Source organism: Acinetobacter terrae (genome assembly GCF_002135195.1).
GTDB classification, from domain to species: domain Bacteria; phylum Pseudomonadota; class Gammaproteobacteria; order Pseudomonadales; family Moraxellaceae; genus Acinetobacter; species Acinetobacter terrae.
The window spans coordinates 400,691-458,361 of the sequence record NZ_NEGF01000001.1; the positions used below are offsets into that span (position 1 = coordinate 400,691).

60 protein-coding genes and 1 pseudogene (2 of these 61 running past the window's edge) are annotated in these 57,671 nt (G+C 40.1%); 19 read left to right on the forward strand and 42 right to left on the reverse strand.

The genetic code is table 11. The annotated features are described in order from the left end of the window. From tadA to B9T23_RS02155, 22 genes are all read right to left on the reverse strand, one after another. Positions 1-64, reverse strand: partial view of a tRNA adenosine(34) deaminase TadA gene (gene tadA, locus B9T23_RS02050; RefSeq protein ID WP_086192779.1) — the 5' portion only. It extends 476 nt beyond the left edge of the window; 64 of the gene's 540 nt are visible here — the first part of the coding sequence; the start codon lies at positions 62-64; its stop codon lies off the left edge, out of view. A gap of 2 nt (positions 65-66) precedes the next feature. Continuing rightward, positions 67-1,191 (reverse strand): enoyl-CoA hydratase/isomerase family protein, encoded by a 1,125-nt coding sequence (locus tag B9T23_RS02055; protein WP_086192780.1) that lies wholly within the window; start codon positions 1,189-1,191, stop codon positions 67-69. After that, positions 1,188-1,901 (reverse strand): uracil-DNA glycosylase, encoded by a 714-nt coding sequence (ung, locus tag B9T23_RS02060; RefSeq protein ID WP_086192781.1) that lies wholly within the window; start codon positions 1,899-1,901, stop codon positions 1,188-1,190. The genes B9T23_RS02055 and ung overlap by 4 nt, the downstream gene beginning before the upstream one ends. A gap of 49 nt (positions 1,902-1,950) precedes the next feature. Continuing rightward, a complete protein-coding gene (locus B9T23_RS02065; RefSeq protein ID WP_086192782.1) occupies positions 1,951-2,547 on the reverse strand; it encodes a 6-pyruvoyl trahydropterin synthase family protein in 597 nt (198 codons plus the stop codon). A gap of 158 nt (positions 2,548-2,705) precedes the next feature. Continuing rightward, positions 2,706-3,653, reverse strand: a complete 948-nt coding sequence (gspK, locus tag B9T23_RS02070) for a type II secretion system minor pseudopilin GspK (protein ID WP_086192783.1) — start codon at positions 3,651-3,653, stop codon at positions 2,706-2,708. Between the two features lie 21 nt (positions 3,654-3,674). Further along, complete coding sequence (gene gspJ / locus B9T23_RS02075) at positions 3,675-4,364, reverse strand: type II secretion system minor pseudopilin GspJ (protein ID WP_086192784.1); 690 nt, start codon at positions 4,362-4,364, stop codon at positions 3,675-3,677. Then, positions 4,364-4,771 (reverse strand): type II secretion system minor pseudopilin GspI, encoded by a 408-nt coding sequence (gene gspI / locus B9T23_RS02080; RefSeq protein ID WP_086192785.1) that lies wholly within the window; start codon positions 4,769-4,771, stop codon positions 4,364-4,366. Before gspI ends, gspJ begins: the two co-directional genes overlap by 1 nt. Next, positions 4,761-5,321 carry a type II secretion system protein gene (locus B9T23_RS02085; protein ID WP_086192786.1) on the reverse strand — a complete coding sequence of 187 codons (561 nt, stop codon included), beginning with the start codon at positions 5,319-5,321 and terminating at the stop codon, positions 4,761-4,763. The genes gspI and B9T23_RS02085 overlap by 11 nt, the downstream gene beginning before the upstream one ends. 9 nt (positions 5,322-5,330) lie before the next feature. Beyond that, entirely contained in the window at positions 5,331-5,945 is a 615-nt protein-coding gene (locus B9T23_RS02090) for a TetR/AcrR family transcriptional regulator (RefSeq protein WP_086192787.1), read from the reverse strand. A 45-nt stretch (positions 5,946-5,990) separates the two neighbouring features. After that, the gene (locus B9T23_RS02095; protein ID WP_086192788.1) at positions 5,991-6,764 is read right to left on the reverse strand and encodes a TatD family hydrolase; all 774 of its coding nucleotides are present in this window, start codon (positions 6,762-6,764) and stop codon (positions 5,991-5,993) included. A gap of 26 nt (positions 6,765-6,790) precedes the next feature. Then, positions 6,791-7,132 carry a PilZ domain-containing protein gene (locus B9T23_RS02100; RefSeq protein ID WP_067726035.1) on the reverse strand — a complete coding sequence of 114 codons (342 nt, stop codon included), beginning with the start codon at positions 7,130-7,132 and terminating at the stop codon, positions 6,791-6,793. Positions 7,133-7,151: 19 nt separating this feature from the next. Then, positions 7,152-8,135 carry a DNA polymerase III subunit delta' gene (locus tag B9T23_RS02105; protein WP_086192789.1) on the reverse strand — a complete coding sequence of 328 codons (984 nt, stop codon included), beginning with the start codon at positions 8,133-8,135 and terminating at the stop codon, positions 7,152-7,154. Positions 8,136-8,164: 29 nt separating this feature from the next. Next, positions 8,165-8,926, reverse strand: coding sequence for a 3-deoxy-manno-octulosonate cytidylyltransferase (kdsB, locus tag B9T23_RS02110; protein WP_086192790.1), 762 nt, complete (start codon positions 8,924-8,926; stop codon positions 8,165-8,167). Positions 8,927-8,938: 12 nt separating this feature from the next. Continuing rightward, a complete protein-coding gene (lpxK, locus tag B9T23_RS02115) occupies positions 8,939-9,943 on the reverse strand; it encodes a tetraacyldisaccharide 4'-kinase (protein ID WP_086192791.1) in 1,005 nt (334 codons plus the stop codon). Positions 9,944-9,946: 3 nt separating this feature from the next. Beyond that, on the reverse strand, positions 9,947-11,674 hold the full coding sequence (gene msbA / locus B9T23_RS02120) for a lipid A export permease/ATP-binding protein MsbA (RefSeq protein WP_086192792.1): 1,728 nt from the start codon (positions 11,672-11,674) through the stop codon (positions 9,947-9,949). Beyond that, complete coding sequence (locus tag B9T23_RS02125; RefSeq protein ID WP_067726026.1) at positions 11,674-12,096, reverse strand: ExbD/TolR family protein; 423 nt, start codon at positions 12,094-12,096, stop codon at positions 11,674-11,676. The genes msbA and B9T23_RS02125 overlap by 1 nt, the downstream gene beginning before the upstream one ends. 8 nt (positions 12,097-12,104) lie before the next feature. Further along, the gene (locus tag B9T23_RS02130; RefSeq protein ID WP_086192793.1) at positions 12,105-12,743 is read right to left on the reverse strand and encodes a MotA/TolQ/ExbB proton channel family protein; all 639 of its coding nucleotides are present in this window, start codon (positions 12,741-12,743) and stop codon (positions 12,105-12,107) included. A gap of 30 nt (positions 12,744-12,773) precedes the next feature. After that, positions 12,774-13,661, reverse strand: a complete 888-nt coding sequence (locus tag B9T23_RS02135; protein WP_086192794.1) for a ParB/RepB/Spo0J family partition protein — start codon at positions 13,659-13,661, stop codon at positions 12,774-12,776. Beyond that, positions 13,658-14,440 carry a ParA family protein gene (locus tag B9T23_RS02140; protein ID WP_086192795.1) on the reverse strand — a complete coding sequence of 261 codons (783 nt, stop codon included), beginning with the start codon at positions 14,438-14,440 and terminating at the stop codon, positions 13,658-13,660. The genes B9T23_RS02135 and B9T23_RS02140 overlap by 4 nt, the downstream gene beginning before the upstream one ends. Before the next feature lie 25 nt (positions 14,441-14,465). Then, positions 14,466-15,098, reverse strand: a complete 633-nt coding sequence (rsmG, locus tag B9T23_RS02145) for a 16S rRNA (guanine(527)-N(7))-methyltransferase RsmG (RefSeq protein WP_086192796.1) — start codon at positions 15,096-15,098, stop codon at positions 14,466-14,468. A gap of 85 nt (positions 15,099-15,183) precedes the next feature. Continuing rightward, complete coding sequence (murU, locus tag B9T23_RS02150; RefSeq protein WP_086192797.1) at positions 15,184-15,873, reverse strand: N-acetylmuramate alpha-1-phosphate uridylyltransferase MurU; 690 nt, start codon at positions 15,871-15,873, stop codon at positions 15,184-15,186. Further along, entirely contained in the window at positions 15,873-16,886 is a 1,014-nt protein-coding gene (locus B9T23_RS02155) for an aminoglycoside phosphotransferase family protein (protein ID WP_086192798.1), read from the reverse strand. Before B9T23_RS02155 ends, murU begins: the two co-directional genes overlap by 1 nt. Before the next feature lie 120 nt (positions 16,887-17,006). Here B9T23_RS02155 and B9T23_RS02160 point away from each other — a divergent pair, with 120 nt between their 5' ends. Together B9T23_RS02160 and B9T23_RS02165 are read left to right on the forward strand one after the other, a co-directional pair. Beyond that, on the forward strand, positions 17,007-19,466 hold the full coding sequence (locus B9T23_RS02160) for an LPS-assembly protein LptD (RefSeq protein WP_086192799.1): 2,460 nt from the start codon (positions 17,007-17,009) through the stop codon (positions 19,464-19,466). After that, positions 19,466-20,770 carry a peptidylprolyl isomerase gene (locus B9T23_RS02165; RefSeq protein WP_086192800.1) on the forward strand — a complete coding sequence of 435 codons (1,305 nt, stop codon included), beginning with the start codon at positions 19,466-19,468 and terminating at the stop codon, positions 20,768-20,770. Before B9T23_RS02160 ends, B9T23_RS02165 begins: the two co-directional genes overlap by 1 nt. 172 nt (positions 20,771-20,942) lie before the next feature. Here the strand turns inward: B9T23_RS02165 and hfq are convergent, their stop codons facing one another. The 4 genes from hfq to tsaE all read right to left on the reverse strand — a co-directional run bounded on the left by hfq (position 20,943) and on the right by tsaE (position 24,939). Next, on the reverse strand, positions 20,943-21,467 hold the full coding sequence (hfq, locus tag B9T23_RS02170; RefSeq protein ID WP_086192801.1) for an RNA chaperone Hfq: 525 nt from the start codon (positions 21,465-21,467) through the stop codon (positions 20,943-20,945). Positions 21,468-21,560: 93 nt separating this feature from the next. Continuing rightward, positions 21,561-22,505 carry a tRNA (adenosine(37)-N6)-dimethylallyltransferase MiaA gene (gene miaA / locus B9T23_RS02175; RefSeq protein WP_086192802.1) on the reverse strand — a complete coding sequence of 315 codons (945 nt, stop codon included), beginning with the start codon at positions 22,503-22,505 and terminating at the stop codon, positions 21,561-21,563. A 6-nt stretch (positions 22,506-22,511) separates the two neighbouring features. Further along, on the reverse strand, positions 22,512-24,470 hold the full coding sequence (gene mutL / locus B9T23_RS02180) for a DNA mismatch repair endonuclease MutL (protein WP_086192803.1): 1,959 nt from the start codon (positions 24,468-24,470) through the stop codon (positions 22,512-22,514). Further along, entirely contained in the window at positions 24,463-24,939 is a 477-nt protein-coding gene (gene tsaE, locus B9T23_RS02185) for a tRNA (adenosine(37)-N6)-threonylcarbamoyltransferase complex ATPase subunit type 1 TsaE (RefSeq protein WP_086192804.1), read from the reverse strand. Before tsaE ends, mutL begins: the two co-directional genes overlap by 8 nt. Before the next feature lie 151 nt (positions 24,940-25,090). Between tsaE and B9T23_RS02190 the strand changes: the two genes are divergently transcribed. The 3 genes from B9T23_RS02190 to B9T23_RS02200 all read left to right on the forward strand — a co-directional run bounded on the left by B9T23_RS02190 (position 25,091) and on the right by B9T23_RS02200 (position 26,981). Further along, positions 25,091-25,996, forward strand: coding sequence for a pseudouridine synthase (locus tag B9T23_RS02190; protein WP_086192805.1), 906 nt, complete (start codon positions 25,091-25,093; stop codon positions 25,994-25,996). Positions 25,997-26,111: 115 nt separating this feature from the next. Further along, the gene (locus B9T23_RS02195) at positions 26,112-26,447 is read left to right on the forward strand and encodes a type II toxin-antitoxin system RelB/DinJ family antitoxin (RefSeq protein ID WP_086192806.1); all 336 of its coding nucleotides are present in this window, start codon (positions 26,112-26,114) and stop codon (positions 26,445-26,447) included. A gap of 90 nt (positions 26,448-26,537) precedes the next feature. Then, complete coding sequence (locus B9T23_RS02200) at positions 26,538-26,981, forward strand: GNAT family N-acetyltransferase (protein ID WP_067725996.1); 444 nt, start codon at positions 26,538-26,540, stop codon at positions 26,979-26,981. Here the strand turns inward: B9T23_RS02200 and B9T23_RS02205 are convergent. Next, positions 26,974-27,684: a pseudouridine synthase gene (locus B9T23_RS02205; protein WP_086192807.1), complete on the reverse strand. Its 711-nt coding sequence runs from the start codon at positions 27,682-27,684 to the stop codon at positions 26,974-26,976. The two genes, B9T23_RS02200 and B9T23_RS02205, sit on opposite strands and share 8 nt — an antisense overlap. Positions 27,685-27,824: 140 nt before the next feature. Here B9T23_RS02205 and B9T23_RS02210 point away from each other — a divergent pair, with 140 nt between their 5' ends. Then, complete coding sequence (locus B9T23_RS02210; RefSeq protein ID WP_086192808.1) at positions 27,825-28,277, forward strand: DUF441 domain-containing protein; 453 nt, start codon at positions 27,825-27,827, stop codon at positions 28,275-28,277. Between the two features lies 1 nt (position 28,278). Here B9T23_RS02210 and B9T23_RS02215 read toward each other — a convergent pair. Next, positions 28,279-28,658 (reverse strand): annotated as a pseudogene (locus B9T23_RS02215) (GGDEF domain-containing protein); the annotation flags it as partial. A gap of 370 nt (positions 28,659-29,028) precedes the next feature. Between B9T23_RS02215 and B9T23_RS02220 the strand changes: the two are divergent. Both B9T23_RS02220 and B9T23_RS02225 read left to right on the forward strand, forming a co-directional pair. Beyond that, positions 29,029-29,751, forward strand: a complete 723-nt coding sequence (locus B9T23_RS02220; protein WP_143222491.1) for a hypothetical protein — start codon at positions 29,029-29,031, stop codon at positions 29,749-29,751. Between the two features lie 20 nt (positions 29,752-29,771). Then, the gene (locus B9T23_RS02225) at positions 29,772-30,440 is read left to right on the forward strand and encodes a hypothetical protein (RefSeq protein ID WP_228145890.1); all 669 of its coding nucleotides are present in this window, start codon (positions 29,772-29,774) and stop codon (positions 30,438-30,440) included. Positions 30,441-30,505: 65 nt separating this feature from the next. On the opposite strand, the gene B9T23_RS02230 is transcribed toward B9T23_RS02225, so the two are convergent. Further along, positions 30,506-31,426, reverse strand: coding sequence for a LysR family transcriptional regulator (locus tag B9T23_RS02230; protein WP_067725985.1), 921 nt, complete (start codon positions 31,424-31,426; stop codon positions 30,506-30,508). A gap of 234 nt (positions 31,427-31,660) precedes the next feature. Between B9T23_RS02230 and B9T23_RS17110 the strand changes: the two genes are divergently transcribed. Both B9T23_RS17110 and B9T23_RS17115 read left to right on the forward strand, forming a co-directional pair. After that, the gene (locus B9T23_RS17110; RefSeq protein ID WP_265733405.1) at positions 31,661-31,825 is read left to right on the forward strand and encodes a hypothetical protein; all 165 of its coding nucleotides are present in this window, start codon (positions 31,661-31,663) and stop codon (positions 31,823-31,825) included. Between the two features lie 11 nt (positions 31,826-31,836). Then, positions 31,837-31,986, forward strand: a complete 150-nt coding sequence (locus B9T23_RS17115; RefSeq protein WP_265733406.1) for a hypothetical protein — start codon at positions 31,837-31,839, stop codon at positions 31,984-31,986. Here B9T23_RS17115 and B9T23_RS02240 read toward each other — a convergent pair. Then, on the reverse strand, positions 31,939-32,301 hold the full coding sequence (locus tag B9T23_RS02240) for a hypothetical protein (RefSeq protein ID WP_086192810.1): 363 nt from the start codon (positions 32,299-32,301) through the stop codon (positions 31,939-31,941). The genes B9T23_RS17115 and B9T23_RS02240 overlap by 48 nt on opposite strands. A gap of 453 nt (positions 32,302-32,754) precedes the next feature. Here B9T23_RS02240 and B9T23_RS02245 point away from each other — a divergent pair, with 453 nt between their 5' ends. Then, entirely contained in the window at positions 32,755-33,702 is a 948-nt protein-coding gene (locus B9T23_RS02245; RefSeq protein ID WP_086192811.1) for a 3-carboxyethylcatechol 2,3-dioxygenase, read from the forward strand. Positions 33,703-33,796: 94 nt separating this feature from the next. Here B9T23_RS02245 and B9T23_RS02250 read toward each other — a convergent pair whose 3' ends face one another. The 5 genes from B9T23_RS02250 to hrpA all read right to left on the reverse strand — a co-directional run bounded on the left by B9T23_RS02250 (position 33,797) and on the right by hrpA (position 43,561). Next, a complete protein-coding gene (locus B9T23_RS02250) occupies positions 33,797-35,512 on the reverse strand; it encodes an AAA family ATPase (protein WP_086192812.1) in 1,716 nt (571 codons plus the stop codon). An 88-nt stretch (positions 35,513-35,600) separates the two neighbouring features. Beyond that, positions 35,601-37,607 carry a hypothetical protein gene (locus B9T23_RS02255; RefSeq protein ID WP_086192813.1) on the reverse strand — a complete coding sequence of 669 codons (2,007 nt, stop codon included), beginning with the start codon at positions 37,605-37,607 and terminating at the stop codon, positions 35,601-35,603. A 152-nt stretch (positions 37,608-37,759) separates the two neighbouring features. Continuing rightward, positions 37,760-38,518 carry a lysophospholipid acyltransferase family protein gene (locus B9T23_RS02260; RefSeq protein ID WP_086192814.1) on the reverse strand — a complete coding sequence of 253 codons (759 nt, stop codon included), beginning with the start codon at positions 38,516-38,518 and terminating at the stop codon, positions 37,760-37,762. A gap of 11 nt (positions 38,519-38,529) precedes the next feature. After that, on the reverse strand, positions 38,530-39,639 hold the full coding sequence (locus B9T23_RS02265) for a beta-ketoacyl-ACP synthase III (protein ID WP_086192815.1): 1,110 nt from the start codon (positions 39,637-39,639) through the stop codon (positions 38,530-38,532). Positions 39,640-39,664: 25 nt separating this feature from the next. Beyond that, entirely contained in the window at positions 39,665-43,561 is a 3,897-nt protein-coding gene (gene hrpA, locus B9T23_RS02270) for an ATP-dependent RNA helicase HrpA (RefSeq protein ID WP_407640412.1), read from the reverse strand. Positions 43,562-44,113: 552 nt separating this feature from the next. On the opposite strand from hrpA, the gene ahpC reads away from it, so the two are divergent. Both ahpC and B9T23_RS02280 read left to right on the forward strand, forming a co-directional pair. After that, the gene (ahpC, locus tag B9T23_RS02275; RefSeq protein WP_067725969.1) at positions 44,114-44,677 is read left to right on the forward strand and encodes an alkyl hydroperoxide reductase subunit C; all 564 of its coding nucleotides are present in this window, start codon (positions 44,114-44,116) and stop codon (positions 44,675-44,677) included. Positions 44,678-44,942: 265 nt separating this feature from the next. Continuing rightward, positions 44,943-45,149, forward strand: a complete 207-nt coding sequence (locus B9T23_RS02280; protein ID WP_067725967.1) for a KTSC domain-containing protein — start codon at positions 44,943-44,945, stop codon at positions 45,147-45,149. An 86-nt stretch (positions 45,150-45,235) separates the two neighbouring features. Here B9T23_RS02280 and B9T23_RS02285 read toward each other — a convergent pair whose 3' ends face one another. Beyond that, positions 45,236-45,826: an O-methyltransferase gene (locus B9T23_RS02285; RefSeq protein WP_086192817.1), complete on the reverse strand. Its 591-nt coding sequence runs from the start codon at positions 45,824-45,826 to the stop codon at positions 45,236-45,238. Between the two features lie 63 nt (positions 45,827-45,889). Then, the gene (locus tag B9T23_RS02290; RefSeq protein ID WP_086192818.1) at positions 45,890-46,111 is read right to left on the reverse strand and encodes a DUF1653 domain-containing protein; all 222 of its coding nucleotides are present in this window, start codon (positions 46,109-46,111) and stop codon (positions 45,890-45,892) included. Positions 46,112-46,381: 270 nt separating this feature from the next. Between B9T23_RS02290 and ahpF the strand changes: the two genes are divergently transcribed. The 3 genes from ahpF to B9T23_RS02310 all read left to right on the forward strand — a co-directional run bounded on the left by ahpF (position 46,382) and on the right by B9T23_RS02310 (position 50,344). Further along, positions 46,382-47,947: an alkyl hydroperoxide reductase subunit F gene (ahpF, locus tag B9T23_RS02295; protein WP_086192819.1), complete on the forward strand. Its 1,566-nt coding sequence runs from the start codon at positions 46,382-46,384 to the stop codon at positions 47,945-47,947. A 201-nt stretch (positions 47,948-48,148) separates the two neighbouring features. Then, positions 48,149-48,481: a hypothetical protein gene (locus tag B9T23_RS02300; RefSeq protein ID WP_086192820.1), complete on the forward strand. Its 333-nt coding sequence runs from the start codon at positions 48,149-48,151 to the stop codon at positions 48,479-48,481. Positions 48,482-49,132: 651 nt separating this feature from the next. Next, a complete protein-coding gene (locus tag B9T23_RS02310) occupies positions 49,133-50,344 on the forward strand; it encodes a YeeE/YedE family protein (RefSeq protein WP_086192821.1) in 1,212 nt (403 codons plus the stop codon). A gap of 68 nt (positions 50,345-50,412) precedes the next feature. On the opposite strand, the gene B9T23_RS02315 is transcribed toward B9T23_RS02310, so the two are convergent. Beyond that, positions 50,413-50,934, reverse strand: coding sequence for a hypothetical protein (locus B9T23_RS02315; RefSeq protein WP_407640411.1), 522 nt, complete (start codon positions 50,932-50,934; stop codon positions 50,413-50,415). Between the two features lie 194 nt (positions 50,935-51,128). Here B9T23_RS02315 and B9T23_RS02320 point away from each other — a divergent pair, with 194 nt between their 5' ends. Then, the gene (locus B9T23_RS02320) at positions 51,129-52,172 is read left to right on the forward strand and encodes an NAD(P)H-dependent flavin oxidoreductase (RefSeq protein WP_086192822.1); all 1,044 of its coding nucleotides are present in this window, start codon (positions 51,129-51,131) and stop codon (positions 52,170-52,172) included. 85 nt (positions 52,173-52,257) lie between these two features. On the opposite strand, the gene dusB is transcribed toward B9T23_RS02320, so the two are convergent. Then, positions 52,258-53,283 carry a tRNA dihydrouridine synthase DusB gene (dusB, locus tag B9T23_RS02325; RefSeq protein ID WP_086192823.1) on the reverse strand — a complete coding sequence of 342 codons (1,026 nt, stop codon included), beginning with the start codon at positions 53,281-53,283 and terminating at the stop codon, positions 52,258-52,260. Between the two features lie 83 nt (positions 53,284-53,366). Between dusB and B9T23_RS02330 the strand changes: the two genes are divergently transcribed. Then, positions 53,367-54,575, forward strand: coding sequence for a DUF1615 family protein (locus tag B9T23_RS02330; protein ID WP_086192824.1), 1,209 nt, complete (start codon positions 53,367-53,369; stop codon positions 54,573-54,575). Further along, positions 54,542-55,189, forward strand: a complete 648-nt coding sequence (locus B9T23_RS02335) for an HAD-IB family hydrolase (protein ID WP_086192825.1) — start codon at positions 54,542-54,544, stop codon at positions 55,187-55,189. Before B9T23_RS02330 ends, B9T23_RS02335 begins: the two co-directional genes overlap by 34 nt. A gap of 59 nt (positions 55,190-55,248) precedes the next feature. Here B9T23_RS02335 and B9T23_RS02340 read toward each other — a convergent pair whose 3' ends face one another. The 3 genes in view from B9T23_RS02340 to B9T23_RS02350 are tightly spaced (at most 14 nt apart) and all read right to left on the reverse strand, a layout consistent with a single transcriptional unit that may run on beyond the window. Then, on the reverse strand, positions 55,249-56,721 hold the full coding sequence (locus B9T23_RS02340) for a hypothetical protein (protein WP_086192826.1): 1,473 nt from the start codon (positions 56,719-56,721) through the stop codon (positions 55,249-55,251). A gap of 12 nt (positions 56,722-56,733) precedes the next feature. Continuing rightward, a complete protein-coding gene (locus tag B9T23_RS02345) occupies positions 56,734-57,411 on the reverse strand; it encodes a hypothetical protein (RefSeq protein ID WP_086192827.1) in 678 nt (225 codons plus the stop codon). 14 nt (positions 57,412-57,425) lie between these two features. Continuing rightward, positions 57,426-57,671, reverse strand: the 3' portion of a protein-coding gene (locus tag B9T23_RS02350; protein WP_086192828.1) for a PulJ/GspJ family protein. Its footprint extends 192 nt past the window's final position; the window shows 246 of its 438 coding nt (coding positions 193-438); its start codon lies beyond the right edge, outside the window; the stop codon is at positions 57,426-57,428.

The window sequence follows — 57,671 nt, forward strand, 5'->3', positions numbered from 1 at the left end:
TAGCAGCTTGCTCATAAGCAAACTGCATCCAGTGTTCATCTGTCAATTGTGTTGCATCAGTCATTCTTAACCGATCACACCATAGTGTTTCAACAAATTATTCCAGCTTTCATTTTTGGTCACAGGTGGGCAATCAGACAAAATTGCTTTGAGTGAAAAATCCGTACCTTTGGTCCATTCTGGAGAAAGGTCTTTATCCACCAAGCGTGCTCGAACACCTTCTACAAAATCTGGATGACGAATCTTCCAATCCGAAATTTGAGTTTCAAGTTCAAACACTTCATTCCAAGAATGAACCTGCTTGCCCCACTGCCACAATAACCAGGTTAAAGCAGCAGTTGTAGGGGAGCCTTTCTGCAAGTTTTCACTCGCTTGACGCAACCAGTCACTACGTGCATCACTTAAACCAATAATCGATTCATAGTCATGTTGAAAGTTCACCCCACGACAAACACTTTGAATCACATCTAATGAGTTTTGCAACGGACCCGGACCCACTGGACGGTGCATGCCATTTAGGGTGTCGTCAATGGCGCGAAAATCACCGGCTGGGTAATGCCCCCAATCAATATTGATGACTTTTTCCAGCACATTATCACGCTGTGCATCACAAATATGTGTTGCCCAGCCAATACCATAGGCACCGGCTGCAGTCATGATTGAACCGGTTAAGCCAGTAAATAAGCCTATCGCCCCACGATCAGCCAAGAAACGTGTCGCACCCACATCCGGATATAAACCGATATTAATTTCAGGCATTGCCAAACGCGAATAAGGTGTGACTAAACGGAATGGTGCAGCCATGAATAGCCCCAGACCACCACCCATGACATAACCTTCACCCCAAATCAGCACGGGCTTAGCGTAGTTATGCAACAGTAAATCTAAAGCGTATTCTTGCTCAAAGAATTTATTTGCAGTTTCTACTTCATTATTAATGATCAATTGACGAAGTTTACGAACATCACCACCTGCACAGAATGCTTTCGGTGTAGTTGAATCCAACCAAATGGCTTTAACAGCATCATCATGCTGAAAATCTTGGAACACTTCTAAAAGTGCGGTAACGATGGATTCATCCAAAGCATGCAGAGATTTTGGACGGTTCAGGCGAACAATGCGCCAGCCGTTTTTTGCTTCCTCGACAATAAGATCAGGATGATAGTTTTTTAATTCAGGAGATTGTGTCATGCGTCCAGCTGCCAATTTATCGGCTCAATGCCATTTTGTTTCAGATAATTATTTGCTTTTGAAAATACTTTACAGCCAAAAAAACCACCACGGTTTGCTGCCAATGGCGAAGGATGTGCAGCTTTTAAAATCAGGTGTTTATTCGGATCAATCCGTTGACCTTTACGTTGCGCATAGGCGCCCCACAGAATAAAAACAATATGCTTACACTGCTCGTTTAACACATCAATAATATGATCGGTAAAATCTTCCCAACCCTGTTTTTGATGTGAAGTGGGTTGACCTGCTTCAACAGTTAAAACTGCATTCAGCAATAACACCCCTTGTTCAGCCCAACGGGTTAAATCACCGTGTTTCGGAATAGGAATACCCAGATCGGTATTCAACTCATGGAAAATATTACGTAAAGATGGCGGTAATGCAAGCCCCTTTTGTACAGAAAAACTTAATCCATGTGCTTGGTTGGGGCCATGATAAGGATCTTGCCCCAAAATAACGACTTTCACATGGTTTAATGGAGTTTTATTTAACGCATTAAAAATCAGTGAACTCGGGGGATAGATCACTTTATCTGCCTGTTTTTCAGCAATCAGAAACTGCCTTAAGTCATCCATTTTCGGGCTGAGCAAAAAATCACTCAAAACACCTTTCCAACTCGCATCTAACTGAATTTTATCTAGTTGAGCTTGCTGTTGTTCCGTTAAAGACATAACTACTTCCTAATCCTTTTTGAAAACCTACCACGTGATTCAATGATCTTTAGATGTATACCTGTAGATCAACACTCGGGTTTTGGAATTTAATTCCTTGTTGTAATTTTTCATACATATCAGGGTCAGTCCATTCGGCTTGAACTTGTTCAGAGAACACAATTTGTTCAAGACTCAGCACACCCATTTGCTCATTTTCGATATCTTCGATAAAGCTTTGTGCATAACCTGTATCCGTTTCATGCACAATCACCGAGTAAACTTCTACATCCCCTTCCCCATTCTGGGTTTCGGTTGATGCAAGCACTTGTTGTGCTAAATAGAAGAAAATACGTGAAAATTGTTCCGCGGAAGGAGAAACGGGTAAAGACACCCAACGGGCACTAAATTTTTTGCAGGCTTCAATATATTCAGCATCATCATGCTGCCAAAAACAAATGGCATGATCAAAACTGTCAAAAATATCCTTGATTACGCCCTTCAGCAATCCGAAGTCATACACCATTTGACCATGATCTAGCTTCGAAGCTTTAAGCAATAATTCAACTTTATAACTATGGCCATGAATCGAACGCTTACAGCGATCCGATGTGCAATTTCGCACAATATGAGCATTTTCAAACTTAAATAACTTACGAATTAACATGTGCCGTGATGCAATCAAAAATATGTGAATTGAATTTGATTATAAAGCAAAAGTGAAAGTCTGGGCATTAATTTTACTGTTCAAAGCAATTGGTAAAACATATGCGACTTAAACAAGATAATAAGATGGATTATATTTCAGCTTATTGGTTTATATGATTAAAATGGTGCCATACTGCGATATGCTACATACACTGTTTTATCTTTACGCACCAAATCACTACTAAACTGACGTTTACGCTCACTTAACAACACTTCAATCTTGGCTTTGAAATAACTGGATTGCACACCCAGCAAATCATTCACTTCATTGCGGACATCTGTATTAACTTGTGTAAAAGGCTCAATCACCCAAAGATCATTAATATTTGAAAAATATTCTAAATTTGCCTGGCGTTGCTGCAAGACTTGTTGAACTGTGTTGACATCCAACTTGGGATCAAGACTCGCAAGCAGCATTGCCGATGCTGTATTCACATTAACTTTACTGTCTGATGTAGGCGCGGCACTGACATAATTTGCAATTTGCAGATATTTCTGACCTTCAAAGCCACGCACCAATTTAAGTTCTTCAACGCTATGAAATTTACTGTTTGGCGCTAAATAACCTTGTGGCAAGCCTTGATAGTAGCTGGCCTCCGCTCCCATCGCTCCAATGGTTTCATCATCAGCATCTTGCCAATCAATCACTGCTTCACTCAATTTTTCAGGCAAACCGACACGCTGCAACAGTTTTTCAAACCAAGCTTTCGCTTGAGGATTCGCAGTGCCGTCAGCATTAACCAAACTATTTAAATTAAATTTACCTGATTCATCCTGCAACGTTCCCGATACAAAACCATCTTCTACCGGAAAAGCCGGCATCGATTTGGCCCAATTCTCTTGCAGATGATCGATATCGCCTGCATTTTCAGCATCATCCACCAAAAGCTCTGAAAAAAAGGCTTCTGCACTTTTGGCATACAGCAATGATTGATTTTGACGCATCAAATATGCGGTATTTTCAGCAGTATTGGCCTGTCGTTTGGCAATGGTTGCAGCAAGAATCGTTGCTAATGCGACCATTATCAAAATCGTAATTAAGGCAATACCCTTTTGCTGCTTCATGCTTAATCTCTTAATGCTTGGTTATGTTGGATTATTTGAATTGTTATTTTGATTATTGTTCTGCTGTTTTAAGTAATCCGTGTTTAATAGACTAAAAATCCATTCATAAGCAACATCTTTCACAGTTAATTTAATTTTAATCCCTTTCGGCAAGATTTGTTTTTGAATGGCATCATTTAAATCTACTTGCCCATCCGGCCATGAAGTTGACTCGTTCGGATTCAGCACCACAATTTCAAACTGATCCACATCATTTAACAACACACTGGATTCAGGTTGATCGCGGCCGCCACTGTTTAAATTACGATATTTCAAACGATAGAGTTTCTTTTCATCTGCACGATATTGGTATTCAACACGTTCATCCGGTGAAATACCTTGCTGCAAAGGATCAGTTACGCCAGTTTTACTAAAATTAAAGCGGCCATTTTGTAAAACCAACGCAGGCTGAATATCGTTATTCATATTCGCATTGAGTGGCACGGCTTGCACGGTATCACGCAGAATTTGTTGATAGGCTTCTTGCAACTGTCCCAAATTAACTTCATGTTCAGTATTGCGCTCTTTGACTTTGATCAGATAATCAAAAACTTTCCAACCCAGTGCCGAAAGTACCGCAAATATGGCAATTGCGACCAATAATTCAACCAAGGTAAAGCCTGAGCGATGCCGGGAGTGTGGCGTTTGATTTTTTTTATTTTTCGGTTGCATCAAACTTTGGCCTTATAGTTAAAGAAAACCAGATTGGTAATACCGGATTCCACTTTACCTGATTCAGCATTAAACAAACTGACTTGCACTTCAATACGTTGCACATTTGAGCTAATCGTGGATTGTGCAGACTTATCAATTTGCCAGCTTTCACCTTGCTGGCTAACCTGTTTGGACTGTGTTCCTTGTAACCATTCTTGATTAATTTCCATTACGGCAACTTCATTCAATGCAACGAATTGCGCTTTGGTGCGTAAAATTGCGTTTGATGTCGCTTGGGTATATTGCATCGCCACTTTGGTGAAAGCGATTGCAGCGGTCGCGAAAATTACTAAAGCAACCATCACTTCCAATAGTGTAAAACCTGCGCAAGACCAAGCGCTCCACTTTGAGTACCTAGCTTTCATTGATTTTACCTAAATGATCAATCTCGATTTCTTCACCAATCGGGCGTTGCTCGAAATAAAATTGAATTCGTACAGGTTTGGCTTCGCCATTACCTAGCCACAGTAATTTCGGTGCATTTACACTCAGCAAATCATCATTATTGGCATTTTCATATGCATAATCGAGCGATTGCACATTGAAGGAAACATGTTCGGGTAAAGCGCGCTTTTCAAATTCTGAATAGTCTTGCCATTTTTTATTTTCATTAAGTACTGAATTTTGTGTAGCTTGAAGAGATGGAACCAAATATTCCACAACACCATAACGAAATGGCGACACATCTGTTGCAGCTTGAACATCAAGTGCAAAAATGCGAGCCTGATCATTCGCTTCACGATTCATCCTGCGTAAATCCATGATAAACACTTCACGTGCCTGCATGGCTTTACGCTGATCAACGCCATTGATGTTGGTTAAAATTAAAGATGCCATGATCGCCATAATCACAATAACCACCATCAACTCTATTAAGGTAAAACCGCGAATTGATAATGATCCTGTGTGCTTCATGGCATACCTTTAGGCAAATTGTTCCGTAGAACGGGTTTGTTTCGGCATTGCCAAGGCTTGGTCAATATAAGCCACACGCAATGTGTCGCGTGAACCTAAATAACGCTGATAAAAACTAGAATTCAGGATCGCCGCTGCACCGTGAGTTAAAGCCCAAATTGAAGCCAAATAATCACGTACCGACATGCTACTTTGAATGCTTTCCAAATAACTTTCAGTCATACGAAAAATAATCCGTAAGCGCTGCTTTCTCACCTGATACAGCTCACTGAACAAATGATGAATGCCTACACCCGTGGTAGAAAGACGTTCTTCAATTTGATGGAACAGCACGGTACGTTCTGGATGATGTAAATGATGCAACATAAAGAAAGCCAGATGTTCTGGAAAGGCTTTCTCCGCATCCTTAATCATCTCGAGCAACATCTTCTCATTACGGATAATGAGAAGCATGTAGAGTTCATCTTTACTTTGGAAATGTTTATATAGAGTCCCTTTCGCTAGATCGAGTTCTGCGGCCAACGCATCAAGCGTCATCCCTGATTCGCCATTTTCTAATAACAGTTGCTCTGCAACCTGAAAAATTAACGCTTCTCTTGCTCGAAACTGAGCCTGACGATCCATCTTCACCCTGTAACTCTCTTATGCGCTTGTATCAATTCGAATTATTTACTTTTGATTGAGGAGGTTTTCAAAGTTTTGCATGGTAATGAAAGCAATTTCCTCAACTGACTTATCATATACATCACTTAAGGCTTTGGCTACATAGGGAACGTATTTTGGTTCATTAGACTTTCCTCTATAGGGCATTGGTGCCAAGTAAGGACTATCCGTCTCAATCAGTACGCGATCCAGTGGAACCTGCTTCGCCACATCACGTAAATCTTGCGCATTTTTAAAAGAAACAATTCCGGAAAATGACACGTAATAACCACAATCCAGCACGGCCTTGGCGGTTTCCCAGTCTTCAGTAAAACAGTGCAAAATGCCATGAGTCGATTTTTCAGCACGAATGATATCTACCGTATCATGCTTGGCTGAGCGGGTATGTACCACTACAGGTTTTTTCACTGCCTGAGAGGCATGAATATGACGGGCAAAACATTGTTTTTGTTCAGTAATGAAATCAGTGCTATGAAAATAATCCAGGCCTGTTTCACCAATCGCCCAAACTTTTTCAGGCTGTGCCAGTTCAATTAAATAATCCGTGGTGGCGCGCGCCATGGTCGCAGGATCTTCACAGGGATGAACTCCAACACTGTATCCAACATCAGCATGACGTGCGGCAATTTTAGCAAGCTCGATATGGTCATCCAGATCAACCGAGATACTCATGAATTTGGATACACCCGCTTCACGCGCCTGTGCTAATGCCAGATCTAAATTGCCATCATAAGGCGTTAAATCCAACAAGGTTAAATGGCAGTGAGTATCTACAAACACGGCGAGATCCTAAATCGTTTAAACAGCTACATAGTGTAACTAGTTCGACCCTCAGACTTAATACCTACAAGCAACTTTTCAGCTTCTGATTTGTAATAAACGCCTTTTTCACCAGTCAGCTGCATACCAAAGCCTTGTAATTTGATGCCATTTTGTTTTTGAGAAATCCAGATCACTTTACCGGTCAAAGGAATTTTTTGTGATTGTTCAGGCAAAGTGGCCAGTACAAAGACTTCTTCACCGATTTTTACCGGTTGCTTAGTTGGAACAAATAAACCACCACCGACAACATAAGGCATGTAGCTGGCATACAAAGTATCTTTATCCGGGATATTCGCCTGAATAATACCGCCCATACGTGGTTGCATCATCTTCCCCTTTAAATATTTAGATGTTCATTAGTTTTATACACAATTGATCGAGCACCAAATTGCTTTGTACATTCTGCTCGATAAACCGTTTAGATTGTTGCAAGTCGGAATAAATCGTGAATAAAAATTCCAAGGTATATTGTTCTGATAACACACTCAAATCCAAATCTGGATTTTTAACTTGTTGATTTAGCTTGACACAAATTAAATCAGACAACAAGTATTCAAACATTTGCGCAAAGTCACTAAAACTTAAGGCTTTGTTCCACTTGGTCGCAATTGCCATCGGCATATTCTTTTGCGTCACTAATTTTTGCCAATCATTTAAAAATTCTTGACGCTTATTTAGCCATTCAGCTTGCGCCAATTGCATGGCTTGCAAAGGCATTTGATTGGACAAGTTCAGCAACAACTGTTTTTTTGTTTGATCTAACTGAGGTAAATGTTCAGATAAATACTCGCCGGCTTGAACTTCAGATATACGATCCAAGGCAAAATGCTGCAAACGACTGCGAATAGTCGCAGGAAGTTTTAGATAATGATCGGCCAATAAAATAATGACAACACGATCACCGGGTTCTTCGAGTGTTTTAAGCAACGCATTTGCAGAAGACATATTTAATGCTTCTGCCGGCTCAATCACAATCACCCGCCAACCATCTACCGTTTGTTGCACAAAGGGCAATAAATCACGGATTTTTTCGATTTTAATTTTGGCGTTTTGCTTTTTATTTTCTTCATCTGTGCTGATATGTACATAGTTCGGATGAGTATCCGATTTTAACCACAAGCAACTGCCACATTCACCACAAGGTGCATTGTTGGCATGACGATTGGCACATAAAATCCAAGCCAAAAAATATTGCGCAAAGGCTTCTTTGCCACAGCCTTTTTTGCCATAAAAAAGCAAGCCATGCCCAAGTTTTGGGAAACGCCCTGTTAGCGTATCCCAAACGGTTTGTTGCCATGGATAAACTTGTGCGACCACATCATTTTGCATTGAATTAAAGCCCAACCTTATCCCCAATTTTACTCAAAGCAGGAAACATCCATTTCATTGAGACGATCTAAATCCGCTTGCGTATCAACGCCTGGTGGCAAGTTGGCTTCGGCAACAGCAATCGCAATACGATGACCATTTTCAAGCACACGCAATTGTTCCAAACTTTCCAGTTGTTCCAGCACACCCATATCCCACGACACATATTCTTGCAGCAAATTCACCCGATAAGCATATAAACCCAAGTGACGGTAAGCTTGGTGATGCAATTGCTGTACCTCTTGTTTAGCACCATCACGATCATAAGGAATGGTCGCACGGCTAAAATACAAAGCCTGATTGTATTTAGACATCACCACTTTCACGATACTGTCACGATTAAACTCGTCCAGGCTATGAATCGGCTCACACAAGGTAGACATTGAAGATTCAGGTTGTGATTCTAATAATTGTGCCACCTGTTGTACCAATTGAGCAGGAAGCAAAGGTTCATCACCTTGTACATTGACAATAATATCTTCACTTGCCCAACCTTTAATCCGGGCAACTTCGCTTAAACGATCTGTCCCTGATGGATGATCTGCACTTGTGATGACAACATCCACACCTTCTGCACGGCAAACTTCAGCAATACGTTCATCATCTGTTGCAACACATAAATCGTCAAAACCCGCAACTTTTTTTGCCTGATCAACGACCCGTAAAATCATGGGACGGCCATGAATTTCCAATAATGGCTTACCAGGTAAACGTGAACTTGCAAAACGTGCGGGGATAACAATATGTTTCATAAACGATGAACCTTAAAAAATTTGAATACCGAGTTGCTGTAATTGCTGATGCAAGACTTCATAACAGGCGGGTGAAAGTACAGCCTCAACCGGAACTACCCAAATTTCCCGTTTGAAATCTGGATTTTGCTTTAATAATGGCAAAAGTTTCACTGCATCTTTTTCGGTGGTAATAATTGGATTTCCATCTTCAAATTGAAGATCTGAGATTTCATAATCGTAATGATCGGGAAATTCATGACATTGGAATTGATGAATACCCATAGAATCTAAAGTTTTATAAAATCGCTGTGGAAAACCAATACCCACAACTGCATAAAAATTATCATCTGGATTAAATGGCTGGTTATCTTCAGCATTCAGTAAATACGGAGTAGCCACTTCTAAATGCATATTTAAAGCAGATGCAGGCTCTGCGGCATGCTCAATGACCGTGCCTGTGTTTAAACGGCTTGGCGGCTCACGTAAATACCCTTCAGGCAATAACTTTTGATTACCCAAGCCACGATTCCGATCCAGCACAATCCATTCAATTTGACGTTCTAAAGCAAAATGTTGTAAACCATCATCACTAATAATTAAGTCCAATTCATGCTTGGATAACAAATATTCAATACTGCGCTGTCGATTTGAGCCCACGACCATTGGAACACCAGTGGATTGAACAATCAAACAAGGTTCATCACCAACAATTTCCGGCACAGATTCCAAATCCACATAGGCTGGGAAAGGGCCTTTGCCACCATAACCACGACTAATCACACCGACACGAACATTTTGACTGTGTAGATAATTCACCAGCTGGATCAAGAGTGGTGTTTTACCACTGCCACCGACAGTAATATTACCAATTACCATCACCGGGACGGGTGCTTGATAGCTTGATTTAATGCCCATTTGGTAAAGCTTTTTATTCAATAAAAAGCCACCACGATAAATCCATGACAAAGGTCGAAGCACAATTAACCACTTGGCTTGTTTATTCCAAGCATCCTGAATCAATTGTGCAATTGACATAAATCAATTTTCCTCGAAATTACGCTGATGCAATTGGTAATAAGCGCCATGCTTGGCAATCAATTCCGCATGTGTACCTTGCTCAACAATTGTACCTTTATCCATCACCACAATACGATCTGCATTTTCAATGGTCGATAAACGATGCGCAATCACAATAGTTGTCCGATCTTGCATTGCTGTATCAAAAGCCTGTTGAATAAAGTATTCCGACTCGTTATCTAGCGCACTGGTCGCCTCATCGAGAATCAAGATCGGTGCATTTTTCAAAATTGCACGTGCAATGGCAATACGCTGACGTTGCCCACCTGACAAGTTCAAGCCCTGTGCCCCTAATGGGGTGTCGTAGCCTTGCGGCAAAGCCATAATAAAGTCGTGCGCATAAGCTGCTTTTGCTGCTGCAATAATATCTGCATCGCTTGCACCTTCAAGCTGCCCATAGGCAATGTTTTCGCGCACAGTACGATTAAACAGCACCACTTGCTGATTCACCATCGCAATCTGGGTTCGCAAGCTATTGATATCCAGCGCTCGAATATCATGCTGATCTAAATAAATATGACCTGAACTGGCTTCCTGAAAACGCACCAGCAGATTCACTAAAGATGTTTTGCCTGCGCCTGAACGCCCAACCAGAGCAACTGTTTCGCCCGCTTTAACATTCAAGTTAAAATCATGAATCGCTTGATGACCATCAGCATAAATTAAATTCACATTTTGAAATTGAATATTACCTTTAAGTACCGGCTTTAAAGTTCCTGTATTTTGCTCTGTAGGTAAATCGAGTAATTCAAAAACTGAATATGCTGCCGCCATACCGCGTTGTAATTTTTCATTCACATCGGTTAAGGCTTTAATCGGTTTGCTTAACATACCCGCTGCTGTGATGTAAGCAACGAACTCACCTGCACTGGTATCACGTAAAATTTCTGGTCGTAATGCAATCCAAATAATAAGACTCATTGCAATCGACATAATGAATTGTACAACAGGGCTATTGAGCTGCTGCACCACCACCATTTTCAAACCACGTCTTAAGTTTTCAAGCGAGTGATCTTTAAAACGGGTTTGCTCATACTCTTGCCCACCAAAACCCTTTACGACTAAATTGCCATTTACCGTTTCTTGCACCACATGGTTAACATCGCCCATGGTGTCCTGAACTTGCAAAGATAATTTACGCATACGTTTTGATGCTTGACGAACCAGAAAACCCATCAGCGGAGCAAAAATCAAAATAATCAGGGTCAGTCGCCAATTGCTATATAACAAGTAGCCTAGCAATCCAATGGTAATCAAACCTTGCTGCACAATGGTTTTGAGGGATTCTGATGAAGCAGCGGTCAACTGCTCCACGTTGTACATAATTTTAGCAGTGATATGACCGCTGGTATTATCCAAATAATACTGAGATGGAAGCTTTAAAAGTTTGGAAAAAACTTCCTGACGAATATTAAAGACTAAATTCCGAGAAATTACTGCCGTAAAATACCCCCCGATAAAAGAACCCACCCCACGGAAAAACATCAGTAAAATAACCAAGAAAGGAAATATAGAAGTAAAGCCTTGGTCTCTATGCTGGATTGCGGTAATGATTTTTTCTAACAACTTTGCAATAGATACTTCTGTGGCAGCACTAATTGAAAAACCGATAAAAACCAATATCGCTACACCCCAAAAAGGCTTCAAATAGCCCAAAAGACGTAGATAGACTTTAAAATCTTGCTTCACTAATAACCTCTAGACGGAACTTTAGTACTAATATTGATATTAACAAAACCCAGTTGACCTGCAACATCCATCACCCGAATCACATCCTGATGCGTGGCTTTGGCATCCGCGGCAATCACAAACATTAAATCACGACGATCATTAGAAATCTGTTTAATTGCAGTATTTAAATCTGCAACCTCTTTACTTGCAAGCGATTGTCCGTTAATTGAATAATGCCCGGAAGCATCCACAACCACTTCAACTTTATGATCATATTGCTTAGGTGGAACACCTTGCGCATCTGGCAAGGTTAAATTCATGCGACTAAACTGGTTAAATGTGGTGGATAACAGTAAAAAAACCAGGATAAACAGCAAGCAGTCAATCATGGGTGTCAGATTAATATGAATATCTTCAACTTGTGTGCGTTTGAATTTCATTTTCCACCCTAACCTGCTTTTCTAATATCTTGTTCTTCAGCTGTAGAATTTTGATAGAAAAGTGCTGCATGGAATAAGGTCGATTGTTGCTCAAGTTCAGCAATATACTCTTGCACCAAACGCTGAAAATAACGGTAGGCAAACAATGCAGGAATCGCAATAAACATCCCCGCTGCAGTCGTAATCAACGCTTTTGAGATCCCCGGAATCATCAAGGTTGGATTACTGTTGGTGCCTAAATCAATCACTAAAAATGATTCAATAATACCCAAAACTGTACCCAACAAACCCAAAAGTGGTGCTACTGCACTGAGTGTACCCAAGAAATTAATATTCTTTTCTAAATAGCCAATTTCTTGAGAAGCAGTCGTTTCCATCTGCACGCGGGCATACTGCTCATTTTTACTTTTACTTTGGTAACCTGCGGTAAAGATGCGTCCCAAAGTACTACTTTGCAATGCTTTATCTTGTTGTAATTGTTGCATTACAACATCAGCATTTTGAGTTTGATTCAGTAACAATACTTTGGGCAAAATCATTGATTTTTTTAATCGAATAAAGCGTTCAATGGTTATTGCTACTGTAAAAATCGAACATAAAACAAGGGGAAGCATAAGCCACCCACCTGCCTTGACTAATTCCCACATCTGTTTTTCCCCAATAAAACCAACAAAAAATTATTCTGCGAAACAAATATTCAAAATACCATCTAATTCATCCAGTGAATGATATTGAATGACAAGTTTTCCTTTACCGTGCTTATTATGATCAATTTTTACATCTGCACTAAAACGTTCTGCTAAACGCTGAGTCAACTGCTGGATATCGGGTGCAACATCCTCTTTTTCTTTTTCTTGTTTAGGCGCGTTTAAATCACGAACCAGTTGCTCGGTTTGACGTACAGATAAACTCTTTTCAATCACATGCTCTGCAACCTTCAGCTGATCTTTGGCTTTTAAAGTCAGGATTGCCCGCGCATGCCCCATATCAAGCAGACCTTGCTGCATGAAATCTTTGACTGATTCAGCCAAAGTCAAAAGACGCAATAAATTACTTACAGTCGTACGTGCCTTACCGACGGTATCCGCAATTTCCTGATGACTCAAACCAAACTCTTCATGAAAACGCTGCAATGCCATCGCCTGATCAATTGGATTCAAATCTTGACGTTGAATGTTTTCAATTAAAGCTAATGCAATCGCAACTTGATCGGTCAAATCACGCACAATCGCCGGAATTTCAGTTAAGCCCGCAAGTTGTGCTGCACGCCAACGACGTTCACCGGCAATAATTTCATAGGGAAATTTTTCATCATCGATTGGACGAATGACGATGGGCTGCATCACACCATGTTTTTCAATAGAGGCCGCAAGCTCTTGAAGATCGGGTTCATGAATGAAACGACGCGGTTGATATTCACCACGTTTCAGCAAGTGAACATCAATCTGTTTCAACTGCCCATGATCTAAACCTTGCGCTTCCATCTGTAATTTTTCTTTTTGGATTGAACCAAGCAAGGCATCCAAACCACGACCTTTAGCTAACCCGCGTTTTTTTGTGGTCATGCTTTAATTCCTTTTTTTACTTTGCTTTTCTTTAACACTTCAGCCGCTAAATTTAAGTAAGCAACTGCGCCTTTTGAATTTTTCTCAAAATAAATAATTGGCAAACCATGTGCAGGCGCTTCAGCCAGACGTACATTACGCGGAATCACGGTTTCATACAGCTTCTTGCCAAAGTATTGTTCAAGTTCTTCTGAAACATCACGTGTCAATGCATTCCGTGCATCGTACATGGTGCGCAAGACACCTATAATTTGCAAATCCGGATTGAGTGCCTGCTGAATACGGTCAATAGTTTGGGTTAAATCCGCCAAGCCTTCCAGTGCGTAATATTCACATTGCATTGGAATAAGCACACTATCGACCGCTGCCAAAGCATTGACCGTAATCAAGCTTAAACTTGGCGCACAGTCCACGATAATATAATCAAAAGAATGTTCTATTTCTTTTAACGCTTCACGCAGAATAAACTCACGACCTTCCTGTTCTGCAATCGCAAGCTCTACACCGGCCAAATCACGGTTTGCACCTAAAACTTTATAACCGACTTCCGCTTTGCTAATTGCTGTTTCAATCGGAACTTCACCCAACAAAACATCAGTTACCGAATACAAAAGATCATTTTTTTGGATACCAGACCCCATCGTGGCATTTCCTTGTGAATCCATATCCACAAGTAAAACGCGCTTCTTTAACACAGCTAACGATGCTGCCAAATTTACTGCGGTTGTGGTCTTGCCTACACCACCTTTTTGGTTCGCAATCGCAATAATTTGTGCCATGGTAACCCCAATCCTTCGAAAATAATTAAATACGTTTTAACAAAAGCAGATGACGCTGCTCATCCAATCGCGGAACCTTTAACGCAATGATGTCACAGCTAAATTCTTGCTTAATGGCGGCTACTTCTTCTTCAGGAATTAAGCCTTTCATTGAAGCAATGATACTGTTTTCATGCATATAAGGTTTCGATGCAGCAACAAAGTCGGTTAATGAAGCGAAGGCTCGACTGGTAATGACATCGAATTGCCCCAAATCATTAATGCTGTCTGCATTTTCGACACGCGTTTGCACTGCAATCACATTTTTTAGTTTTAAATCAGCAATAAATTGCTTCAAGAAACGAATTTTTTTGCCATTTGAATCGAGCAAAACACATTCACGTTCTGGCTGACACAATGCAATGATCATGCCCGGCATACCGCCACCCGTACCAATATCCAGCAGACGTCCTTTTGGTAAGTCTTTTAAAATACTTAAGCTATCCAGCAAATGCTTAACCAGCATTTCCTTTGGATCACGAATTGCAGTCAAATTATATGCTTTGTTCCACAACACCAAAGCATCTTGGTATTTGAGTAATAAATTTAAAGCCTCATCGCTGAGCTCTAAACCCAAAGCCTGACTACCCTGCTTGAGTTCTTGAAAAAACGTATGCATATACAATTAACGTCTCGAAAAAGTTAGGTGAAGTATACCGATTTATACATGAAGTCACAGTAGCGAGTGCTTAGTGAATACGCACTTAAGCGTACAAGCCTCGCTTAATTTGTTGATCCAGTACATTTAATCGTTCCGGAGTGCCAACATCGACCCAAACAGCATGCATCTTCGAAGCAGATACTTTCTGTTCAAGCATGCCTTGTTTCAGCAAGGGTGCCAACGGGCGTTTACCACCTTCCAGACCATCAAACATTTTAGGATGAATGACTGCCACACCACTATAAGTGAGCGATTCACCCGGTTGTTCTTGCTCAAAGGTATAGGCGCGACCATTTGACAAGGTGAAATCACCCTTCGGATGCTGTTGTGGATTGGTTACAAATACCAGATGTGCTAAATCTTCTGCAAGCTGCACATTTAATAAAGAACTAAAATCCATGGTGGTCCAGACATCACCATTGACCAAAATAAACGGTTCTGTGCCCAACAACGCCAAGGCATTAATAATACCGCCAGCTGTTTCCAGGCCTTCGCCTTCATGCGACCACAGGATGTTGACGCCAAACTGTGAACCATCACCTAAAGCTGTAGCTAGTTTTTCACCCAACCACGCGGTATTAATGACAATTTCAGTCACACCGATTTCTTGTAATTTTTCAATATGCCAAACAATGAGTGGCTTGCCACCCACTTCAAGCAAAGGCTTTGGCTTATGTAGCGTCAGTGGACGCATACGGTTACCCATCCCCGCTGCAAGAATCATCGCTTTCATTATGCAGCAACCTCATACGTGCCATATTTGGCTGAAAATTTCGGCATTACTTTCGCTTGGATAAACTGCATAAAGGGTTGTAGTTCGGCATAATCTTTACTTTCTGCAAGTAAATACCACATGACACGTGGCAAATCTTTCAAGTAACCTGTTTTTCCATCACGTTCAAATAAACGCACAAAGATACCCAAAATTTTAAGATGACGCTGAATCGCCATGAAGTCCGCATCACGTTTAAACTGTTCAAAATCGCGATCTTGTTTTGCAGTTTCAGGCAACAAGTCATAGAAGACTTTAAACCATTCATAAACACGATCTGCATTCCATTGCACATAAGCATCACGCGTGATTGAAATCAAATCGTAAGTATCTGCACCAATTACCGCATCCTGGAAATCAATCACACCAAGATCTGTCTCACCTTCAATTTTCATCAAGTTACGGCTATGAAAATCACGATGCACAATCACTTGCGGTTGCGCCAGTGCTGCATTGGCCAAAATAGCAAAGGTACGTTTAATTAATGCTTGCTCATCTTGAGTGGGGTGAATCTGTAATGACGGCAGCATCCAGTCAGTCAGCAATTCCATTTCAGAAATAAGTTTCTCATAGGAATAAGCCGGAAAGTTTTGTGTACCATCAATTGCTTGCAACCCAATCAACTGTTTAAAACTTTGCGCATAATAACCATCAACCGTGTCATCGTTCAGCAAGGTTGATAGCAAAACATCACCAAAATCTTCCAGCAACAAAAAGCCTTGCTGTAAATCTTGGGCAACGATATGCGGTACACGGACACCATGTGTATCGAAAAACTGGTCAATCGTCACAAAAGGCACACAATCTTCTTTTTCTGGTGGTGCATCCATGAGCATAAATGTTTTATTATTCAGCTTGATTCGTGCATAACGACGGAAGCTTGCATCGCCTGGCAAAAAATTAATTTCAAATTGATCTGAATCAAGTACAGATTTAATCCATGTATGTATGATTTGTTCACGTTGTGTTTTCATTTGCGATAAATTCTAAAACAGGCTGAGTTTTTAAAGTACTAAGTGTAGCCACTTATAAACTTTTTCTCTATGATGCGAGAATAATTAATTGCGATTAAGCATACTTGGTTAATGATACAAATGAAGCATCAGTTCAAATTTAATCCTTTAGCGACTGCTATCTTGACCCTTTTATGTGGCAGCTCGATTTCAAGCTATGCTGAGTCCACACTTCCAGCTTCGACTGTCGACAACCAAAAAATGAAGGACAGCATTCAGGAAGCTTATCCTGGACAACAATTTTTTGAACAATACTACGTTGATAAATCATCGCCTGAAGCGCAACAACGTAAAGGACAATATTTAAGCTCTGCCTATTGTCAAGGTGCCTGGATTACGCCTATTAGTCCAGAAACCAAAGCCGTAGAAGCATCTGAAGCAACGTCAGTCGTTACTGCAGATTATGGTCATTACGATCCAAATGGCGACTCCGTCCTTCAAGGCAATGTACTCATTGATCAACAAGGCCGTCAAATTCGTGCCGACAAAATCACCATTGATCAAACACAAACTTTTGCCAATGCTGAAGGTCGTGTGCAAATGGCGCAAGCCGGATTACTCGCACAAAGTGATCAAATTAATTACAATTTAAAAACCCAGCAAGGCGATTTAAACAACAGCTTCTATATTTCTGAAGAACAACATGCGCATGGTCATGCGGAAAAAATTGCCCGCACTTCTGACAATGTTGTGGTGATGAACAATGCGACATACAGCACCTGTCCACCCGATGAAACACCAACCTGGAAAATTCAAGCCAATAAAATCACTTTAAATCAGGAAACAGGTCGCGGCGAAACTCGCGGAACCAAGCTGTATGTTAAAGATGTTCCAGTTTTAGCGGTTCCTTACTTTAACTTCCCGATTGATGACCGCCGCACTACAGGTATTTTGACACCAAGTTTCGGCTTTACCAATGATGGTGGTATAGAACTTGCTGTTCCAGTTTATTTAAATTTGGCACCGAATTACGATGCTACGGTTACTCCGCGATATATTGCTGATCGCGGACCAATGCTTGAAGGCGAATTCCGTTATTTAACAGAGAATTTCGGCTCGGGTATGATTTGGGGTGGTTACTTAGCTTCGGATGATAAATATGAGGGCCAAGACCGTAAAGACTTACATCTATTACATAACTGGCAAATCAACGATCAATTTTCTACCAACCTAGATTATAACTATGCCTCAGATAAAGATTATTTCTCTGATTTAAATAGTAACCCCAACTCCAAGACCGACTTAAACTTACGTCGCGCTTGGGAAGTTAACTATAAAAATGGCATTCCCGGTTTAAAAGCTCAGTTAAAAGTTGAAGATTTTCAGACACTGGATAATTCTGTTCCCGATGAAGACCGCCCTTATGCCCGTTTACCACAGTTCCTGTTAAATTATAAGACAGGCAATCCACTGGGTTTACAATACGAATTTAATAACGATACTGCTTACTTTAAAAAAGATATTAGCCTTTCCAATGCAGCTAATACTGGTTCTTATGAGCCAAGTGGTACGCGTATCTATAATGACTTCGCTGTTCGTTATAATTACCGTAATCCGTGGTCATTTGTCATTCCAGAAGTGTCGATTCGTAATGTCAATACTTTCTACGATCAAGACACTATTAATGCTAATCAAGACCTCAATTCTTCTAATGAAAATCAATCGGTAACTGTACCGCAATTCACTTTAGATACCGGTTTAACCTTTGAAAAAGAAGGTAAATACCTACAAACAATCACTCCCCGTGCATTTTATGCCTATGCACCGTATAAAAACCAGGATGGCCATCCAAACTTCGACTCGGCAACGGCATCAATCAATTATGATCAATTGTTCAGCCCGCGTCGCTTTTATGGTCATGACCGTTTAGAAGACAACAATTTCTTATCTTTAGGTCTAAGTTATAGCTTATTTGATGAAATTGGTCTGGAACGTTTAAAAACCAGTGTTGGACAAAGCTTTTACTTCGAAGATCGTCGTGTAAACCTAAACAATGAACCTGATCAGTTTGATACTGACCGTCGTACCGGTCCTATTTTAAGCGTATCTAGTCAACTGTCACAAAATTTCACCATTGGTGCAAACTCGGCATGGATGTCGAATGGCGATAATGCTCAACGTGACTTCCAGCTTTATTACACTGGCGAGCAAGGTAATCTATATAACCTGGGTTACTTCTATCGCCAAGATATTCCAAACCAGCAAAAGCAATATGACCAAGTCGTTGCATCCTTTATTCAGCCAGTATCTAACAACTGGCGCATTATGGGACATGCTCAATACGACATAGAAAACAACGTCGCACGTGAATATTTATTGGGTGTAAATTATGAAGCGTGTTGTTGGGGCATTTCGGTTTATGGTCGTTCTTACTATAATGACCTAGACGATGTGAATGCGGATGGCGTGAGTGCAAAACGCGCTATTATGGCGGAAGTCAGCCTTAAAGGCCTAGGTGGTTTCAACAAAAAACTTTCATCATTACTAGAAAATCGTATTCTAGGTTTTAATAAAATTAATCAATCTTGGACACAACGTTAATGAAGACAATACAGTTAAAACATTTTTTTAAAGCGACTGCTCTTGCTTTAGCCCTTTCTTCATCAATGGCTTCATTCGCACAACCAACAGACGAAGTGGTTGCTTTGGTAGATAATAGTGTTATTTTAAAAAGTGATTTAGATCAAAGTATTGCTGAAATAAAACATCAACTTGAAGCTCAAAAAAAACCAGTCCCACCAGCGCAATTTTTGCAACAACAAGCACTTGACCAGCTGATTATTCGCCAAGCACAGCTTGAGCAAGTCAAACGCTATAACATTAAACCCAATGAAAAAGAGCTTAACGAAGCGGTAATGAAGGTTGCAAAACAGTCTAACAGCCCAAGCTTAGAAGCGTTTCAGCAAAAACTGGATGGGATTGCACCAGGAACTTATGAATCGTTGCGTAACCGTATTTCAGAAGATTTAGCCATCAATCGCCTACGTCAACAAATGGTGATGTCACGTATTAAAATCAGTGATCAAGATGTGGAAAATTTTCTAAAAACCCCACAAGGTCAAGCAACCTTAGGCAATCAAGTGCATGTTTTGCATGTTCGTATTTCGGGTGAAAAAAACCTGGAAAAAGTTGCTGAGCAAGTTAAAGCCGCATTAAAAGACAGCAATGACATTAGTGCAATTGATAAAAAATTCACTACCAATGGCGTAAAAGTAGAAAGTACAGATACGGGCTTTCGTAATCTATCTGACCTTCCAAGCGAACTTGCAGCACGTGTAAGCCCACTACAAGCGGGACAAACGACTGACCTCATTTCTGCACAAGATGGAATACATGTTTTAAAATTATTAGATCGTAAAGGTGCAGAGCAAAAAGCCATTGTGCCTCAATATAAAGCACGCCATATTTTGATTCAACCTTCTGAAGTGGTGAGTCCTGAAAATGCAAAACAACAAATTGACAGCATTTATAATCGCTTAAAAGCGGGTGAAGATTTTGCAGTATTGGCTTCCACCTTCTCTAACGATCCAGGTTCTGCTCGCGATGGCGGTAGCTTGGGCTGGGTTAGCCCGGGTGTTATGGTTCCCGAGTTTGAAACACAGATGAAAAACACGCCTGTAGGTCAAACCAGTGCCCCATTCCAAACACAATTTGGGTGGCACATTCTTCAAGTGACAGATACTCGCCAACAAGACATGACACGTGAATATCAAGAACGTATGGCGCGTCAAATTCTAGGTGAACGCCAATTTGATGCAGAGCTAGATAGCTGGTTACGTGAAATTCGTAGCAATGCTTTCGTAGAGATTAAGGATCCGAGTCTGGATCGTAAAAAAAATAAATAAACTTGATTTATTTAATTCTTAAAAAACCGGTTGTGATGAGCAACTGGTTTTTTATTTCATTAATATTGGGTCCAGCTCTACATAAGAATTTGGCAGGGTCATTTATTTTAAAACTATAAATTTTTAAATAAAAAAAAACCTCTCACGAGGAGAGGTTTTTAAAAATCAATAATTAACGATTATTTTCGTCATCTTGAGGATCTTCAAATTTTGTTTCGCCTTCAAAACCAGGGGTAGATTGACCACCGAAGCCACCTTGACCACCGAAACCGCCTTGTTGACCACCAAAACCGCCTTGTTGACCACCAAAACCGCCTTGACCACCGAAGCCACCTTGACCACCGAAGCCACCTTGACCACCGAAGCCACCTTGAGCACCGAAGCCGCCTTGACCACCGAAGCCGCCAGTTTGACCGCCGAAGCCGCCTTGACCGCCTTGAGCACCAAAGCTACCAGGAGTGCCTTGAGCACCAGCAGGAGCACCAGCAGGACGTGGGTTACGTGCAGGAACTACTGTAGAAATCGCATGTTTGTAAACCATTTGGCTTACAGTATTTTTTAATAAAACGACATATTGGTCAAAAGATTCAATATGACCTTGTAATTTAATACCGTTAACAAGGAAGATAGAAACAGGGATGCGTTCCTTACGGAGAGAATTCAAGAACGGATCTTGTAAAGTTTGACCTTTAGACATGTTATAACTCCAAAAAAATTTTAAAAATCAGCGCAAAAAACTATCTCTATTTTTCAAATAAAAATTATAAAAAGACAGTTACCAAATTTTGCTTTATCCGTAACAGTTTCGCAAGTCTTCTTGAGCCTGCGTTATCGTCAAATATGTTTTAAAACTATGCGATTCTTGCAAAGATCTTAACCAGGTATATTGACGTTTTGCAAGTTGTCGTGTCGCAAACAAAGACTTATCCTCCATTTCTTGCCGTTTTTCGTTACTTTGATCACTTTTTTGCAGGAATTCTAAAGTTTGACGATAACCGACAGAGCGCATTGAGGGTAAATTATCATTTAAATCGTATTTTTCAATCAGACTTTCCACTTCATGTAAAAATCCGATATCCCACATAGTTTTAAGCCGCTGTTCAATACGTTTATGTAATTCTACACGATCGGGCAATAAAGCATGATTATGAAAAGTGTAACGATAGGGTATATTTTTAGGTTGCTCGGCTTGTAGTTTTGTAATCGGCTGCCCTGTAAGCTTAAATACTTCCAGTGCACGGATGATTCGTTGCTTATCACTCATCTTGAATTTCTGACCCGCTAAAGCATCGACAGCACACAACTCTGCATAAACCGCCTCCCAGCCTTGCTGCTCTGCTTGCGCTTCTATTTCAGCCCGGATAGCATGATCTGCACTGGGTAAATTGCTTGACAACCCTTCTAGTAAAGCCTTGAAATAAAGCATGGTTCCACCCACCAGTATCGGTGTTTTACCCCGTGCATGTATATCATCAATCAGTACACAGGCATCTTCTACGAATTGTGCAGCTGAATACACTTCCAAAGGCGTAATAATATCAATCAGATGATGCGGATAACGCGCCTGCTCTTCTTTCGTCGGTTTGGCTGTACCAATATCCATATCTTTATAAACCAGCGCAGAATCGACGGAGATCAGCTCAAAACGACCTTGCTCATAAAGTTCACATGCCAAAGCGGTTTTACCACTTGCAGTAGGTCCCATTAAGTTGATGACCGGCAATTGATTTGACATGTACAACTACTCTCCTCGAGCAAAAAGTTTATCTAATTGTGAAAGTGGAAATGCACGCCAGGTTGGACGTCCATGATTACACTGACTGGCAAATTCTGTTTGTTCCATTTGGCGCAGCAAAGCATTCATTTCCGAAAGACTCAGGATACGATGCGCACGAACTGCGCCATGACAGGCCATTCCCGCCAAAATTTGATCGCGCTTTTGCAGCAAACCTTGGGCTTCATCACTTGGGTCTAAATCATTCAGCAATTCGGGCACTAAAGATTCAAAATCGGCCTTATGCAAAATAGCCGGCACCCCACGTACAATCACTTGTTCGTCGCCATATTGATCAATTTCCAGACCTAAACGCGCAAGCTGATCTTTCAATTCATCGATCCGCATGGCTTGCATACGACTGATACTGATGACTTTGGGAATAAGCAGCTGTTGTGATGTCCAAAATTCTGGTTTATCCCACGCGGCTTTCATTTGCTGCAACACAATCCGCTCATGTGCAGCATGCATATCCACAATAATCAAGCCTTCGGTGTTTTGCGCAAGGATATAAATTCCATGCAATTGTGCAATCGCAATACCCAATGGATGCTCATCGACATGAACGGCTGCACTTTGTTCAAATTGATTCAATGCTGCATCGGCAGTCGATGAAGTTGATTCACGTAATGGCGCTAAATAGCTTTGCAAGGCATTATTCAGTTGCTGTGATCCCGCATAACGACTTTGTGAAGACTGGGATGAATATTGAATGGTTTGTGGACTACTGGCATTAAAATCAGTTAATAACTCAGTGGATGATTCAACTGACATTGCTGGCTGTAAAGTCCCCACAGCACGATGCAATTGAAACTGTTCCTGATAACGCGGATGTTGCGTTTGAGGATTCTGAATAGTCTCATCTTGCATTTTCATTGCCTGAGCCAAGTCAGCACTTGCCGTTTGAAACTGGGACAGGGTTTCTTTAGCAAAATGACGCACAAACTCATGTACTTCACGTTGATTTAAAAAACGAATTTCATGTTTGGTTGGATGCACATTGACATCAATATTTTCAGGATCAACTTCTAAAAACAGCAAATACGCAGCATGTTGATGACCATGCAAAATCCCGTCGTAAGCCATACGCAAGGCATGGGAAATGGTTTTATCTTTCACAATCCGCCCATTCACATAGACATACTGCAAGTCCGCTTGTGAACGCGCATCGGAGGGATGTCCGAGCCAACCAGACAACCGCATGCTGATGCTATCGGCATCAATCCAATAGGCATTTTCAGTAAATTGGCGACCCAATAATTGCTGAACACGCTGAAAACGCAACTCACCACTATCAGCAACCGGCAGATTCAAACGAATATTATTGTTATGCTCTAAAACAAAACGGATATCAAAATGGATTAATGCCAGACGACGGACAATTTCTTCAATATGCCCAAACTCAGTACCCTGCTTTTTTAAAAATTTACGCCGTGCAGGCACATTAAAAAACAGGTCTTGGATTCGAATATGGGTGCCTTTTTGCGTCGCTACCGCTTGAATTTCCTGATGATCAAAAGCAGTACCGTTCACTTCAACCTGATAACCAATACCTTCATCATTCTGGCTGCTGGTCAGGGTTAAACGTGAAACAGCAGCAATCGAGGCCAATGCTTCACCACGAAAACCCAAACTGACAATGGCCTGTAAATCATCCGCAGTTTGAATTTTACTGGTGGCATGACGCATGACTGCCAAAGCTAAATCTTCAGGATGAACCCCATGACCATTGTCGATGATTTCAATTAAGGTACTGCCACCTTGTTCAACGCGAATAATAAGTTCAGTCGCACCCGCATCAATTGAATTTTCTAATAATTCTTTCACCACCGATGCTGGTCGCTCAATCACCTCACCTGCGGCAATCTGGTTCGCCAGTGCAGGATTAAGGGTATGAATACGACGTTCGCTTAAATTATCACGCATGGTTCAACTGACTCTCTAAGGCTTGTTTTAATGCTGCCGATGAGAAACTTAAACTCGCAGTACGCGTCAGTTCATCTTCAGATTTTTCAATATTAATGATCAGATCCGGCTCGGGAATTTCATCGCCACCTTTTGAAGGCCATTCAAATAAAAATAGCGCATTCGGTGTTTCCAAATAATCGCGAATACCCATTAATTCAAGTTCATAAGGATCATTTAAACGATATAAATCGAAATGAAAGATATCTTTACCATGAATATTATAGGGTTCAACCAAGGTATAAGTTGGACTTTTTACCGCCCCTTTATGCCCTAAACTTTGCAAAAAATAACGTGTTAGTGTGGTTTTCCCTGCACCTAAATCACCAATTAAATAAACCACGCCCGTGCTAAAATGCTGCGCCAAAACCTGTGCTAAATTTTGGGTATCGTCTTCATTGTTCAAGGCTAATTTAAATGAATACTGCATATTACTCACGACATGATTCCAAAGACCAATTATGATAGCATCGCACCGCTTTATTGCCCATGCTCACACTTCTAAATGTGTAACTTTTCCTACATTTCATTGTAAATATTATTAATTTCTATTGACGACAGATTGATCCACGACAAATCACATGACCAGCACTGAATTTATTCCGCCAATGATTGATGGCGTAAGCGCAAGCAAAGTATTTCTTCCTAAAATGAAGCCTGCACCGGCAACTGTGTATCAATATCTGTGTCAGCAGTTTCCGCATATTACAGCAAATGAATGGCAACAACGCTTTGCGGATCGTTTAATTTATGATGCCTTGGGGAATATCTTAAGTTTTGATTCTGAATATATTGAAAATAGCCACGTGTTTTACTACCGTTTTCTAGCCCATGAAATACATATTCCGTTTGAACATGAAATTTTATTTGAAAATGAACACTTACTGGTGATAGACAAACCACATTTTTTAACCATCAGCCCTACTGGTCAATATGTACAAGAAACACTGTTAGTACGTTTAAAAAAACAAACGGGAAATGAATTTTTAACGCCTATTCATCGTCTCGACCGTGAAACTGCTGGTGTGGTTTTATTCTCGAAACAGGCAGCGACTCGTGCTGCCTATCAAGAAATGTTTGCACAACGCCAGGTTAAAAAAACCTATCATGCCATTGCACCTTTTCATTCAGCTTTAACATTTCCATGTTATACACGCTATCGAATGGAAAAAGGTCAACCCTTTTATACGATGCAAGTGGTTGAAGGAAAAATAAATAGTGAAACGGAAATTAATTTAATTGAACATGATTCTGTTTGGGCAAAATACCAACTCAAACCGATCACTGGCAAGCAACATCAGTTGCGTGTTCACTTGAACAGTTTGGGCATTGCCATCAAAAATGACCCTTTTTATCCAGTGGTACAACATAAAAGGGAAGATGACTTTTCGGCGCCACTGCAGCTTTTAGCAAAGCATATTCACTTCAATGACCCAGTGACTTTTAAAGAGATGGAATTTTCATCAAAGTTTGAATTGACATTGTAATATGCTTGTCATTACAATTTATTTTCGTAAATATAGTGTATGAATATTGAAATTACATTAGATTTGATTAAAATAAATGCTGAAAAGTTAAGTAATTAGACGTATTCAAAAAATCATGAGAAAAACAGAAGTTTACCAAGTAAGACTTGACTCCCAAGAAAAAAAGCATGCTTTTGCGGTGTTTAAACAATTGGGGATTACGCCAGCACAAGCGGTTCGACTGTTTTTCAAACAAGTCGTTCTAACCAAATCAATCCCATTTTCTATTGAAAATCAAAGTATTAACCTTGAACAGCTGTATAAAATCCGTAAATTAAAGCAACAGCAAAGCACTTTAAATAGTGATGTAGAACAACTTGTTGATGCTGACGAAGAGTTTATTTTAGATGATGATCATTTAGATTTATTTGAAGAGCTGAATGCTATTTTGGGTGAAAGTGACAAAACTTAACAGTGTTGCATTTACAAACAAATTTTAAAAAACTGAATATAAAAAATTAGTTATGCTTCATGCGAAGACAAAAAATGCATGGAGTATAGAATGATCGTAAGACGCGCAACTCTAGAAGATTTACATCCACTTGCAGTTTTATTCGATGAATATCGCCAATTTTATGGTGCTTCTTCCAACATAAATTTGTCTTATCAATTTTTAAAACAACGCTTTGAAAATCAGGAAAGTGTCATTTTTATTCATATCAAAGACGATGTCTTTACCGGTTTTATTTTACTCTATTTAGGTTTTTCTTCAGTCGCTTGTTCTATCTATTATATTTTAGATGATGTTTATGTCACCCCAACGTTTCGACGTCAGGGTTCAGCAAAACAACTGATTGATACAGCTATTTTATTTGCACGCCATGAAAATGCACTACGCATTAGCTTAGAAACTCAAAAAACCAATTACCAATCACATAAACTCTATGAGCAAATGGGTTTTGTGAAAGATGATGAATTTAAAATCTATCATTGTTTCCTTAAATAACCATGCGTGTCTTGGCCAGCTCTACCTGTTGTTCTGTTAAATAAATCCACTTCCCTTGCTCTAATTCAGGAAGCGCTAAAGCCCCAATTTGCTGACGATGCAATCGTTCAACTTTATTGCCTACTGCAGCTAACATCCGTTTAACCTGATGATAAACTCCTTGATGAATGGTCAGCTGTAATTCATTTTCTGCAAGTTGAATCACATCTGTCGCTGCAAAAATACCAGATTCATTATGTAATTCTACGCCCTGCTGTAATTGCTGAATTTGTTGCTCTGTCACAGGATCAGCGGTTTGCATTCGATAGACTTTAGCCACGTGTTTTTTAGGATGGGTTAAGGCTTGTAGAAACTGACCATCATCTGTAAGCAATAAAAGCCCACTGGTATCCTGATCTAAACGTCCTACACATTGCAAACCACGGTTCATCAACACATCATCAAACAGGTCGAACACACTAAAATGATGCGTGGCTTGATGTGAACATTCATAATCTTGAGGCTTATTTAAAGCGATATAAACCTTTTCACGATAATCAAAACTTTCGCCATATACGGAAAAACTTAAGTTATTTAAATCCAGTTTATGTTTTGCATTGGTGATGACTTCACCTTGGATGGCAATCGCTCCATTTTTAATGAGCTGCTGGCAATGTTTACGCGAACCAAAACCTTGCGATTGCAACATCTTTTCCAAGAACATAAACCTAACCCTTTAACTATCACGAAAGGCGCATTCTATACTGAAATGCAGGCTAATTTTATTGTTCGCAGTCTTTAAAGTAAATCTCAGCGCAAAACCCGATACAATAGGTCTTATTTTTTTCAATCTCCCTAAAAGTAATGTCCAATTTAGATTTAAATCTGATCGTTCTCCTTGTTTTATTGGCTTGCGGTATTTTTAGTCATAATAGTGCAGTCACGATTGCTGCCGGTGTTTTAATTGTCTTTCGCATTACCCCGCTGAGTGAATTTTTTCCTTACTTGCAGCAACACGGTTTAAATATCGGCATCATCATTTTAACCATTGGTGTGTTGACCCCCATTGCCAGTGGAAAAATTCCGGGAGATGCGATTTTAAAATCCTTTATGAGCTGGAAATCATTACTGGCAATTGCGATTGGTGTTTTAGTGGCCTGGCTGGGTGGACGTGGCGTTAAGCTGATGAGCAATCAACCCGATGTAGTTGCAGGCTTACTCATCGGGACAGTTGCAGGCGTTGCTGTATTACGCGGTGTTCCAGTTGGTCCTTTGATCGCTGCAGGGATATTAACCCTGTTTATTGGTCATTCTTAAAAAAGTGAGCCCGATTAGCTAAACCAGGGAGATTACCTTGAGTTGCCAGTTTATAAAGTTCCTGCGCACCAAACTGTATTACATGATACATCACAGCTGAGATCAAGCTTAAAATCTGTAAATCACCGACTTTAAAAGCATCTCTACCTCACTATCTTGACAATACAAGATTTCATTTTGCGCAATACATAAGCCAGATAAACTATTTTGCAGTTTCAGACGCAAGCCCAGAAAACGTGAAGTACCACCCGATACAGCACAGTAAACCATATCCCCGTCTTCAGCCAACTCAACCACAGCCCCTTTGGCTTGGGTAATGCTTTGAGCTTGTTCAGCCACCAATGTCATGACTGCATTCAGATCGAGTCCAAGCTTCACAATAGCCGTTTGTGTCTAAATGACTGACATTAGTTGTTCTTGCGAAGGTTTTTTAGATTTAGGCATAAAGCGACCCGAAAAAGATGCAGGAGATTTAAAGAAAAAGTGTTAATGAATTTTAGAAATTTTCGAAGAAATTGTATAGGCTAACTCCGTGTCAGGGTACTCGTTTTAGCTGTTTTATGTCACGTGATTAATTTTCTACTTTCTGATTGCTAAAATATGAAGAAAGGATAGGTCTATAATCTAATCGACCTGTGCTTTACATAGTGAATAATATAATGAATTAAGCGAAAATTTCCTATAAAACATGTGTTTAAATTTCAAACAATATTATATTATTCACTGATAAAAACAGCACATTATAATCATTATGAAATTCATCACTATGACCGGTATTGGCTTTTGCGTATTGTTTTGGGGAATCAATCAATATCAAGCCAAACAGGAACAAAATAAATATCAATACAGTGATAGCCCAATTCAGCACAGACAAGAAATATTACAACAGTTCAAAATCCTACGGGCTTTTGAAACTGGTGATTCTGTTACTTATAGTGAATTAATTAAACTACCCAACAATAGTATGGATGATCAAAACTTTAAGTCTCTTGTTTCTTCAACCTTACATCACAATATCGATCCTCTGATTCCTTTTAAACTACCAGATGCTGTACTTGTGCAATGGTCTGAAGCTTATGTTCAGCAACTGCGTGATGCCCGGCGCAACAAAGCATGTGCTCTAATTACCTCACCTAGCCATAATAAAGATATTGCTCAAGTTCAGAATGTCATTTCTAAATCCACACAGCAAAAAACCATACAGGCAATTACAGCAGTACTGAAGCACAAGCAAACATCTGTGCCTTATGATGAAAATTTTGCTAAAAGCCAATGGTCCGAAATTTCCAAAGACCTTCGTTCTGAGTTTGGTGATGATATTTGGTTATTGCATGATATCGATGGGGAAAATCCAAAAAGCTGTGACGTCATTATACGTAGTCTTGATGTGATGTTAAGTCGTCCAACACTACAACAACAAAGTGCGGCGTTGCGCCTATTCTTCAAACAACATGACTCGCTTGTTATTTTTTAAACCTAATAAAAGGAATAATTATGGAACTCTTAAAAAATATAAATATTTTACAAAAAACGCAGGTCTTATTGTTTGGGGGATTAATACTGGTTCTTACTGCTTGCGCTAAAGTTTCTCATGAACCTAAACCTGGTGAGTATGGACAACAACTCATAGGTAGCTATGATCTCACCCTTGAAGAAATTGAGGCACTCAACAACACTACAATGCCTAAACCCGATATAAATAAACGCCCTAAACTCTCAATCGGCTATGAAGCAACAGCAGCAAATAACCCTTACCGTTTTGTTATGGTAGCTCGTGGCTATGCTATTGCAGATGGTGAAGTAGAATTACGCTTTATTGGAGGAACTGAACGAATGAGCAAAATTGGCTATCACCCAGAAGCTTTTCGTGAAGATGATACTCATAATTATAAAGCCAACGAGCCTGTCTTACTGGTACTGGCTTCGGATCCATTTTCTGTTGATGCTACACAAGATACATCAGACTCAAGTTTTGCCACACATGCTGAAATTACCGAACGCAGCAACTTTCAGTTTCAAAGCGTGCAGTTACAAGTTTGGGAAGGAAAAGGTTCCAAATATTCATGGACTCGATATTTAGCCATTATGGCAATCTTTCTCTCGATATTTATCTTTACTCTTACACGCACCAATCTGATTGTAGATGTATTCAATCGTAAATAATCAATTTAAGGCATGCGCAATTTACAAACGTATACGCATGCCTAGCCAATGCATTCAAATACAGATTAATTCATATAATACTGATTACGCTTTTGCGAGAATTTAGCCAATTGCTTTAAGAAACCTTCAAAATAACTTTTCTCTTTCTCTTCAGTTCTATAGCCCGCATATAAAGTACGGCGCAAACCTGTGGCAGAGACACAATCTAAACGGCGTGAAGTCACCCAGCCTTTTTGCTCATATTCATTCACCACCCAATCTGGAAGTGCCGCAATACCTCGACCACTCGCCACCAACTGAATCAGCATCTGAGTTAAATCTGTAGTGCGTACGTGCTTCGGTTGGATATTTGCAGGAATAAATAATTTCGCCATGATATCTAAACGGTGCTTATCGACTGGATAAGTAATCAGGGTTTCATCTGCCAACTCTTGCACGGTAATGCGTTCGGCACGTACCAATGGATGAGTATTTGATAAAACCAGACGTGATTCATACTCAAAAATCGGGAAATATTCGATGCCTTTTAATGCAATCGGATCAGCCGTAATCAACATATCAAATTCTGCATTTTGCAAAAGTTCATGTGGATTCGATTCAAAACCTGAAGCAAAATCCAGATCTACATCTGGATATAAATGACGATATTGATTGAGCAAAGGCATCAACCAGTCAAAACAACTATGGCATTCAGATGAGAAAATAATACGCCCGGTCTGACCATGCACAATACGGGTAATGTCTGTTTGGGTAATCTGAATTTGTGGCAAAACATCATCAGCCAATTTGAGTAAACGCTGTCCAACATTAGAAAAAGTCACCGGGCGACTACGGCGATTCACCACCTCTACCCCATACCAATGATCCAGTTCTTTAAGTTGATGAGAAATTGCTGAGGGCGTTAAACACAAATCATTGGCAGCAGCCACCAATGAACCATGCTCACGCAATGCAGTTAAAGTTTTTAAGTGACGAATTTCTAACATGTGAACAAGGATCCGCAAAGTGAAACTTTTCCCGAGTGCAAGACATGTAGCAAAGCCACATGTGAGAAAACTTTATAGAAAATAATTCTATTTAAAGATACGCACTCAGATAAATTTTCAAAAGAATAATAATGAATATAATTCAATATACCACGAAGTTAATTAGTTTTTTTCATGCTTGGTTCTATTCGATGATGTTTTCAACGAAAAGAATCTCTTTGCAGGAAAAACATCATGATTATTAATTCTCAGATTCTTGGCTATCCATGTGTTGGGGAAAAACGTGAACTTAAGGTTTCTTCCGAATCATATTGGAAAGGCGAATCTACTCAAGTCGAATTTCTAACTAAAGCTCAAGCGGTTGAAGTAAGCAAAACTGGCAAGCGCAAATTGATGTAGGGCTTTCATTTGTGACGGTTGCTGACTTTGTATTTTATGACAGTATTTTGACACATGCTGCACGCTTGTGTGTGATTCCACCTCGATTTACTTGGGATAAAATGAATCAGCCATTAAGAAAAGCGATAATATTGCCCTGTGCTAAAGTCATAAAAACTTAAGGTAGAACCCGAAATCGTAATCTCGAAATAACTTGAATTTCCATAATGATAACCTTCGTATTTTTTTACACCTTTCTTTTTTAAACTGATAAATTCGCTATGACCATAATCATATAAATTAAACTCTCGACCGGTATTTCGCCCCTCAAAAATGACTGATCGCTGATAATCATAAAGTTTAGCTTCATGTTGATTCACATTGCCACTTATTTGAGGATACGAGCTTTCGTTATAATCATAAATATTGGATTTAGTATTTCCAAATTCCAGCTTGGCGACCACCAAGGCTAAAGCCGCTCTCTGATACTGCTTCATAAATTCTTCCCTTTTATTTTTTTAATTGTCTTGAGTAATAGAAAAAATCATCCTATTTTTCTATTTTAAAACTTATTCAATTTTTTTTATTCAGAAACAACATAACAAATTATTTTTTTAACTTAAAGTATTACTTTTATAATGCCTCAAATTTAACTTTAAATAACTTTTTCACTATCCATAACTTAGAAATTTAGACACCTTTAGAACTTTGGTCTTAGCCTTGCAGGAATTAAAACTAAACTGACTATGATCTTTTCAACACCCTCTAGCTAAAGCCTGTCAAAAGTAAAATAAACAAATATATTTCAATATGCTAAAAATAATCAACCTAAGCACATCTGTTTAACATGAATGTTTTTACTATGGTTCGATCTAAGATAAATATTGTATTTAGCTGTCCCTTTATATTTAAGCTCAAATCATTAAATAAATGCAGATTTGAGAGAAAAAATGCCCATAAAACTCATATGTGTCTCGCATACTCCATTACTGGATTTTGCATCTCCCCCTGCAGAGATTGAAGCAGCTGCACGTGCAACATTTCAAAAACTGGCTGAACAGGTTAAAGCCTATGATCCCACACTCATTGTGGTCTTTGGTCCAGATCATTTTAATGGTTTCTTTTACGACCTGATGCCAAGTTTCTGTGTTGGTGTACGTGCAACTGCTGCGGGTGACTGGAACTATGGACCTGCACCATTGGACGTTCCAGAAGATAAAGCACTCGGCTTAATTGAACACTGTTTAGAGCACGATATTGATGTTTCCTATTCATATCGTATGCAAGCCGATCATGGTTTTACCCAACCACTCGATTTACTCTGTGAAGGTCAGCTTGATCGTTATCCCGTCATTCCGGTGTTTATTAATGGTGCTGCTGCACCGATGCCACGTACCAAACGAGTGATTGAACTGGGTAAAGTGATTGGCGAATATCTTAAAACCTTAGATGAACGCATTTTAATTATTGGATCGGGTGGTTTATCACATGATCCACCGACACCGCAAATTAGCACCGCAGCACCAGAAGTTCAGGAATTCTTAATTGCGGGCCGTAACCCGACAGCCGAAGCACGCGAGAACCGTCAATCCAAAGTCATTGCGGTTGGACAGCGTCTGGCAGATGGTGATTTATCAGCAGCGCTACCATTAAATCCTGAATGGGATAAAGACTTATTGCAGCGCTTTAAAAATGCAGATTTTGATTACTTAGCCAATATGACTAATGATGAAATTCGTCGTGATGGCGGACGTGGTGGTCAGGAAATTCGTGCCTGGATTGCAGCATTTTCAGCCCTTTCTGCAAGTGGCGAATATGATTCGGAAGTGCATTATTATGAACCAATTCAGGAATGGATTGCCGGCATGGGCATGATGACTGCCGAACCCAAAGCATAAATATTGATCGAGTCATAAAACATTTATATCACGGCAAAAATTTAAATAAAAAGGACATCGAATGATGTCCTTTTTTGATCTAGCTATTGAAAACTTACTCAACAAAAAGTAAAGCCAAACGCACCTGATCATAACCCATACGCGGTGTAGTTGCTTCCACAATTGGACGCAGCTTAATGACTCCATCTTCACTAAAATGTTCCGGACTTTGACGCTTCATTAAACGTTTATAAATTTTCCGCACTTGTTCTACGACTTCTTCACCCGGATGTGCCACAGAAATATCCAAGCCCTGTTCTTTATGCAATTTGGCTAGATGATTAATAATGGTTGCAGGGGTTAATCCGCGCTCAACCGCAATATCCTGAATTTCATAGCCTTCGACAAAAAGCTCACGCGTTTCATCCAGTGTGGCAGTGGCATAATTGGTTTTACCGCCACTTTTTGCAATTTTCTTTTCATTACGCTGAATTTCAGTTTCATTCAAGGTACCGCCACAATGACGAATGAAGGCTTTATGTTGCGGCGCTAAATCAATCGACTCAAAGTGATTTTCTGCTTCATTAGATAATTCCTGAAAACGTCGATCGGCTTTAATCGCCAAACTATCCAGCTCCAAAGCTTGTTCATTAATTCCGAGCAGTTTTAAGCCACTTAAAGCTTTTAGACGTGATATTGCGACATAGCCCTGACCCTTCTCAAAAGTATGGGCCAGATTAATTTCAGCCGCTTCCAGGGTCATGCCCTGAGATTTATGAATGGTAATCGCCCAGGCCAAACGCAGTGGAATTTGCTGAAAACTGGCAATGGTTTTACCGGCATCGTTATCGACCGACCATGTTTCAGGCGTAACAATCAGCACTGTGCCATCGGTGAGCTTCACTTTAGGTAAAATGCCATGATCATCATCTTCTTCAAAGCCAATCACCTCGCCTAAACTACCGTTGATATAACCCATATCAAAGTTGTTCTTTACAAACATCACTTTGGCATTTTTCTTTAAGGTGAGATTTTCAGGCGCACGCACCGATGACTTTAAAGTTTCAATCAGTTTGTCATTACCATCACAGACAGCTTCAAACTGTCGCTCATCCGCCTCAATGGCATTCAGATGCTTAAAGTTGATCGCATCCACATCCATATTATGGGTATACAAACGGGTAAAGGTTTCACCAATATCTTGCTGGCGGGTTTGTTCTAAAGCCTGTAAATGTTCAGCGGTAATACTTTGACTACGAATGGCATTTAAAATGTCATTTAAATAATCGTTACCTTGACGATGTTGCTCGGTCAAATAACAAACCCGGAATTTTGCTTCGACCCACGCATCAGACATAAAGCAGAATTTATCGCGATTGCGTTCGTCATTTTTACCGACTGGCGGTAACTGAAAAAAGTCACCTGCGACAATCACTTGAATGCCACCAAAAGCTTCATCACTTTCTTTAAAATATTTTAAAACCTGATTGACCAAATTCAGCTGCTTGGCATGCAACATTGAAATTTCATCAATAATTAATACTTGGGCATTTTCTAAATGCTCTTTTAGGTATTTACGCTCTTTCATATTTTTCAGGTCAGCATCAGATAAAAAATCCTTAATGCCGATGCCTGCCCAAGTATGAATAGTCATGCCATTCATATGGGTTGCCGCAATACCGGTTGATGCAGTAATCGCCACCGGTACTTTACGGGCTTTTAAATAATTGATGTACTGATTGAGAGTATAGGTTTTCCCTGCACCAGCCGAACCTGTTAAAAAGACATTTTCGCCCGCTTTTAAAAGCTTGAGTGCAGTTTCTTGTTTCATAAGACCTATAACCGTAAATTAACGGCTATAGCCTACCGATTTTTTCCCTAAAAGTTAAGCACAGAAAAAAGTTTAACGACATCCACTGTCACTTAAGTGGTATTAACTGTACATTTAACCAGGAGATAAATTGCAGAGCAACATTCACAAAAAGATATTCGGCTTTTTGATTATGCGGATATTCCAACTGATCATAGACCAACTGTCCATCTCGCAGATCACAGCCTAAAGTCATATGATGCGTACCTGATTGCAAAGCCATGTGAAAAGCCACATATTCCCCGTCAATAATACGCTGTGCATAGCTGACTGCTAGGCAATGATGGCATCTTTTAGATTCTTCGATAATTCGGTCTAAATCCGCAAGTTCTTCAAAGCTCCAGCCTGCAAACTGAATCTTTTTCTCAACCATTAGCGGTTGCCATACAGCTTCAGCATAATTTTTCTTTAACTGAGTAATAATTTCCTGTTTCTGGATTTGATCATGCCAATGAATCGCTTGATGAAACAGCCCCATCCATGTGGTACTTTTCAGCACCATTTTATTGCCGCTAAAATAATCGACCAAATAATCCCGCACATAGGAATCAAAAACTGACACTCTGGTATATCGATCACGTAAATAAAAGATTTGCCGAAACTCATCCAGCTGCATTTTATAGCGCTGTAATACAGGATAAAAATCACGATTTTGATGGGTTTCAGGTCGAATATAAAACATCAAGTCTTCAGCTAATGCTTGGGTTATTTTCTGTAGATACAACATATAAGCTTGCATCACTCGACTTAAACGTAAATAAACTTTTTTTACGATTTGTTCATTGCCTTTCGCGACATTCCGCATGAGTTCCATCCATTCATCCAAGTACAAAATGGACGGACTAATCGTAATCCGATGATCATCCAGAGCTTGCTGCTGCCCCTTTAACACCACACTATGATTGTTTTCATGCTCAAACCAGCCTTCTTGCATCGCAAAATAGTGACAACTATGAATGAACATGCGTGCTGAAGAATGCTGAAAATACTGCAAAGTGGCCAAAATGACTTGTGGGTGAACCCGACTGGTATCTACAAAACTTAAAGCTGTCACAGCCACTCTGACACTGCTGTGTTGAATATGGCGACTAAGCCAATCCAGCACAGCAGTGGATTGTTTAAGCAACCAGTTCACTGCACGTGGATAATCAAATAGCGGCAGTTTGGCGACTTTTTTCTGCCAAACCGTAGAGGTCGCATGAAGAAAATTATGCTTTGACAATAAATCATCCCGTTGCCAAAGTTCGCGTCGTATTAACCGGACAAAGCCTAATAATTGTGTTTTTTCTTGCGCATGACGATACAGCAACTGGATATCATCTTGATGATCGATTAGCTCATTTAAATTGAAAAGCTCTTCAAATGACAGTGCCATAATGCGATACATGGCGGCAGGTAAAAACTGCGAGGCACTAAAACAAAACTCATCCAGACATTCCATCAAGGGTTGCAGTGGTAAAAACTCATCACCACACACCACTTGAATAGAACAAATCTTTTGCAGCATTTGAACAATAGCTTCAGGTAATGCCGTTTTATTCAGTACATAATCACTCAGAATTTTCGAGTGATAAATCTCTGTATTCATCATCAGCTGATCAATAATTTCAGCTTCATCCACACATAGACATTTTAGATAAGCACTAACCCGTTCAGCTCCATTAACCCATACATAAATCTGCTCGAGTAATAGCTGTCGTAATTGCTGGACTTTTTGACGTAGAAAAAGCGAATGTTGCGGCTTTAAATCACCGGTTAAAAAATACAGGTCATGCAGAATAAATTCTTCAACTAATTCTGCTTTTTGCCCCAAATAAGTAAAATCACACTGCAAGATGCTTTTCAGATCTGATGTTGGTGCATGAAATTCGAGTTGAAATAAACCATTGGCTATTTGTACAGCATGCCGTTCTTGATCAATACGAAACATATTCTGCGCATTCAGATCACCGACAATATTGAGCTGATCCTGAAAAATTTCATTTAGATTTTTAGAAATTCTGAGTAACTGTTTCGCAACCAATTGATACTGCGGTACTAAACGATCCTGTTCCATACTCGCCTCAAATTAAACAACCATCCTAAGATGAATTTAATAATAGAATGAAGCTACTGTATGCTGACTTGAGCATTTAATCAAACCTACTCGGCAATTCATCCAGGCTTAACGATTTAATCATTCATTATTAAAATATTCACCGAGCCTCATCAAACTTTCTCAACTTCACGTTGCTGTTTTAAGTGTTCTAATCCGGCATAAATTTGTTGCTGAATCTGATCACGAAAATCTTTTAATTGTTCAGCATTTTCAATATGCATTAAATTTTGTCGTGGCATAAACTGAAAATAAAAGGGTACGCGTTTTGGAATAAGGTTTTTAGGCAAGGATGGAATCACGTCACCATGCCGAAGTAATTTATCCAGTTGAGGTACTTTCAACAGCTTTTGAAACCATGGACTTTCAATAATCAGATTTGCATCAAAACCCAGTTCAAAGACTTCATCACCCCCCAAAGCTGCAAATGGAACGATCTCGTAGTTAAATTCTTGCGCGAGTTTTAAAAAACCATAACGCTGCTTCCAGATCAACCGATAAGCCTCGCCTTTTCTTTTTAACACTTCCCGACCGCCGCCTGGAAAGACCAGGATCGAATAACTTTGTTGCATCGCGGCGCGGATATGTTCTTTTTTACCATCGACCGCACCGAATTTTTTAAACAGGGTACGCCAACCCGGCAAATAAAAATGGCCATGATCAGCAATACTGACCACAGCCACTTTATGATAATTATATAAATAATCAATCAGGATCGGTGAATCAAACACCCCATACAGGGTGTGATTCCCGACATACATTGCAGGCTTGGATGCATCAATATGTTCTGCACCAAAAAAGGTTGGCGTGAAATACAGTTTAGATAGCGTACTTAAATGCTTAATCCATCTGGCATCATGCTCAACCTGCAATGCATTGTTCCTTATGCAACAACGTGTTTTTGCACCAGAATCGAACCGACTGAATAACCTGCACCGAATGAGCAAAGTACACCGTACTCGCCATCATTCACTTCATGTGCTGTACGGTGTAACGCAATGATCACACCTGCAGAAGAAGTATTGGCAAACTCATCTAGAATAATTGGCACAAGCGCGCGATCAGCATCTTTACCGACTACATATTTTAAAATGAGGTCATTCATGCTGGCATTGGCTTGGTGCAACCAGAAACGTTTTACGTTAGTTGGTGCGATTTCATTTTTCTCAAGTTGCTTGGTAATGATTTTCGCAACCAGTGGACACACTTCTTTAAACACTTTACGACCGTCTTGGCGGAACAATTTGTCATCTACAACCGCATCTTCACTACGGTTCAAGTAACCGAAGTTGTTGCGAATGTTGTTTGAGAATTGAGTGAATAAATGCGTATCTACAATTTCAAAACCAGTTTTCGTGGTCGTATCTTCAATAATTGATGCTGTTGCAACATCACCAAAGATAAAGTGACAATCACGTGATCGGAAATCGGTATGACCCGAAGTAATTTCCACATTCACAAGCAATACACGGCGTGCGCCACATTTGATGGCATCAGACGCTTGTTTCAAACCAAAGGTTGCAGCAGAACAGGCAACATTCATGTCATAAGCATAGCCTTCAATACCCAAAGCAGTTTGAATTTCGATTGAAACTGCAGGATAAGCACGCTGGATGTTTGAACATGACAAAATGACCACATCGATGTCTTCAGCAGTTACACCGGCATTTTCCATCGCCTGTTTAGCTGCTGTAACACCCCATTCGGCCTGAATAGAAAGTTCATCATTGCTGCGTTCACGTAAACGTGGATATAGACGTTTTGGATCTAGGATACCTGACTTTTCAGCAACATAACGACTTTTAACACCGGATGCCTTTTCAATGAATTCTGCATTTGAACCGCGAAGCGCTTCAATTTCACCCGCTGCGATTTTGTCCGCATTGTCGTGGTTAAACTGTTCCACATAAGCATTTAAACTTGCCACTAATTCTTCATTGCTAATGGCTTCTTCTGGATGATAAAGACCAGTACCTGTAATACGAATGCCCATGTAAAACTCCTAATATCCCGCTATGTTAACTAATGCCTAATTGATCCCATACTTTTTGCAATCGGGTTGGAGAAATCGGCATCTTTGTTTTCATTGGCTGTGAGAACAAAGAAATGCGAAATTCTTCAACCATGAAGTACAGTTCTTTCAGGCGAGCGTCATTTTTAAACTTAAATAATTTTTCCATCCATGGGTCAACTTGATCAATGGCAGAATTGTCCCTTTGTAGGTTATTTGGCAAGCGGTCCAAACGCAAGACCAATGCCTTCAAATAACGTGGAAATTCCTGCCAGATATCCGAAGATTTGACATACACACAGTTGGAAAGATTCATCAAATCAAGCTGATCTTCAATGTCATCGATATTTTTACCAAACAGAGAATCGTCTAAAACCAACAATTTCCGACGAATATCCTGCCACTGGATATAAATATCGCTGAGTATTAATAATGCCTCTTGTCCATGAATTAGGAAAGATTTTTTTACATTTAAAATCAAGTTTTGAAACTCTTCAGCATTGACAGGAAGATCATTTATTGTCATCTGCAGTGTGGCATAAACTAACATTTGCTCGAGTTTGGCTTTATCACCCAGCGGTGAATAGGCCAAAGCCAGTGGTTTCGAAATCTGTTTTTTCAGTTGACGAACCAAGTCGCCCAACTGCATATAAACCAGTCGAATCACCCCTTCCCGGTGCTGACGAATGGCTTCAGCCTGATCATTAAAGGTTTGAATCACTACCCCAGATTCATCTTTTGCATCCAGCTCTGCAAATGCTTTGGTCGGAACCAAGGCTTGATATTGCTTAACAATCACCCCTGTCACTTTTTGCGAGGCTTCAAAAGTGAAATTATCAGGGAAGGTTTTAAACTCACCTTTAAGTTGCTTCACAGGGCTATGCGTTTCAGTACGGCAACGGGCTTTAAGTTCAGCCAGATCACGGCCTTTTTCAAGCACCCGACCTTTTTCATCAATGACTTTAATGAACGGCAATAAGTACTGATCAACCCGGTCAAAGGAGAAATCTTTTGCAGTGATTTGTTCACCACGTAACTGAAAAGCTAAATAACTGAAAATGTGCTCACGCAAATGTACTGCATCAATGCCATTCATCAGCTTACGTGCAGTATCCGGAATCGGCACCAGATTACGACGCTTATCTTTAGGTAGTGATTTTAACAACGCTTCAATCAAATCCTGACGCCAGCCCGGAATACCCCATGACCAGATATTTTCATCGACCTGTGGCAATGCCTGTACCGGAATTTTAACCGTAGCGCCATCTTCATCATGGCTTGGGTCAAAGCGATAGTTCGCTGCCAGACGCAAAGAACCGTTGTGCAAGTAATCAGGAAATTGTTGCGTGGTTGGACGATCATTCATCCACAACGCATCATCATCGACAAATAAATAACGTGGATTTTGCGGCTCAACCGTTGCACGCCAGTCTTCAAATGTTCGACGACTCGCCACCTCTTCAGGGACTTTAGACGCATAGAACTGATAGATGGTTTCTTCATCCACCACCAGATCACGGCGACGCAGTTTATCTTCAACACGCTCCACTTCTTCAAGCTTGAGCAAGTTATGCTTTAAGAATGGCGGTGTAATACCCAAATTACCCGTAGTTAAAGCGTCACGCAGGAAGATTTCATGCGCAGCCGGCTGATCGACCTTTTCATAGTTCATCAAACGCTTCGGTTCAATAATTAAGCCAAACAAAGAAATTTGATCATAACAATTGACGATGCCGGCTTTCTTCGACCAATGTGGCTCAAAATAGTGGTGCTTCAGCAAATCAGGTGCAGCCAGCAAAATCCATTCCGGTTCAATTTTTGCCAAAGTGCGCAAATAAACTTGAGAAGTTTCTACCATCTCAAAAGCCATCACCCAAGATGCACCCCCTTTATGCAAAGTCGATGCTGGGAAAATACGGGCTTTTTGCTGACGCACTGCCATATAGACATTTTTTTCGTCAGTTTTATTGGCAATGAACGAAAGCAAACCGGTCAATAAAGCCCGATGCAAATTTTCATAACTGGCTTTTTTATCATTAAATGAAAGCTTTAAGCCTTGAGCCAGTTCAGAGAGTTGCTCATGGGTTTTCTTCCATTCACGCAAACGTAACCAGCTTAAAAAGTGTTGGCGGGCAAAATCACGACGTTTTTTTTCATTCATCGAATCACGGTTATTCTGCAAGGTTTCCCATAACTTGATGTAGAACAAAAAGTCAGAATCACCTTCCTTAAATAATGCATGCTTCTGATCGGCTTGGGTCTGTTTGTCTGCCGGACGTTCACGCGGATCTTGTACCGCCAGCGCTGCAACAATAATCAGGACTTCATTCAGCACACCAAAATGTGCACCGCCTAAAATCATGCGTGCCAAACGTGGGTCAATCGGCATCTTCGCCATTTGCTGACCAATTTTAGTTAAGGAACCTTCCTCTTTAGAAAGTCTCCCTTTCTCAAAGGGAGATTTAGAGGGATTTTCTTTATCAGCTTCAGCTTTAGGAGAACTTTTTTCATTCATCGCCCCAAGCTCAATCAGCAGCTTGCGACCGTCATTCACCAAGCGATGATCTGGCGGCTCAATAAAGTCGAAACTTTCCAACTCGCCCAGATTCAGGCTTTGCATCTGCAAAATCACAGAGGCTAAATTGGTACGCTTGATTTCTGGTTCGGTAAATTCAGGACGACTCTGGAAATCATCTTCTGAATACAGTCGGATACACACGCCCGGTGCAATACGACCACAACGCCCTTTACGCTGATTCGCGGCGGCTTGCGACACTGCTTCAATTGGTAAGCGCTGTACACGTGAACGGTAACTGTAACGTGAAATACGGGCAAAACCACTGTCAATTACATAGCGAATATTGGGCACGGTTAAGGCAGTTTCAGCCACGTTGGTGGCAATGATAATGCGTCGCCCACTGCCACCCGGATTAAAAATCCTCTGTTGTTCCGCTAAAGCCAAGCGTGCATATAAGGGTAAAATTTCGGTATGCCGTGGGCCATGCTTTTGCAAGGTTTCTTGCAGTTCTCGAATTTCCTGTTCGGTGCTGGCAAAAATCAGAATGTCGGCATGTTCAGGATGACCTTTTTCCTGCGCATCCTGAAAACATTCATTGACCGCTTGCACCACTGCACGGGGCAGATTTTCTTCAAAGTCATCAAATTCATCATCATCACTACCGCCAATCGTCATTTCTGAAATCGGGCGATAACGAAGTTCTACAGGGAAACTACGCCCTTCGACTTCAAAAATCGGGGCATCAAAAAAGTAACTGCTAAAGCGGTTTACATCTAAGGTTGCTGAAGTAATGATGACTTTTAAATCGCGACGCTTAGGCAAAAGCTGTTTTAAATAGCCCATGATAAAGTCGATATTGAGTGAACGCTCATGTGCTTCATCAATAATAATGGTGTCGTATTTGGTGAGGAATCGATCATTGGTCAATTCCGCCAGCAAAATACCATCCGTCATTAAACGGACAATGGAATCTTGCGACCCTTGTTCATTAAAACGGATTTTAAAACCAATCGATTCACCCAGTTTTTCACCGACTTCTTCGGCAATACGTTGAGATACGCTACGCGCAGCAAGTCGACGGGGTTGGGTATGACCAATCATGCCGGTTAAACCACGTCCGGCTAGCATGGCGATTTGCGGTAACTGTGTCGTTTTACCCGAACCGGTTTCCCCTGCCACAATAATCACTTGATGCTGTTGAATCGCTTCAATCAACTTATCTTTATATTGGGTAACCGGCAGGTCTTGATTCAGTTTGATATTCGGGACACGGGAAAGGCGCTCACGCACTTTATGATTCGATTTTTCAAATAATTCCTGATACTGTTTTTCGTTCGCATCTTTACCTTTGCGTAGTCGATTTAAACGATGACGGTCACGTGCCATGACCCATTGATCTACATTTAAATGACTTAACACAGATAATTTATCCCAAAACAAAAAATTGAACTGAATATTTTACGCTGTAACGCCGCAGAGAGAAAGACAAGCAAATATTTATTCATGGCGTTTGATGTAAAGAATATTCAAAAGCATAGAAAATAGATCACCAACCACGCTAAAATCCGCCACATATAACAAGAGTTATACTATTCACCCTCTTTAATAATGTTCACATACTTCTTCTTATCACCCTTACTCAGCCTAAGAATGATTCGAGCTTCAAAAAGAAATTTAATTTAAAAAAATTTTACCCTTGAATTTTAGTCCCTGAACCTTCATCTTCTTAGGCAAGCTGAAAAACTGATATTTTGTCATTCAGTCATCTTTTTTATGTAGCTGAATAGATGAAAGAATCAGATTTGGTGGAATTGTAGGCTTTATATTAGTTAATTCGGTTTTTCCGATTTCAATAATGTAAAAATACTGTTTCAGCAATAACAAAAAATTCGCTATCCTTTTGGAAATCAATTACAAACCTCAATCATGGAGACAATGATGAGCTTAATTAATACAGAAGTTAAACCATTTAAAGCAACTGCATTCCAAAATGGTCAATTTATCGAAGTAACTGAAGCTGATCTTAAAGGCAAATGGTCTGTAGTATTCTTCTACCCAGCTGACTTCACTTTTGTTTGCCCAACTGAATTGGGTGACCTTGCAGACAACTATGCTGAATTCCAAAAATTAGGCGTTGAAATCTATTCAGTTTCTACTGACACTCACTTCACTCACAAAGCTTGGCATGATTCTTCTGAAGAAATCAAAAAAATCCAATACGTAATGGTGGGTGATGCGAACTGGACACTTGCTAAAAACTTCGACGTATTAATCGAAGCTAACGGTCTTGCTGACCGTGGTACTTTCGTTATCGATCCTGAAGGTAAAATCCAAATCGTTGAAATCAACGCTGGTGGTGTTGGCCGTGATGCTCAAGAACTTCTTCGTAAAGTTAAAGCAGCTCAATACGTTCACACTCACCCAGGTGAAGTTTGCCCAGCTAAATGGAAAGAAGGCGATGCTACTTTAGCTCCTTCAATCGACCTAGTGGGTAAAATCTAATTTCTATTAGATTGAACTGATTCAAAAAACCACGCTTAAACGCGTGGTTTTTTATGGACTCTGTAAAACTTTAAATATCCAATTTTTCAGCTAAATTAAAATCATGATGATATAAATTCCAAGCAGGACTGATGTTGATCTAACAGCATTCTTTTTATGATAAATATTACAATTCTGCTATACATGCCCTAATCTTTTTATCTTAAGTTCAAACTATGCAGTCAATGTAGTGCTGCTTTATATCCCTACAAAATGAGGGGCGCTTATGGGAACAATGCTTGTCGTCACTTCTTACAAATACAATGCATCTTCACGCTATTTGAAAATTTTTTATAACAACGGATCAGGCGAGCTATATCACCCGGTTCCTGAATTTATCTATAATAATTTATTGCGCTGTAATGATAAAACCGCTTTTGTACAAAAATACTTAGAATACGATGTGCACTTTACCCGTATTTCAATTCAATAACGTAAATCAGATACGATAAATCAGGGTCATTTCCCTGATTTATTATGCTCAGCCTAACAATAAAATGATGACTTTTTTTATTTATATTATTTATAGCAAATCATAAACAAACCCGCGCCTATAGACAGGGTCATGGTGATAAAACGCCCATCATTTTTGACCAGTTCAATAAAGCTTTTCACTTCTGCCGCATGAGAGATGACATTATCGACAATTAAAACACCGCCTTGCGGATGAATCATATTTTTCAGATAAGCCCAATACCCAACATAGGCATCGCGCTCGGCATCTAACAAGATAAAATCATATTGATCGGTACTCTTTTCAAGAAATTTTTGCGCATCCCCCACCCAGAAATCAATGACATCATCCAATGCCAACTCTTGAGCATATTGTTGAGCTTGAGTGGTACGCGATTGATCTATTTCCAGGGTGGTCACATGTCCTTGCGTATTTTGCGCGGCATTCGCCAGCCATAAAGTCGAATAGCCTGTAGACGTTCCAATTTCCAAAATTGTTTTCGATTGCTGGATACGAATTTGCATCGCTAAAAATAATGCAGAATCAGGCTCAATATTTCGATAACGCTGAATACGTTCATGTTGTAATGCATCAAATTTGATAAAACTTTGATACAACTCTTGCATGCGTTGTTGGAATGTCAAACTCATGCTCATGGCAGATGTCCCTATCTTCGGCGGTTATTCTGAGTCTAGCTTATCTATAACAAAAATCTATGCTTATGAAGTTTCTTGAATCAATTTAAATCGAGGAACGACTTGGCCATCTGCTAGAGTGACCGTTTCCTGAAACATCTCTAAAGGACGCACCCACATCGAATAATCACCATATAAACACTGGTATACCACCAGCTTTTCACGCGTTTCACTATGTGTTGCCACATGAAACACCTGATATAAATTGCCTTTATAATGTTGATAAATTCCAGATTTAAGGTTCATTCATTCTTACCTAGCGAAAAAATTGCCCTCATCATAATCAAAATTTCTATTGATCATGACATAAATAAGATTCTTTCCATGAAACATCTAATAAATACTTGAATATTCACATTAAACCCTTATCTTTAATATCGAAAGCTAAATCACGTAGACAAACATACAATCTATTTATCCGATTATATGTGTTAAAATGAATCATTTTACCTATTTAATCATTTATCTTATTATAGCCTTATTAAATAAACATTTACTCCCTTGGAGACGTTAGCCATGTTAGACCAAAATACTTCAGCGCAACTTAAAACCTTACTGGAACGTCTGGAAAACCCGATTGAACTGGTGGCGTCCCTTGATTCATCTGACAAATCCGACAAGATCAAGGAACTGGTGACTGAGGTTGCGGCACTGTCGGATCAGGTAACGGCCCGTTTTGACGGCACCAATAAACGTACCCCGAGCTTCGGGATCGCCAAAGTCGGTGAACAGCCGCAGGTCAACTTTGCCGGTTTGCCGATGGGGCATGAGTTTACCTCTTTGATCCTGGCCTTGTTGCAGGTGTCGGGTTATGCACCGAAAGTGTCTGATGAAGTTTTAGCACAAATCAAAGGCTTAAATTTAACCTCTGATTTTGAGGTCTTTGTTTCTTTAAGCTGCCATAACTGCCCGGATGTGGTGCAAGCCTTGAACCTGATTGCGATTAATAATCCGGGCGCAACAGCGACCATGATTGACGGGGCTTTTTTCCAGGATGAAGTGGAACAGCGCAAAATCATGGCGGTTCCGATGCTGTTCCAGAATGGCGAGCATATCGGTCAGGGCCGTATGACTCTGGAAGAAATCGTGGCCAAACTCGATTCAGGTTCATCTGCCAAGGATGCTGAGAAACTCAATGCCAAAGGTGCATTCGATGTGCTGGTGATTGGCGGTGGACCTGCCGGCAATACTGCTGCGATCTACGCAGCACGTAAAGGCATTCAAACCGGGATTGTGGCTGAACGCTTTGGTGGTCAGGTGATGGACACCATGGACATTGAAAACTACACCTCGGTGCAAAAGACCCAGGGTCCGAAATTTGCCGCTGAAATGGAAGCGCATGTGCGTGCTTATGATGTCGACATCATGAACCTGCAAAAAGTGGCTGCGATTAAAGGTGCCGATGAAACCGCCAACGGTCTGGTTGAAGTGACGCTGGAAAACGGTGCAAAGCTGGAATCCAAAACCATCATTCTGTCTACCGGTGCACGCTGGAGAGAAATGAATGTTCCGGGTGAGCAAGAGTATAAAACCCGTGGTGTTGCATATTGCCCGCACTGTGACGGTCCATTGTTCAAAGGCAAGCGTGTAGCGGTGATCGGTGGCGGGAACTCGGGTGTGGAAGCGGCAATTGATTTGGCGGGTATCGTTGAGCATGTGACTCTGGTTGAGTTTGATACCAAGCTGCGTGCCGATCAGGTATTGCAAGACAAGCTCAATAGCTTGCCGAATACCACGGTGATCATGAATGCACTGTCTACCGAAGTCGTGGGTGACGGTTCACAAGTCACAGCGCTGAAATATAAAGACCGTGCCACCGATGTTGAACATACCATCGAATTGGCCGGGATCTTTGTCCAGATCGGCCTGTTGCCAAACACCGACTTCCTCAAAGCTTCCAATGTAGAACTTTCCAACCGTGGCGAGATCGTGATTAACCAGCGCAACGAAACCAATGTAAAAGGTATATTTGCTGCCGGTGACTGTACCACCGTGCCATACAAGCAGATCATCATCGCGACGGGTGAAGGCGCGAAAGCATCACTTTCAGCATTCGATTACATCATCCGTAACGGGCAATAACTGCATCATCCAAGCAATTAAATTTGGATAAAATAAACATAGGCTTATATCTATCCGTAGATATAAGCCTTTTTTTTCACTCGAGTTTTTCACCAAACGTTACATTTAATCAACAATTTTCGATCGTTATTTAGACGACATTTCGATTATATTCGCTTTATCCCATTTTTATGGGTAAAACAATTAGAAGGACATATGAAAATGAATAAATTACTTGTTGCTTTAGGTCTTGCTGCTACTGTTGCTTTAGTTGGTTGTAACAAAGAGAAAGCACCTGAAACTGGTGCAACAACTGGCGAACATCTTGAAAATGCTGCAGATCAGGCAGGTCATGACATTTCACAAGCTGCTGATGAAGCTGCTGCAAAAACCAAGGCTGCAACTGAGGAAGCTACTGCTAAAATCGATGCTGCAGGTGAAGAAGCCGCTAAAAAAACGGAGGCTGCTGCCCAATCTGCTAAAGAAGCCACTGCAGCAACTGCCGGTGCTGTTGAACAAGGCGCTGCAGATATGAAAGAAAAAGCCCAACAATAATTTAATTTATTGAATAAAAAAGCTCCTCATCAGGAGCTTTTTTATTTTTACCAATCTTGCTTTTACCCTTCCATTTTTATAGGGTTGAAGTACCGATACTTTTTAAGTGCATGTTTAGCTGTCATATTATTTTCATAACCAAAAACATTATACTCAAAGAACCGGTTGGCTTCATGCAGCAGTACGGGGTGCAAATGATGGGATTATTTCACTTACCGGTTTAATCATGGGAATGGCTACCTATCCCCCTCATAAGCAGCAGGTTCTTCTGCCCTGACTTTTTCACTGAGTGCCCTTTTCCTCATGTTCTCGATTTTAATTAGTCCAGAACAATATATGCCAACAACTGTAATATTGTTGGAATTTTATCCCTAACTGCACTTAGTATACTGTCTAGTCATTTCGCTAATACTTCAATGATAAAAGGCAGTTTACAGGTTATCTCATAAGGAAATCTCGCTATGGCATTTGCCAGCGCCCTTGGTTCTTTATTTAAAGTTTCTACATTTTAGCATCTCAATTATTAATTTTACAAATATAGCAAATCAGTTATTCTCAATTAAAATACTTATAATCTATAAGTTTTAATAATATATATAGTTGAAGAATCGACTAAAATACCCCGATTCATTTAGTTATTTTTATTCTCCCATGTCTGTTATTGCTGCAAAATCCAATCGATCGAATCTGTCGATTTGGGTTGCTCTTTTTCTATTGTTGATTGGTACACTTGGTGCCTATCAAGTTGTTGGGCTGAATCAAGCCTTATTATTCCTGATTGGCGGTGCCTTGGGCATGACGCTTTATCATGCCTCATTTGGTTTTACCTCCAGCTGGCGTGTCTTTATTAAAGAACGTCGTGGTCGTGGCTTGCGTGCGCAAATGATCATGCTGGGTCTTGCTGTATTGCTATTCTTCCCTGCTTTAGGTGCAGGTGAGCTATTTGGTAATCCTGTCAAAGGTAATGTCAGCCCTGTTTCCATGTCGGTGATGATTGGTGCTTTTATCTTTGGTATAGGCATGCAATTAGGCGGTGGCTGTGCTTCCGGTACGCTCTACACGGTAGGCGGCGGCAGCGCACGTATGATCGTAACGCTGATTTTCTTCTGCCTCGGCTCTTTAATTGCAACCACGCATTTGGACTGGTGGTTTAACCTGCCTCATCTTGCACCTATTTCAATAGTTTTAAGCTTAGGTGTTATCCCTGCTTTAATCGTCAGTTTTGTACTATTTGCTGCGATTGCATTTGCAACGATTTATTTTGAGAAAAAACGTCATGGTTCACTTGAAGTTGAACCTCAAGCGCAAACTCAAGGTTTAAAACGATTCCTACGTGGTCCATGGCCTTTAGTTTGGGGTGGAATCATCCTCACCTTGTTGAACTTTGCGACTTTGGCTTTAGCAGGCCGTCCTTGGGGTGTGACTTCTGCACTTGCAGTTTGGGCTGCAAAATCTGCGAGTTTTATGGGTGTAGATGTTGCCTCTTGGGCGTATTGGCAACAACCAGCCAATGCCAAAGCGCTGGCTGAATCATTATGGTTCGATATTACCTCAATGATGAACTTCGGCATTATGCTAGGTGCATTATTGGCAGCAAGTCTGGCAGGTAAATTCGCTCCTAACTTCAATATTCCAAAACGCTCACTGATTGCTGCGGTTGTTGGCGGTCTATTATTAGGTTACGGTGCACGTTTGGCGTATGGTTGTAATATCGGGGCTTACTTCAGTGGTATCGCATCAGGCAGTTTGCATGGCTGGTTATGGCTGATTTTCGCCTTTATCGGTAACAGCATTGGTGTCAAACTTCGCCCAATTTTCTTTCCGAGTGAACGTCCCCAAGCTGAAAAATTAACCGGTTGTTAAGACCGAGTTTTTAGATCCCAAAAAGCCCATCACTTGATGGGCTTTTTTATACATTCTATTTTTAAAATTTAGTTTAAAGCTGCCTTTAAATTACAACCATAGCCCATTATTTCCTGAGCCTGACGGTATGTTGTATAGCGATTTAAAATAAAATCATAAAACTGATCTGCATTTGCAAAACTTTTAGCCAAGTCTTCAGCTTGCATATTAGGTAATTGAACTTGCCCGATTAAATTCAGGTTTTGATTGCCCAAATGATACATCTCGGCAAAATATCCGTTCATCATTTCACAATAGGCTTGTTTAACCGGTTTTAATGAAGTCCGGCTCACAGCATACTGATCTAATGTTTTGAGTTGATTGACATCAAGTACAGACTGATCTGAAAAGGCAATATTATTGGTTTTTTTAAATGCCTGATAATTTTTAGATAACTGTTGATTTAAAGTCTCAAAACGCTGTTGCAAACTTGCGACATCCTGAACTTTGTATTGCTGAGGATCAATCTGTGTTTTATGCTGTTCAGAGCTTGAACATGCTGAAAATAATAAACTTGAAATTAAAGTCACAAAAATTAACGGCTTCATCATAACTTGCCCAATAGTCACATCATATAACACAACATTATGCCTGAAATATCCAGTTAAATTGACTTTTCATTTATATGGCGCCATGAGTGTAAACAATCAAAAAAATGTCATTTCATTTCCTCAAGAAATAACGAATATTATTTGCTTAATTTTCAGGGCTTGGGCAAAGTAATATAGATCAGCAGGAGCTAAATATGACTTTATTAGAACAACTTGATATTAGACATCCTATTTTCCTTGCCCCTATGGCAGGTGTTTCCACCCCTAAATTGGCTGCTGAAGTCTCTAATCAAGGCGGCTTAGGCTCACTCGGTTTGGGTGCAAGTTCTGTTGAAGCGGCACGTCAACAAATTTTAGAAACTCAAGCACTGACCCACCAACCTTTTCAGGTAAATTTCTTTTGTCATCAAAGTTTAGAACTCGACTACGAGGTTGCAAAGCAATGGATTCAATATTTAACGCCTCAATTTGAGAAGTATCATGCTGTTCCGCCAACAGAATTAAAATGCATTTATCCCAGCTTTTTAGATCATGATGATTATTTAAATTTAGTTTTAGAGACACGACCTAAAGCAGTGAGTTTCCACTTTGGTATTCCACATCCTCATCAAATTCAGGCCTTAAAACAAGCGGGTATTATCACCATGGTTTCAGCGACCAATCTGGCTGAAGCGCTTGAAATTGAAGCGGCTGGAATTGATGTCATTATTGCTCAAGGCATTGAAGCGGGTGGACATCGAGGGATTTTTAACGAAACCTTTGACAGTGCTGTTAAAACGTCTGATTTGGTTCAATTGCTAAAACAGTACTGCAGCTTACCCATTGTTGCTGCTGGCGGCATTATGAATGGACAGCAGGCTCAACTCCTATTCAAATTAGGAGCAGCAGCAGTTCAACTTGGGACTGCATTTGTGCAATGCAAAAGTTCCAATGCCAATACAGCGTATCGAAAAGCGCTGTTTAGCAAACCGATTACTCAAATTAGCGCCAGTATTTCTGGTCGTCCTGCGCGGGGCTTGATTAATCACTGGCATACCCAAGTGGATCGTCCTGAACGACCTCCTGTTGCTACCTATCCATATTGCTATGACTTGGGCAAACAACTCAATGCAGCAGCAACAGCGCAAGGCGATTATGGTTTTGGGGCATTTTGGGCAGGAACCAATGTCGCTCAAATTCGAGAAATGGAAGCTGCCGATTTAATCAACCAACTGGTTCTGGAAATGAGTCAAGCTTAATCATTTAGGTCATATCAGCCATAAAAAAACCTCTCAACCGAGAGGTTTTTATTCAAATCTTTATTCAAAATAAATTATTCGATCATTATTTGGTTTCAAGTAGATTGACCTGTTCAACTTGCACATCACTCATAATTTCACCTTGAGCCAATAACTGGTTGAAATAGTCTTCAACCACATTGAATTGTTCAGCCGTACTTTCGACCTTATACATATTTTGACGAAACTCATTGCTTGAACGTAAACCTTTGGTATACCAGGCAATATGTTTACGCGAAATCCGACACCCTGAATATTCACCATAGAAGTCATACAGTTCAGATAAATGCCCCAACAACACATCTTTAACTTCTTGAATATTTGGTGCAGCCAAGTGTGTACCTGTGGCCAAATAGTGGGAAATTTCACGAAAAATCCACGGTCTTCCTTGTGCAGCACGCCCAATCATCACGGCATCAGCACCAGTGTAGTCGAGTACATATTTGGCTTTTTCAGGACTATCAATATCGCCATTGGCAATCACTGGAATATTCAACATCTGTTTGACTTCTTTAATCAAACTATAGCGTGCAGTATTCAGATACATGTCTTCACGGGTTCGACCATGCAATGCCAATGCAGCTATACCCGCTTCTTCCGCACGTTTTGCCACCCGCATAATATTTTCATGACCATTTAAATACCCCAATCGAGTTTTTAAGGTCACCGGAACATCCACAGCAGCCACAACAGCATCTAAAATACGTGCCACCAGATCTTCATCTTTTAATAATGCGGAACCGGCTAATTTATTGCAGACTTTTTTGGCAGGACAGCCCATGTTGATATCAACAATTTGTGCGCCATTGGCGACTTGATAACGTGCTGCTTCGGCAAGTTCAAATGGGTCTGAACCTGCAATCTGTGCAGATATAGGTGCGATTTCACCATCAAAATTGGCACGGTACAAACTTTTCTTACTCATGCGTAAAGTTTGATCTGAGGTCATCATTTCACTGACGGCATGCCCTGCGCCAAAATATTTACACAACGTCCGAAATGGACGATCCGTAACACCTGCCATGGGAGCAACAATTAAATTATTTGACAGCTGATATGGACCAATATACATATAAATTCATCACTTTTTCGACCGGCATAGTATACTGCATCTGCTGTATTGGCTCATCCTTTTGGAAATATGTTTTCATCATTATGAAAAAAACTCTTGTTATGTCATCTCATGTTAAATCCTTGAGTATTCTGGCTTTGTCTCTTAGTTTAGTGGCATGTGGAGATAATTCTTGGTGGTCAAAAAATAATGAACCGACTCTAGAAGAAGATCAAATCAAGCGTCTGATTCCACCGCGTGTCAATGATCGTAGCTCATGGGCCAAAGATATTTACAGTATTACAGACCAGCTCGATATTCCCCAAACCAAGGAGAATATTTGTAGTATTGTGGCTGTCGTAGATCAAGAGTCTAACTTTGTTGCCGATCCGCAAGTTCCCGGTTTAGGTGTCAAGGCAGTTAAAGAAGTTCAAGACCGTCTGGATGAAAAATTTAAAAGCAAATTGGGTGATGGTCTGGGCGGAACAATGGCAGGCTATTTCCAAGAAGTCTTAAAAAACCAACCTAGCCCTGAAGATAACTATTTAAGCCAAATGCGTCGGGTAAAAACTGAACGTGAATTGGATGAGTTATATCGTGAAATTTTTACCTATATGTCAAAACATTATCATGTCAGCGCATTAACAGGCGCAGCAAAACTGGTTGGACAGGATATTGGGGAAAAATTAAATCCAATTACTACATTAGGCTCAATGCAAGTTCATATTGGTTATGCCAAAGAACACAAACGTCAAGGCGGCAATATTGCCGAATTACGCACCGACTTATATAGTCAATATGGTGGTTTGTATTACGGCATTCACCGTTTAATGATGTACCCTGCCGATTATGATAAAGCGATTTATCGTTTTGCAGATTACAACTCTGGTATGTATTCAAGTCGCAACGCAGCTTTTCAAAGCATGCTCAATGATTTAACGGCAGCTGAACTAGACTTGGATGGTGACTTATTGCTTTACACTAAAGAGGGTTCAATCCGTTCTGCTGGCAGCCAGTCTGAACGCGAACTGATTAGTGTTTTTGCAGCCAACAATATTTTAGTCACACCACGACAGATTCGTGCTGACTTAAAGAAAGAAAAAGATAAAAGTTTTGAAGATACAGCCACCTATCGTGCTGTAACCAAACTTTACCATGAGAAAACAGGCAAAGATCCTATTTATGCGATTATGCCTGAAGTGGTCATTTCTGGTCCTAAACTGAGCCGCGAATATAATACCAACTGGTTTGCAACACGCGTAAATGGAAGATATCAATCATGTATGCAACGAGCAAAAAGAATAAAAAATTAGCGCTCTTCGATTTTGATGGAACCCTGTGTAAAAAAGACAGTTTCACGGGGTTTATCTTCTATGCTTTATCCAAACGACATATCGTCAAACAAGGTATTAAACTACTCCCTTGGATTCAAGCCTATTATTTAAATGCTTACCCTGCGCATGCCATGCGCTCTAAATTGTTTCGTGCAATGTTTAGCAATGCAGATGCTTTAGAGTTAGAGCAAATTGCACAGGAATATGCCACCAGTTTAATATCTCAATTAAATCCACCGATGCTGAAACAACTTAAACATCATCAAGCTTTAGGCGATGAAGTTGTACTGGTTTCAGCATCAATTGATGTCTATCTTAAACATATCTGTATCTTATTAAATATTGATTTAATTTGCACCCAGACTGAACAAGTAAATAATACCTATACTGGACAATACACAACTCCAGACTGTAGTTCAGAACAAAAAAAACTACGAATTTTAGAAAAGTATTCTTTAGATCATTATTCTGTAATTTATGCCTATGGCAATAGTCATGAAGATAATGAAATGCTGAGTTTGGCAACTTATTCATATATGGTCGGAACGAATCAACAATTACCTGAAATTATTAACTGTAAAAAGTTGGCTTAGTTGCATTTACGTGCATAAAAAACCCACAATTCATTGTGGGTTTTTTAGATTTTAAAAGCTTACATGTAGCGGATAGATTTTGATTTGGTCGAATAGATTAATACAGGAATATTATTACCATCAGTATTACTTTTTCCTAAAGTAACTGTCATATTACCTTGTACCTCTGTTTTCAAATCACCTGTAACAACCAAGTTACCTTTAATATTAATATCACCAGTACCTGTAATTTTTCCAGATGCCTTACCTGTACCACCTGCTCCTTTAGTACCAACTAGGTTGCCATACAAATTAAGCGTTGTATCATTAGCAGCATCAATTGCAAATTCAGTGTCTGTTAAAAATAAAATATTCGACAAATTTGCTGGAAATAGATTGGTATTTTTTAAAAATTTATCTTTATTGTTTTTAAAATATGTCACACTTGTAATTAAACTTCGCTGTGTCGCATCATAAGGTTGACAATACTGAACAGGATAATTTTCAGCTGGGCAAACCTTATCCAAACGTGTCTTAATATTACTATCACTAGCCATTAATAAATAATGTAAAGGTGCATAAGCATTATAAGTACCGGCTATATTTCCTGTACCTAAGTCTGTTGTGACTGAACCTGTCGCTAAAACAGTATTGACCATATCATTTGGAGTCTTTTGCAATTGAATGAGAACACTCCCTTCAAACCACATGATCCCTGGCAAATTGATTGTCGATGAATTAAATGACCATACTCCTTTATTATCAATAGATACTCCTGTTGGACATGTAATTTGTATTGGTGTTGTAATTACTGCCCCCCCTGTAATATGCAGATTATTTCTATAACATTCTATTGATCCAGCATTGTTTTTAGTGAAAAGGTAATTTGCATAATTTTTTAAAGTTCCAGCATCTGCCACCTCAATTGGATTCGTATAAGCTTGCACTGTAATTCGTTCTAAAGTAACTTCTTCACCAGAAGTATCAACGACCTTACCAGCATTTTCACCACCTACAAAAATTGTGACATTCTCACCCGTTTCCCCTACAAAATTTGCATTCCCCCCCACCACCAAACCACCAGCAAAAATAGTGCCGGCAACCGTACTTTGCTGAACTTCTTTCTGATATGCATACATGGCACGAATAATTGCCGAAGCCCCACCACTTTTACCTGTAATATCAAAACAATAATGTACTTCACCAGGAATTGTTGATGCTGGACATGAAATAGATTTTACATAACTACTTGTAATTGTCGTACCTTCACTGATGTCACCTGCGGTAATTTTATCTAAATATCCTTGAGGTTGATTCAACAAAAACTTACTCAATGCATGATATCCCATCATCGCTTTCATTTGTGCCTGAGTCTGCGCATGCGCAGTAGTTGCACTTGATTGTAAATTACGCATTGATGACATGTAACCCACAGTCAGCACAGTTAAAGATAAGCCCACCAATAAAATAAATAAAAGTGAAGAAATACCTGCCTGTTTGACAAAAGGAATAGAATTATTCAGATTTCTTTGATTTTTTGTAGAGTAATGCATGACTTATTCCCCTTATTTAAAGTTAAACAGACATGTTATATTTTTAACTGTACGGGCTGAGCTATCGGTACTCGCAGCGTAAGTATTCGCCAGTAAAGTCACCTGATACTTCCCTAGAGGCATGCTAGAATCACCTTTAACACCAAAGGGACTACACCCTCCTGTGACTTGTTCTACTTTTATATCAATATCACCAATTTTATTGGTAGTATTAGCAATGCCTGAGTCATTTAAAGCTGCGTGATCAATCTGAATTAAAGGCTCTTTAGAGATCGTATCTGCTGGTTTAGCCAAACTAGAACATGAATAGCCCACATCAGTTTTGCCATATAGATACAAACCACTTGTATGACTTTGCAAAGCCTGACAATGTGTAGTTGATATTTTCCATACTAAAAACTTTCCGGTCTGCCCCAGTGTCACTGCATTCCCATCTTTATCTAACACAGCAAAGTCCGCAACAGTCGGATTAGTTAAGCCATAGCCCAATCCTTGCAAAATCCGGTCAGTGGCGATCAAACCCAACATAATATGACTATCAACTTTTGCGCCGAGAGAAGCTTCTGCTGTAACTTTACCTGTGGTCACAAAGGCACGTAGCATTGCTAAAATAATAATGATAGAAAGTGCCAATGCGATGAGGATTTCAATTAATGAAATACCACGCTGTGAAAATTTTAGGTTATGCATTTTCCCTCTCCTTTTCACGGTGACATTTGCACTTTAACAGGTACAAAAGTATCGTCTTCATCGACTGCAAGTGTTGCAGCGCTTACTTTTATTCCACCTGATGTAGATGATACAACCCCTGCGCCTGTAGAGTCCTTTGCTACAATGGTATAAGCACCCTCACTCACGACACAATCTAAATCAATACTTGTACCAGCAACCTGAATTTGGACTGCATGAGTTCCTACAGCCTTACCACCACATTCTGCTGAATTTTCTAA

Bases quoted from the DNA above. Each gene is read 5' to 3' on its own strand.
- B9T23_RS02285 (WP_086192817.1), bottom strand. From the start codon at position 45,826: ATGAGCATGAGTTTGACATTCCAACAACGCATGCAAGAGTTGTATCAA.
- murU (WP_086192797.1), bottom strand. From the start codon at position 15,873: ATGAAAGCGATGATTCTTGCAGCGGGGATGGGTAACCGTATGCGTCCA.
- B9T23_RS02165 (WP_086192800.1), top strand. From the start codon at position 19,466: ATGAAGACAATACAGTTAAAACATTTTTTTAAAGCGACTGCTCTTGCT.
- B9T23_RS02105 (WP_086192789.1), bottom strand. From the start codon at position 8,135: ATGCAAAATGATGTGGTCGCACAAGTTTATCCATGGCAACAAACCGTT.
- gspK (WP_086192783.1), bottom strand. From the start codon at position 3,653: ATGAAGCAGCAAAAGGGTATTGCCTTAATTACGATTTTGATAATGGTC.
- B9T23_RS02265 (WP_086192815.1), bottom strand. From the start codon at position 39,639: ATGGGCATTCGTATTACAGGTACTGGTCTTTATCATCCAGAAGAAGCC.
- B9T23_RS02315 (WP_407640411.1), bottom strand. From the start codon at position 50,934: ATGATGAAGCCGTTAATTTTTGTGACTTTAATTTCAAGTTTATTATTT.
- B9T23_RS02225 (WP_228145890.1), top strand. From the start codon at position 29,772: ATGGAACTCTTAAAAAATATAAATATTTTACAAAAAACGCAGGTCTTA.
- mutL (WP_086192803.1), bottom strand. From the start codon at position 24,470: ATGCGTGATAATTTAAGCGAACGTCGTATTCATACCCTTAATCCTGCA.
- lpxK (WP_086192791.1), bottom strand. From the start codon at position 9,943: ATGTCAATTGCACAATTGATTCAGGATGCTTGGAATAAACAAGCCAAG.
- hfq (WP_086192801.1), bottom strand. From the start codon at position 21,467: ATGTCTAAAGGTCAAACTTTACAAGATCCGTTCTTGAATTCTCTCCGT.
- B9T23_RS02190 (WP_086192805.1), top strand. From the start codon at position 25,091: ATGACCAGCACTGAATTTATTCCGCCAATGATTGATGGCGTAAGCGCA.
- B9T23_RS17110 (WP_265733405.1), top strand. From the start codon at position 31,661: ATGATTATTAATTCTCAGATTCTTGGCTATCCATGTGTTGGGGAAAAA.
- dusB (WP_086192823.1), bottom strand. From the start codon at position 53,283: ATGTATATTGGTCCATATCAGCTGTCAAATAATTTAATTGTTGCTCCC.
- B9T23_RS02320 (WP_086192822.1), top strand. From the start codon at position 51,129: ATGACTTTATTAGAACAACTTGATATTAGACATCCTATTTTCCTTGCC.
- gspJ (WP_086192784.1), bottom strand. From the start codon at position 4,364: ATGCAACCGAAAAATAAAAAAAATCAAACGCCACACTCCCGGCATCGC.
- B9T23_RS02240 (WP_086192810.1), bottom strand. From the start codon at position 32,301: ATGAAGCAGTATCAGAGAGCGGCTTTAGCCTTGGTGGTCGCCAAGCTG.
- hrpA (WP_407640412.1), bottom strand. From the start codon at position 43,561: ATGGCACGTGACCGTCATCGTTTAAATCGACTACGCAAAGGTAAAGAT.
- B9T23_RS02065 (WP_086192782.1), bottom strand. From the start codon at position 2,547: ATGTTAATTCGTAAGTTATTTAAGTTTGAAAATGCTCATATTGTGCGA.
- gspI (WP_086192785.1), bottom strand. From the start codon at position 4,771: ATGAAAGCTAGGTACTCAAAGTGGAGCGCTTGGTCTTGCGCAGGTTTT.
- B9T23_RS02100 (WP_067726035.1), bottom strand. From the start codon at position 7,132: ATGCAACCACGTATGGGCGGTATTATTCAGGCGAATATCCCGGATAAA.
- B9T23_RS02210 (WP_086192808.1), top strand. From the start codon at position 27,825: ATGTCCAATTTAGATTTAAATCTGATCGTTCTCCTTGTTTTATTGGCT.
- B9T23_RS02155 (WP_086192798.1), bottom strand. From the start codon at position 16,886: ATGAAAACACAACGTGAACAAATCATACATACATGGATTAAATCTGTA.
- B9T23_RS02340 (WP_086192826.1), bottom strand. From the start codon at position 56,721: ATGCATTACTCTACAAAAAATCAAAGAAATCTGAATAATTCTATTCCT.
- B9T23_RS02130 (WP_086192793.1), bottom strand. From the start codon at position 12,743: ATGTGGGAATTAGTCAAGGCAGGTGGGTGGCTTATGCTTCCCCTTGTT.
- B9T23_RS02330 (WP_086192824.1), top strand. From the start codon at position 53,367: ATGAAAAAAACTCTTGTTATGTCATCTCATGTTAAATCCTTGAGTATT.
- B9T23_RS02055 (WP_086192780.1), bottom strand. From the start codon at position 1,191: ATGACACAATCTCCTGAATTAAAAAACTATCATCCTGATCTTATTGTC.
- tsaE (WP_086192804.1), bottom strand. From the start codon at position 24,939: ATGCAGTATTCATTTAAATTAGCCTTGAACAATGAAGACGATACCCAA.
- B9T23_RS02160 (WP_086192799.1), top strand. From the start codon at position 17,007: ATGAAGCATCAGTTCAAATTTAATCCTTTAGCGACTGCTATCTTGACC.
- B9T23_RS02335 (WP_086192825.1), top strand. From the start codon at position 54,542: ATGTATGCAACGAGCAAAAAGAATAAAAAATTAGCGCTCTTCGATTTT.
- B9T23_RS02140 (WP_086192795.1), bottom strand. From the start codon at position 14,440: ATGGCACAAATTATTGCGATTGCGAACCAAAAAGGTGGTGTAGGCAAG.
- ung (WP_086192781.1), bottom strand. From the start codon at position 1,901: ATGTCTTTAACGGAACAACAGCAAGCTCAACTAGATAAAATTCAGTTA.
- B9T23_RS02135 (WP_086192794.1), bottom strand. From the start codon at position 13,661: ATGACCACAAAAAAACGCGGGTTAGCTAAAGGTCGTGGTTTGGATGCC.
- B9T23_RS02345 (WP_086192827.1), bottom strand. From the start codon at position 57,411: ATGCATAACCTAAAATTTTCACAGCGTGGTATTTCATTAATTGAAATC.
- rsmG (WP_086192796.1), bottom strand. From the start codon at position 15,098: ATGCATACGTTTTTTCAAGAACTCAAGCAGGGTAGTCAGGCTTTGGGT.
- B9T23_RS02300 (WP_086192820.1), top strand. From the start codon at position 48,149: ATGAATAAATTACTTGTTGCTTTAGGTCTTGCTGCTACTGTTGCTTTA.
- B9T23_RS02230 (WP_067725985.1), bottom strand. From the start codon at position 31,426: ATGTTAGAAATTCGTCACTTAAAAACTTTAACTGCATTGCGTGAGCAT.
- B9T23_RS02085 (WP_086192786.1), bottom strand. From the start codon at position 5,321: ATGAAGCACACAGGATCATTATCAATTCGCGGTTTTACCTTAATAGAG.
- kdsB (WP_086192790.1), bottom strand. From the start codon at position 8,926: ATGAAACATATTGTTATCCCCGCACGTTTTGCAAGTTCACGTTTACCT.
- B9T23_RS02220 (WP_143222491.1), top strand. From the start codon at position 29,029: ATGAAATTCATCACTATGACCGGTATTGGCTTTTGCGTATTGTTTTGG.
- miaA (WP_086192802.1), bottom strand. From the start codon at position 22,505: ATGTCAAATCAATTGCCGGTCATCAACTTAATGGGACCTACTGCAAGT.
- B9T23_RS02205 (WP_086192807.1), bottom strand. From the start codon at position 27,684: ATGTTCTTGGAAAAGATGTTGCAATCGCAAGGTTTTGGTTCGCGTAAA.
- B9T23_RS02090 (WP_086192787.1), bottom strand. From the start codon at position 5,945: ATGGATCGTCAGGCTCAGTTTCGAGCAAGAGAAGCGTTAATTTTTCAG.
- B9T23_RS02125 (WP_067726026.1), bottom strand. From the start codon at position 12,096: ATGAAATTCAAACGCACACAAGTTGAAGATATTCATATTAATCTGACA.
- B9T23_RS02290 (WP_086192818.1), bottom strand. From the start codon at position 46,111: ATGAACCTTAAATCTGGAATTTATCAACATTATAAAGGCAATTTATAT.
- B9T23_RS02245 (WP_086192811.1), top strand. From the start codon at position 32,755: ATGCCCATAAAACTCATATGTGTCTCGCATACTCCATTACTGGATTTT.
- ahpF (WP_086192819.1), top strand. From the start codon at position 46,382: ATGTTAGACCAAAATACTTCAGCGCAACTTAAAACCTTACTGGAACGT.
- B9T23_RS02250 (WP_086192812.1), bottom strand. From the start codon at position 35,512: ATGAAACAAGAAACTGCACTCAAGCTTTTAAAAGCGGGCGAAAATGTC.
- B9T23_RS02195 (WP_086192806.1), top strand. From the start codon at position 26,112: ATGAGAAAAACAGAAGTTTACCAAGTAAGACTTGACTCCCAAGAAAAA.
- B9T23_RS02280 (WP_067725967.1), top strand. From the start codon at position 44,943: ATGGGAACAATGCTTGTCGTCACTTCTTACAAATACAATGCATCTTCA.
- B9T23_RS02200 (WP_067725996.1), top strand. From the start codon at position 26,538: ATGATCGTAAGACGCGCAACTCTAGAAGATTTACATCCACTTGCAGTT.
- B9T23_RS02255 (WP_086192813.1), bottom strand. From the start codon at position 37,607: ATGGAACAGGATCGTTTAGTACCGCAGTATCAATTGGTTGCGAAACAG.
- B9T23_RS02310 (WP_086192821.1), top strand. From the start codon at position 49,133: ATGTCTGTTATTGCTGCAAAATCCAATCGATCGAATCTGTCGATTTGG.
- ahpC (WP_067725969.1), top strand. From the start codon at position 44,114: ATGAGCTTAATTAATACAGAAGTTAAACCATTTAAAGCAACTGCATTC.